Raw genomic sequence first — 44,119 nt, forward strand, 5'->3', positions numbered from 1 at the left:
GCTTTAAAGTTCGCCGATGAGCGCGCCAGAGCTGCTGTGGCAGTAATGCCGCCGAAAAATGGTGTAATAATATTGCCCAGGCCCTGACCGAATAGCTCACTATTCGCACTGTGGCGCCGGCCCGACATGCCATCCAGTACCACTGCACACAGCAAGGACTCAATTGCGCCCAGCATGGCCATAGCAAAGGCGGCAGCCAGCAGGTCTTTTGCCAGTTGCCAGCTAAAGGTAAGCATTTGGCCTTCCGGCCCGGGGCGTAACCAAGGCCAGTCAAAATAGGGTAAATAGGGTGGAATACCATTGCCGCTGCTGCCGTCTGGCGCGGTGTAACTAAAGCGCGAGCCGATAGTATCCAGCTCAAAGCCAAACTGCAGTAGTAACAAAGCCAGCACGGTGCCGGTAAACAGCGCTGGTAAATGCGCCGGTACTACCGTTTTTAGTTTTGGCCATAGCAGCATTACCGCCATTGTAACGCTGGCTACCAGCAGGCTAGGCGAAGACAATTGCGGTAAATTCTGCGCCAGGGCCAGCAGTTTATCGACATAATGCTCCGGCATATCTGCTATGGCTAAGCCAAAAAAGTCTTTAATTTGTAAGGTGGCAATAACCACGGCTATACCGCCGGTAAAGCCAAGGGTGACAGACTCAGGAATATATTCTATTAGCCGGCCGAGGCGCATAACGGCCATGACCAGCAGCAAAATGCCGGACAACACCGTGGCTATAAGCAGGCCGCTTAAACCGTATTTCAATGCCACTGGATACAGAATAACCACAAAGGCGGCAGTAGGGCCGCTGATGCTGTAACGCGCGCCGCCGGTAAGGGCAATGACAAAACCGGCAATAATGGCGGTATAGAGGCCGTATTGCGGTGCCACGCCCGAGGCTATTGCCAATGCCATCGCCAGTGGTATGGCAATAATGCCGACAGAAACACCGGCCAGCAGATCTTTACCTAATTTATTCAGATCATAGCCTTCGGCCAGCGCCTCGCGCAGCGCATGGCCGATACGCAGGGAAAACAGGTGAGGACGGTCAGACACCACAACTCCGCTACAGCAGAACAGGTGACATGAGTTTAGCAAATCGGCAGCACTGCCGGTATGCGCTATTAGTCTGACAAATAACTATTTTTCTGCCGCTGCAGTGTGGTGCTGCAGCGGCAATATAGCATTAAAGGTACTGTTTTAACCAGGCGGCGATTTCGGCATCGGCTTCTGCGCGGTTAGGGTATAAGTCATGGTCGGCACCCGGGTACACCACTAATTTATGTGGCTGGCCTTTTTCAACCAGAGCTTTGGCCAGATTTTGCGATTGCGCCACTTCAACCCTTACATCTTTATCACCATGTAACAGCAATATCGGTAACTTGGGTGGTAGCTTATCTAGCCAGTGCAGCACCGAGCGCGCCCTTAATTGCGCGGTTTTTTCGGTGGCGTAGTTAGGAATAAATCTGGTGTAAATGTTTTCCATCGCCTGGCGCACCTCCAGGCTGGCTTCTAAATCGGCTACGCCGGCTTCAACAATCAAAGCTTTAAGTTGCGGCATGTCACGCGCTGCCAGATAACTCATCATACCGCCGCGGCTGGCGCCTAACATGGCAACACGCGCACTGTCAGCGTCGGCCATGCCATTGATTATCGGCAGCAAATTTTTAATATCGTTGACGTCAGCGCCGCCAAACTGATCTAGCTCGATATGTTGCTTCACTGTGGTTGCAAAGCCTTTGGCACCGCGATACTGGCTGGCAATGACGATATTCCCTAATTCTGCAATAGGCATCAGACTGTGCTGCACGGCGCCATATACCAGGGTGCCACCTTTGGCATTGCCGCCGCGGTTATAAATCACTACCGGCAACTTGTTCCGCTCTGCAGCGTTGGTTTTAGGGCGTAGCATTACGCCTTCAACCAAAATGCCGTCTGACTCATAAACAAATACACGGCAATCAATGGTTTGCTGACGGCGTTCGACATCGGCGCGGGGCAGCATTTTTTCAAACTGCTCAGTGTTGAACTTTGGCTTTTTGCTTAACATCGCCAGCCAGCTGTCGTAGCTGGCAAAAGGGCCACCATAGCAACTAAAGTTACTTTTTAGATTTTCGGCTGATGAAAATGGCGCTAGCAACTCAGGACCAGCTTTGTTTGGTTTATCAGAGGCGGCGTGCAGTTGCGAGCCAGAAGCCAGTAGTAAGCAACTGAGTAAAATCAGAAAAGGTTTCATAGACATTCCTTGTTAAATTCACGGGTACAATAAGTTAACAAGGGGAGCTTGGCAAGCGGCAAGAAAAAACCGCCGCTAAACCAGCCGGCGGTTTCAGGGAGAGCTTTTAAATCTCAGAGGGCGCTGTGCAGTAGCAGTAAGCTGAATGGCGCAAGTGTATTGCCGTCCAGGTCAAAGGCCCAGCTGGCATGCAAGCCGGTTCGGTTAATACTGCTGATATCTTGCGCGTTGTTGGTTAGGTTCAGCAGAAACAAGCTCTTACTGTTATTTAGCCCGCGGGTAATTTGTACAATGCCGTTATCCCATTGCGTTACCTGATAGCTGCCCTCAGTACCCAGCTCGGGCCGTTGTTTTTTTAGTGCAATTAACAGCTTATACAATTGCCATATTGAATCGGGCTGCGCTTGCTGTGCGCTAACGCTGCGATCGCTGGCTTGTAGTTGCCCGGCAAGAAAATCCGGATACCAGTTGGGGAAGCCGTCGCCAAATAGCGCCAACTGTTCTACCCAGCTGTTATTTGCCTGGGTAAAACCAGCTTGCTGGTTGTTATCCCATAGCATAGGCGCGCGCTTGTATACGTCGTGACCAGTGCCGCCCTGCGTTAAGCCAATTTCTTCACCGTAGTAAATGTATGGCGTGCCCGGTGAGCTGAATAACATCGCAGCCGCCAGTTTGGCTTTGGCGTCATCTTGCTTAAGCTGATAGGCAATACGCTCCTGATCGTGGTTAGTTAAAAACGGCGAAAAAAAGCTAAGAGGTGCGACAGAATCAGCACGTTGCTGCACATTTTGCTGCAATACCGAGACATCAGCAGTTTTTTGTGTATTGGACTGCATAGTACCAAACTGAGCATCGCCACTGGCATCAGGCTTTAGCAGGCCCAGTATTTTATAGCCGACTTCAAAATCAAAGCCCTGGTCAAGCCCTGTGCCTTCGCCGTAATAACGGGCGGCAACCGGGATATCTACCCAGGCTTCACCCACTAAGTAGGCTTCTGGATTAATGCTTTTCACGTATTGGTTAAAATCCTGCCAGTAGGCAATGGTTTCAGCGGTATCAGCTTGCGCATCGGGGCCACCCTCCATGGCAAAGCGCACAGCGTCTAAACGAAAACCGGCTACGCCTTTATCCAGCCAGAATTTGGCCATTTTTTCCATTTCAGCCACTACATCGGGGTGGCGTAAATTTACATCTGGTTGGCTGGCGCCAAAGGCAGCATAGTAGTAGGCGTTACGGCTTTCGTTGTAATGCCATACCGCATCGGGTTTATCGTTGTCGCTCCAGGCGTGGCCCCAGCCGCTGCCCACTTCAGGTATAGTGTCTCGCCAGATAAAGTAATCTTTATACGGCGCTTCACCCGCGGCCGAGCGTTTAAACCAGTCATGCTCGCTGGAGATATGGTTAATCACCAAATCCAGAATCACCTTCATACCTTTGGCATCGGCAGCTTGGATAAAGGCTTCAAATTCGGCCATAGTGCCGTAATCACTTTCTACCTGATAAAACTCAGTAAAGTCGTAACCGTGATAAGACGGTGCTTCGAACATTGGCGTTAGCCACAGCGCGGTGACGCCTAAATCCTGCAAGTACGGTAGTTTGGCGGTCATGCCGTTAAAGTCGCCGTGGCCATCGCCGTCGGTGTCGTAAAAGCTGCGCGGCCAGATTTGGTAAAACACCGCGTCCTGCCACCAGGGGCTGGCTTGGGCAGAGCTGGCTTGTGCTGCTGGCTGTGGCGTTTCTGCGGCTGTCGTACTGGTTTGCGGTTGGCAGGCGGCCAGTAATAGTGACAGCGCCAGCGCGCTTAAGGTAAAAGCTTTCATGTCATCCCCGTGCGTTTTTTTTGGTGCACCATATCAAAGCGCAGATGCACTGCTATGCTGATTTAGCCTTGGTAATAACGCCAAAATAGTGCAACAACAAGATGAATACGTATGCACAATTTTGCGCAAAATGGCTGCTATCGTGTAGCTTAGTTCGATCTGTGCGCTTACACAGCATAATAAAACCATCCGGGGAGCGGATATGAAACAACCTAAGTTATCCTTTTGGCAGATTTGGAACCTTAGCTTCGGCTTTTTAGGGGTGCAAATTGGCTTTGCGCTGCAAAACGGTAACGTCAGCCGGATCCTGTCCGATCTGGGTGCCGATTTATCGTCATTGTCATTATTCTGGCTGGCAGCGCCGATTATGGGTCTGTTGGTGCAACCTATTGTCGGTGCCGCCTCTGACAGGACCTGGAATAAACTCGGCCGCCGCTTGCCGTTTATGCTGGGTGGTGCGGTGATTGCCGCCGCGGCAATGATGCTGCTACCTAACGCCTCAATGGTGGTGGCGTTTATTCCGCCGATGCTATTTGGCTTGCTGATTTTTGCCATTAAAGACGCTGCCTTTAACGTCACGTTTCAGCCGTTCCGCTCACTGGTGTCCGATATGGTGCCAGCCGAACAGCGCAACCTTGGCTATTCAGTACAAACGCTACTGATCAATATCGGTGCAGTGTTTGGCTCTATTTTGCCGTTTGTGCTAACTAACGTAGTAGGGCTGGATAACGCCTCTAAAGCCGGCGAAGTAGCACCTTCTGTAGTATGGGCTTTCTACATTGGCGCTACGGTATTGCTGGGTAGCGTGCTGTGGACAGTATTTCGCACCAAAGAATATGCGCCTGAACAATATTACGCATACAAAGGCCTGGATGCAGAATCACAGGCACTGGCCGAGCAGGTGCGTAAATCACGTAGCCTGGGCGAGAAGCTAAGCGATTTTTGGCAAACCATGCTTAGCATGCCGAAAATCATGAAGCAGTTGGCATTGGTGCAGTTTTTTAGCTGGTTTGCGCTGTTTATTATGTGGACCTACTTTCCGGCCGCTATTGCGCAGAATACCTGGGGTGTAGGTGTTGAATGGTACAACGGCAGCTACATTGCGCAAATGGGCGGAGTACCAGCGCATATTGCTGCAGCTAAAGGCGCGGCCGGTGACTGGGTCGGCATTTTATACGCTGGTTATTCATTGTTTGCGGTGCTGTTTTCGTTAGTGATGGCCAAATTAGCCAATCTGTTTGGCCGCAAGTTTGTTTATTCATTCTCGTTGTTAGCTGGTGGCTTGGGCTATTTAAGCTTTGTACTGTTTACCGACCCAACCATGACCCACGTAAACCTGCTGATCACCCAAGTAGAAATTCCCAAAGGCGCGCTGGGGTTAATGCTGCCGATGATCGGTGTCGGTATTGCCTGGGCCGCTATTTTGGCCATGCCGTATGCCATACTGGCCGGTGCCTTGCCACCGGAGAAAACCGGCGTGTATATGGGCATTTTTAACTTTACCATCGCCGCACCGCAAATCGTGTCGGGCTTAATTGCCGGCTGGATCTTAGGCTCGGTGTTTGAAAACCAGGCTGTGTACATTGTAATGTTAGCCGGTGGCGTCATGGTGCTGGGCGCATTGTCGGTATGGCTGGTAAAAGAGCAGGAAGTGACAGCAGCAGAATAAGCTTTTACAACTAAACAAAAGGCGCCGTTTGGCGCCTTTGTTGTTTCTGCGGCTGATTACTGCAGTAAATTGGTTACGTCTTATATTGTCGCAGCACTGAATAAGCTGTCAGCATCTTAAATGGAGGTGCTATGTCAGTTGCGTCAATCATTATTGTTGGAGTGGGAGGCCGTGGCTGCGCGGCATTGCAGCATTTACAGCAGCACAGTTTGCCAGACAACATTAGCCGAATTGCTATCAGCACCGATAAGCGTGCTTTGAACTCCGTACTTTGTGATAACCGTGTTTTATTAAGCGAGACAATAGCTAACGGCCGCAGCAGCGGTGGCAATGCTGAGCTGGCGGCTGCCGCAGTTCGCGACACAGAGCCGGCACTACGGCAGGCACTGTGTAGTGCGGATGTGATAATTATGCTAACCGGTTTAGGCGGCGGCAATGGCAGCGGTGTGGCAACCGAGTTGGCGAAGCTGGCTGCTGATATGGCTATTCCAGTGTTGGTATTTGCTACTTTGCCGTTTAATTTTGAAGGTCAGCGCCGTGCGTTGCTAGCCCAGCAAAGTTTGCTAACAATGCAACAATACGGTGCTGCTGTGGTTGCCTTACCGAATGATCAGCTACAGCGCGCTTTAGGGGCGGCTACCCGGCTGGAACAGGCGCTGGACGCCAGTAATCAGTTTTTACTGGTTATTTTGCAGCAGCTAACTGCGATGCTAGCCGATACAGGCTTGATTAACATGGACTTTAATGACTTTCTTAGCGTTATCAAACAGCCTGGTTTAGCTCTGGCGGGTGCTATCGAAACTGAGCAGGAAGATGACTTGCCAGCAGCGCTGCAGAAATTGTTGCTGAATCCGCTGTTACAGCCGCAGCAGTTGTCTCAAGCCAAAGCAGCGTTGTTGCATATTGTCGCCGGCAAAGGTTTCAGCTTGCAGCAATTTGAAGCACTTGGCTTACAACTGGCGGCAGAGCTGCCAAATGTTGCGCTGCTACTGCAGGGTTTAACGCTGCAACCGGAAGCGGATACAAAATTGAAGTTGTTGCTGCTTGCCAGCGGCATTAGCGCCGATTGTCGAGCTAAGCTACTTTGTGTATAACAATGCCATTGGCGTAAAAACAGGACCAACTATGGCCGCCGCTTCCAGTCAAAACACCATCGCCCGCCAGTGGCAATTGCTTAAGCTACTGCCTTCGCGCGCGCCGGGTTTAGAGGCCAGGGTATTAACGCAGCAACTACGGGATGCCGGTTTTAGCGTGTCAAAACGCACAGTAGAGCGTGATTTACAGGATCTGTCGTTGCTGTTCCCGCTGCAATGCAATGACAAAAGTATGCCGTTTGGCTGGTACTGGATGGCAGGCGCCGATCTGGATATCCCGGGTATTTCAGTGGCAGAGGCGCTAAGCCTGACATTGGTTGAAGGGCAAATACGTCAGTTACTACCTGCTTCTTTGCTTAGCAGTTTAGCGGCACGTTTTGGCTTGGCGAAAAACAAACTGCAAGCCCTCGAGAGCAGTGTTGCCGGTGCCCGCTGGCCAGATAAAGTAGCTAGTGTATCAGCCGATATGCAACTGCTGGCACCAAAAATAGACAGCGATATTTTGCGGCAGGTGCAACAAGCCTTATTGGACAAGAAACAGCTTGAGGTTAGTTATCACGCGCTACATCAAAATGCAGTGAAACAATACCGGTTAAACCCGTTGGCGCTGGTGCAGCGCGGCCAGGTAAGTTACCTCATCGCCAGTGCCGAGCCTTACACCGATCCGCTACGCTTTGCCATTCACCGTTTCAAGCAAGTGGAGATAACAGATACAGCTGCAGTGACGCCGGCAGATTTTAACCTGCAACGCTATTTAGCCAGCGGCGCTATGGAGTTTAGCGAAGGTGAAACCATCACGCTTGAATTTAGCGCAAAACCAGTATTAGCCAACCTACTACAGGAAACGCCATTATCGGCAGATATGGTCTGCGTCAAATTAGATAATGGCGACTATCACATCAGCGCCAGCGTGCATAAAGGCTGGCAGCTTAATTTATGGCTAATGTCACAAAGTAGTTTTCTGACAGTGCTTGCACCGCAAGAGCTACGAGACAAAATAAAGCAACAGTTGACAGAGGCGTTGGCGAATTACTAGTCGATGCTAAGCTTCATCAGTTGGTCAGCGATGTTTTATCTGGAGTACCAGGAGCAGTGAGAGTTTTTAACTTTAGCAACTTTGTCACTGCTGATTACAACCGCAGTGCAATCGACATTGGCCGAAAATTTATTGCTGATCCTACGTCAGTGCAGATGGTTATCGACAGTCATTATGGTAACGGCGATGGTATGACGCATTTAATGATGAGTTTGGCAGATGAACTTAAAAACACAGGCATTAAGGTTGTACACTACAGTGCGGAGCGTTTGCTCACAGCAGCTGCACCAGATGTAAATTTGCTTTGCCAACTGCAGGGCATCGATTGCCTGCTACTTGATGATATTAACTTTCTGTTTGATAAGGGCACCGCCGTAAGCGTAGCCATTTTCGATATGTTGGTGGCCAGAAATAGTGCCGGCAACAAAACGATCTGCACCGTTGCAATTGCGGCTAATGACGTCGGCAGTTCAATTCCTAAACCGTATCTCGATTTATTATATTCAGCAACCGTATGCCGCCTGGGTACTCCATCATTGGCAGATAAATTTAGAATAGCCATGGTGAAAATTGAGCATCTGGGCATTTCTTTCGATGCGAGTGTCAATGAAATCATTGAGCAGGCAGAAAATATCAGAGAGTTAGAAGGTAAGTTAACCCGATACGCTGCGTTACAAAGTATCCAGCAAAATGCGCTGGCTGAGGCTAAGCGCCAATATAATTAAAAGATTGCGCCAGCTAACACCGGCGCTTTGCTATTATGCTAACCCTATGATATCTCAGCTTGAAGTTGTGCAATTCTGCTACCGAAGGCTTGCAGCAAAGCATCGCTGTTTAAACCGAAGCGGCCGCTGAAAAAAGGTACTACTACCAGCAAGGAATTGCCTGCTTTGCTCCAGTATAAAGTGCGTTTTTCATTGACGTTGATGCTGATAACTTCACTTTTTATTGTTTCAACACCATTAACTCCGGCAAAGAACATCAGAAAATCTTTAAGGTAATTCACCCCGGTGCAGATAATCAGCTTAGGTTGATATTGCTTTCTTAATGCTGCATAAAATGGGAAGCGATTAAAAAAGCACCAATGATTAAACAGCTGCTTACTGGGGAAGCTGGTTGCTTCATCAAAACCGTACTTATGCCAAAGATCATCTGCGGTAGAGTTAAAAGCAATAGGGTACAGGTTCAGCTTAAACAGTTGCTCGCCGCTAAGGTCTGCAACTGAACGATAACACTGCACGGGTTGCTGGTCTATTGCCTGATACAACTTGGCAAAGCGAACTCCGTAGGGATAGCTTATGCTGTGCTTCCAGTCAAAGTTAGTCTTAGTCACCTTTACGGCACCAGCCAGCATTTCTTGTTTCAGCCTGATGTAATACTCATCTGCAGCTTCTTGTTCAAGACCCCATTCAATGCCACATAACCAGGTGTCTGCTTCAGGGTTACCTCCATCACAACCACTGAAAGAACAGGCCCAGGGTTTAATTTGATCCAGCATTGTCTATTTCCTTATTTTTATGATGTAAGGTTACTCAGGCCATCATTTAGCGCTTAGTTGTAACCTATACAGAAAAGCTTGTAAATTTATGATAAGTCTCCGTGCGACACAATATGACGCAGTTGCGCTATATGCTGGCAGTTGGTCATGATAGGAGTCTGTTAATGCCTTACCAGCTGGCGATACTACAACTAAGCGGTTTTAATGCGACAGGCGCTAAATGGTCGCAGCAAGATGCAATTGGCTATGTCGCTAATGGTGCTACGCGAACCTTGCTGCAGCAAGATGAGGTGAGTAATGTAGTGGATCTGCCATCGCCAGATCTATTGCTGTTGGTTGCTGATGGCGTGTCAGCCAGCCCGGCTGCAGCTTCAGCAAGCCATACCGTTGTTAATTTTTTACTGCAGCACTGGCATGGTGCCGGTTTTTCCAGCAAGCAGCTTCGGCTGGCGCAGCAATATCTGGCTGATAGGCTTGACCGAAAACGGCAAAGCTATGGTGCAGCAACTACCGTAGCGGCATTGCAGCTAAGCGCTGAGCGCTTTGTAGCGATTAATGCCGGCGATAGCCGCATTTGGCGGCTTCGTAACGGGCAATTGCAGCAGTTAAGTGAAGATCATGACTGGCAAAATGATAGTGCAGATCTCAAGCAACAAACTGGCCTGGCGCAGTGCTACCGGGCGTTAACCAGTTATCTGGCTGCTGATAGTGACGCGGCTGATTTTACTGTGGCGGTAACAGATGGCGCGTTGCAAACCGGCGATCAATTTGTGCTCACCACAGACGGTGTGCATGATCTGGTTACAACAGAAGAGTTAGCGGAGTTGTTCGCTGTAGCTGATTGCGCTACAGCGCTGCAGCAACTGCAAAGCCTGTTATTGCTGCGGGGCGCAACGGACAACGCCAGTTTGTTGTGGCTGTTTCCTATGACTGACAGCGGTAATTGCTAATGTGCGGCTATTGTATGGAAGCCAATATTGTAATTAGCCGTTTATGGTGTGAGGGTAAACTTGTAACTGCAGTGGAGTCTGACGATGTAGCCGATTGGGTATTGCAACAACGGTTGTTGGAGCTACCGGATATCAATCAGTTAGATGCTGCGAGTTTTAAGCGGGCGCAGTTAGTGTATCCTGAACTGCTAAATTTACGTCTGCAGCAGGCAAAACCCAACTCGCTGACGCTGGGAGATGCTCTTGCCGATTGCCTTGAAGCCGCCAGTTATTTTAATATTGAAAATCATAATGTTGCTGAACTTGATGACAATACGCACCTTACTTTGCAGCAGGCGTTTTATAGTCATTTCAATCGCTTCTGGCTGGCGCTGCACCAGTTAATGCTATTACAACCTGAACACAAAATATTGGTAGATCTCGCTGTTGCTGCCCCTGCTTTTTGCCCGGATTTGCCCGCTTATGAACTGGCGCTGCAGCGTAAGTTGTTGTGCCATTGTGTTGGTTATTATGGCATTGAGTTTGTCGCCGCCTATTTGCACCAACTACGGCCAGAGCTGATTGCCTATCTGGCAGACCGGCTGCTGTATCAAGTGGATGAGGTGCAGTATTTGTTGCAACTGTTGTCAAAGTGGCAAGGTGAAGAGGTGCTGGCATCGCGGCAGGACGTTATCGACCATTTAAGTGATAAACTGGCGGCGCTTAGCTAGCCAGCTTTTACTGTAAGCCAATATACAACAGCTGCTTATCAAGATCGGCACCCACTTCAAACCAGGCACCATGTTGGCTGAATTTGTCTTTATAGTAGAAATCGATTGACTCAGTTGACCAAAAATACACTGACTGCAGCTGCATGCTATTGTCAAAATCTGCCTGTGAAATGCGGTAATGATCATTCCAAGCCTGTCGGCTACTAAAACGACTAAGGTAAGCTCTTACCTGCTTTCGCAGCACGTCATCTAATGCGTCAAGTTGCCGGATAACCTGCGCTGCACAGCAGATCATGGCATCAAGTTGCTGGCTGTTGTCGATAGTAAGCGACAAGTCTATCTGGTATCCAAGCGCTGCAACTTTGCCATTGTATCTACTGTACTCAGGCTCATACTCCAGCACCCCAAGCAGTGGGTGCACAATGCGCAGCGGCAACTGATAATGCAGTTGGCCAAGCTGTGGGTGCTCAACCAAGCCGGGTAAGGGCAAGCTGCAGTTATCAGTCTCATTCAGCACAGGTACTAGCAGCAAATCAGCAATGGCTTTATCTAACGGTAGCGACGGATTTGACACTGTAATCTCCTAAACGGTAATGGCAAAAGTCTGGCTTTAGCGGCTTATAACTGCTGATGGCTGCCAAAGTGGCAGAATATGGCCGTGACAATCATCTTTTATGCTGCTTCGTTGCGCCAAACGGGCGACGCTCCAGTTGGGCAGGCCCGTTTTAGCTCCGAAAAACACAATACAATCAGCAGTTAATAATGTACTTTCACACCAACTGATAAAGCTGTGCAGCACATGATCGTGCCAAAGCAACAGATACTGTGGGTAGTAACGGCGTTCTTCGCATAACAGACAGTAATATCCCAGCGTATTGTTGGCAGCTAGAAGATCACTATCATAAAGAGAATCACATTTTCCCACCCAGTTTGCCGTGACAGTAATATTGCCCTCAACGGATAGCCAAACCTCTATAACTGGCGATAGCCCCACAATAGTTAGCGGTAATCCTCGCTTTTTAACATGGCGACACTTAACGCTGCGCGGCGGCGCTTTAACTGGCTGAAGCCAGGCCGGTAAAAGGCAGCTAGTATAAATTTCAGCTTTTAGCTGTTGCCAGAGAACAGTATTTTTCAGTTTAGCCATGTGCAATTTCGTGTCTGGCTATTTGTACTGAGGTTAGCTCAGCTAAGGTTGGTTTAACCAAAAGCCGCGGTACCAGTTCTGGTGCCGGCACAGAGTGCTGCAAAACCGGGATAGTTGTAAGATGCAGCGTCATCAGCTGACCTCGTTTAAGCTGTTATCCACTTGCACCGAATTCAGCCAACTATTGACTAGTTTGGGCACTTGTTCGATTGCCGGGCCTTGCCACAAATAAAAGCCAGTCGGGCAATGCCTCGCTGTCAGGTCCACAAAGTATTTGGCTGCGCGCTGACGACAATACGACAGCAAGGACGCTGCAGGCTCGACTTCCAGAGAGCTGCCAACCACCATTACTTTGCCAGCGTCACGCAGATGCTCCCCAGCTTTAGTCAAAAATGGCACCTGCTCGCCAAACCACACCACATTTGGTCGCCATTGTTTTGGCTGCCATGGCATGCCGTCTGGTGCCGTGCTGTCTTCTGTGAACACCTGATCATCAACGGGATAGACTACATAAGGCGCGCGTGTCTGGCGCAGTTCATTGAGTTTGCCGTGCAGATGGATCACTTGTGAAGAACCAGCTCGTTCATGTAAATCGTCCACGTTTTGTGTTACAACCACGACTTCATAGTGTTGTTCAAGCGCAGCAATAGCCAAATGAGCGGCATTAGGTTTTGCCTGATGTGCACGCAGCCTTCGCTCCTGGTAGAACTGATGCACCAGCTCAGGATTTTTAGCAAAGCCTATCGGGCTGGCAAGTTGCAACACGTCATATTGTTGCCACAGGCCAAGACTGTCACGAAAGGTAGGTAAACCACTGGCCTGACTCAGACCAGCGCCGCTGAATACAACAACTTTATTTGGGTTAGGTGCGTCTTTCATCCTGGTTCCTTGCGTTTGCAATTTACCTGAGTAAAAGTAACAGTATACTGCGTCAGCTTATGACGCAGTAAAGCAGCCTGGCAAGACTGGCGTTACAGCACCTGCCAATGGCCGCCTTTGCGCGGGCCGATAAATTTAAGCTTGCCCTCGCGTTGCAGTTTAGCGGCAGCACGTTCTACTGTTCTACTTGATTTGCCGATAACTTCCGCTATTTGTGCCAAGGTCAGCTTAGGGTTGTCAGCTAACAGCTCTAAAATGCGACTGGTAATTTCTACCGACATTTCTACCGACATTTCTACCGACATATTCTGTTGTGCTGCAATTGCCTGCTTAAGCACGTCTTTAATGGCATGTAGTAAAAACACAATAAATTCAGAACAATCTGCTGTTTTATCAGCCTGGTTTAGCAGGCGGTAATAATCAGCCTGCTGGTGTTTAATTAGGCTTTCTACCGGCAAATAGGCCAGTGTGGATTGCCATTTACTTAAGATCAGCGTTTGCCATAAGCGCCCCATGCGGCCGTTGCCATCGCTAAACGGATGAATAAACTCAAATTCATAATGAAACGCACAAGAGGCTATAAGCGGATGAGCATCAGTGCTCTTCAGCCAATCGAGTAATTGCGTTAGCAGCAGCGGTACTCTGCCAGCAGGTGGAGCCATATGCACCAGGCGTTTACCCTGATAAACACCTACATCCGCATTACGAATACGCCCAGCATCGTCCGCCAAACCGTGTAGCAGTATGTTATGTGCTGCCAGTAAATCGGCCAGCTCATATGGCTGCCAGCCTGGCATCGCATCATAAGCAAGAAAGGCATTTTTTACTTCCTGCACGTCTTTGGGCGGGCCCAGTACCACTTTGCCATCCAGCACCGCCGTTACCTGCTCCAGTGTCAGAGTATTTTGCTCTATGGCTAATGATGCCTGTATGGTTTTAATCCGGTTGCCACGGCGTAATTGCGGCACCAGCTCACCACCCTGCGCAGTGTTCCAAATGCCGATAAGCTCGGCAATATCGGCAACCAGCGATAGCATAGGGTGGGTGAGGTTAAACGGCGGCTGGTAGGGCATGGTTAGCCGTCGATGTCGAATAGATCGCTACTGTAGTTCTTAGCTTTGTGGCCTTGTCCCTTTGGCTGTATTACCAATGTAAGCGAGTCTTTAATTGCCATATCCGGCTCATATTCCTTACCCGCATCATCAATTTTCGTGACATCCGTGCCGATAGATTGATTCGGGTCATACAGTGAAACAGCTTCTCTGAACTTTCTAATTATTTTGCTGGCTTTTGAAAAATCATTTTTTTTGGCATTGAGAAGACTATCAAATATTTTTAGATCCAGCAGGGTGCCATCCAACCAATTTACCGCGCACTTATAACCAAATTTCCAAACAATGCTTGACGACTCAGCGTAAGTCTCAAAATGAGTAGTATTCCGCCCAACTAGACATGCACCAATAACAACACCAACAATATTTTTATGCTGAGCTTTGTCATTTATCTTACTTAAAATGTTATCAAGTTTGATTTTCTGCAGCCGTTTACCATCACCGTGACTAGCGATGTATATGTAATACTGTTTGTAATCCAGTTTGGTTAATTGATCCAATGCCATTTTAAAGCTTTCCGCTTCGTAAAACTGTGAATGGTATAAATCAAAATCTCCGCTCAGCCGTTCCAGCCCTTGAAAAAAAGGTAAAACACTGACTACGTTTTGATCGTTTTTTCGAAGATCCCAAGGTGCTTCTAAAATTATTAGTGCGTTCTTCTTCATCGAATTAGTCCTAGATCATATTAATCGTTACGCAAGCCCGCGTGCTTCAAGTAGTTTGGCAAAACCACCATGCAATATTTTAACTGCGGGTTTGATCAGGTCTGGGTCAATGTCTTCACCACGGATATCAATGCAAAAAATATCGAGGACATGTTCATAGGCATCTTCGTTGATGCCATCAATAAATCCAGAGTTGTCTATCTGCTCAAGAATCTCATTATCGTTTATTTCTTCGCCTTCATCTAAGCATTCCACGATGTCAAAAAAGTCGGCCTCGAATTCTTCAAGGTCATTTATCAGATCTTGTACGGACTCAAGGTGGCGCTGTGCTACTTCATTTTTTTTGAGTACATCGTACAGCAGCTGCGCACCATTTTGTATTAGTTCAATTGCTTCGGCGTAAGGAATTTGCCAGTCTTCTGATACACCATACTTCTGTTTATTATCTTGCATAGGTTCTTTGCTCATAATTTACGTGTTACTGAAATTAATTTTTGTAGCATTGTAATTTCGAAAGTATTTGTTTTTAAATTGTTTTTTGGCTAAAAAGGGCAGAGTTCAATTTCTCGATATTAGAAAAATAAAGAGTAGCTTCACTGTTCTTCCGGGTCAAACCCAAACTCTATCGCCATACTTAGTTCATCTAGCGCCGCTACACACTCTTTGCGTGTCATATAACAATCTATACCGGCGTGTTCGTCTTCAATTTTAAACTGCAGTGCCAAAATCTCACCGGGGCCAAAGCGCTTAGGCGATGCCATATAGTAGATTTGTTCCATGCTGAAGTTATCCAGATGCTGCCAAAACCAGTCTGCGCCGCTGTGCTCAATGCAGTGACACTGCAGCATGCGGCGCAGCGCCAGTTCATAGCCTGGGAACAGGCTGCTAATACCAACGTTATTCAGCGCAATGTGTTGCAATGCCGGCAGCTGCGGTTGCAGGTGCATCAATAGCAACAGCGCCAGGTACAGTTGATTAAACAGCGCATAAAATTCACGGGTCAACTGTCTGCTCTGTGCAAGCAGACGTTGATGTTCGCTTTCGTCCCACTGTGCACTATCGGCGTCTGAATCATCTTGTTGTACTGGCGGGTAAAACTGCTGTGCTGCAAAACTCACCAAGGCGGTAAGCTGATTGACACATTCGGCCGGTAGTTGCGGGTAATGCTGATACGGCAGTTGGCCGTGGTGATAGATGTGCGCTAACGCTGCATCCAGCGCGGGCCACTGACTTGCGATGATCTTGCGCTCGCTTTGCTGCCATTGGCTTAACATCGCTTGTTTTAGCTGTTGCTCATTACTATTCAGTGGCCGGATAAGTGCATGGCAGACTATACGAATTAACACCACTGCGGCATCCAGTGATTGGCCGCGCTGCTGCAGGTTAAACAGTGTGCTAAGGTCGGGGCTTTCTATGCTATAGCTGTGATCGTACAGCACATCAATATCGGCAAAGGGTGAAAAACGGCCGTTTTGCCAAAGCGACAAGGCAAAGTTTCTCTCGGTACAGTAGCCACACATAGCGATACCTTGGGTAGATTTATTTCAGCTGACACTCTATTGCCTGTGCGCGACATATTACGTCGCGAAGACAACTATACTGCTACTCAATTGCAGACAAGGGCGGCTGTATGATTGAACTAAAGTGTGAGCAACAGCAACTGTATTGCTGCGACGCTATGCTAATGCACGAGGTGTTTATTCTGACAGCTGACTGCGACGCTAAGCAGTGGCGTTTGTACAGCGAGGCTAAGTATCTGGCGTTAGAGCAAAAGCTGCTGGCAGCGAATGCTCAATTGGGGGTAGAAAACAACACCAGACTAGCGCGTATCCTGCTTGGCAACTGTATCGAGCTTAAGCGGCAGGGCGCGGTTATCCCTTTGCCTGATGACCTGATAGCATTTGCCGGTGATATGCAGTTCAGGTGGATGCCTGATTAGTTAAGCTGCCAAGCGGTAGGATAAGCCTGGCCACTGCGCCACCTTGTGGCCGGTTAAAGCGGTTAAAACTGCCGCCGTGCTGCATGGCCACACGGGCGACGATGGCCAGGCCAATGCCGTGGTGCGATACGCCGTCGCTGACTTGCTCGTCGGTGTTCCAACCAGCGCCATCGTCGATAACGTCAATCCGGCAATTACTGCCATCTGTGCTTAGTTCTACCCAGACATGGCCGTGACAGTAGCGTAGGGCATTGCTGAGTAAATTAGATAAGGCGCGTTGCAACAGCTTCATGTCAGCCTGAATAGTCAGCTCGGGTGTTGGGCGCAATGACAGTTGGTGTTCCGTGTTGGCGGCAAATTTATCAATCAGCTCAGTCACCAGATCCGGTAGTTGCAGCTGGGTTAATTCCAGCTCTGAGCGAAAACCTTTTTGTGCCAGGCGCAGGTAGTCATAGACGTTATCTTCTATCTCTTGCAGATTGCGCCGAATTTGCTGGCTATCGGCTGCAGCTAGCTGGGTATCTAATCGCAGCATAATAAAGCGCAGCCGTGCCAGCGGCGTTTTAATATCATGGCAAACCGTGTCGGCCATTTCGCGTTGCAGCGTATTTAAATCGGCAATAGTTTGGTTCATCCGGCTTAGTGATTGTGCCAGCGGCTGCAGGTAAGATTGTTTGCTAAGCTGAAACGCCGGTAAGCGGCCCAGCGCCACTTCTTTTAACGCGCTTTGCCGCAGGGTTTCGACGTCACGAAACAAATTACGGCTTAACCAGAATAAAAACATCAGCAACAGCAAGATAAACACATGGACTAAATCGACGCTGAAGTCTAACTGTGCCGGCAGCTTAAGCTGGCTCATACACAGCAGTTCATTGTTAGCCATTGCCGCGCACAGCGAGGCATTACCGGCGCTGTCGCGCATAATTTCTAATTGATAATCAAAGCCGGGTATGGCTTGCCACATCGGCTCGGGGTAGGTAATAAACAGCGCGTTGGGGCAGTCGTCGCTGGCGCTGATACGGCAGCTTAGGCGCAATTCGCTTTGCTGATCATGCCAATAGGCCTGTTGCAGTATGCTTTGGGCGGCCACCACGATATCGTTGCGCTGATACATCAGGCTGTACAGCTGGTTCAGGCTGAAAAACAGCAGTAGCACCAGCAGCACGATAGCGAGATAAAAACGCAGCAAGGCTGAACTCATGGCGTATCCTCGGCGCTGTTATAGCTGATGCAGTAGCCTTTACCCCAGATATTGCGGATATTCCAGTGCGGGTCCACTGCTTGCAACTTGCGCCTTAAGCGCGAGGCGCGGCCATCAAAGGTACGGTCGGCGCCGTCGTATTCGCGGCCTAACTGCTCGCGAAACAGCCGCTCGCGGCTAACCACAACAGGATAATTGTCAATCAGGCTGGTGAGTAATTGCAGCTCTGAACCGGTCAGGTTAATGTCGTGGCCAGCAACGGTAGCAATACCAGCCCGTTTATCAATATGCAGATTACCCTGCTGCAGCAGGTCGCCACTGCTGGCGGAACTGTGTTGTTCACTAAGAAAAATACGGATTTTAGCCAGTAAAATACGTGGATCCAGTGGTTTTAGCAGGTAGTCTTGCGCGCCCAGTTGCAGGCCCTCTAACTGGGCGGCGACCGAGGTTTGCGCGGTCATAAACAAAATAGGCCCTTTAAACTGCTGGCGGATTTGCCGCACTAAATCAAAGCCATTGCTGCCGGGTAACATTACATCGCAGACAATGAGATCAAAACCCCGGGCTAACAGCAGTTTTTTCGCCGTTAAGGCATTGCCGCACTGGCTAACCTGAAAACCTTCATGTTGCAGAAAATCTTCGACCAACCGGGCCAGCTCTATATCGTCTTCTATTAACAGAATATGCGCTGTCATTGCAGCAACCACCAGCCGTTACGGCTTTTGTTCAGTAAATGCTCGCCAGACTGTAAATCAATATGACGTAAGCGCAGCTGCCGTTGTGCCAGTATTTTACCGCTGGCCTGGTCTTTTAAGATCAGCAGGGTATCTTGCTGCAGCGGCAACGCCAGCTGATGTTGCTGCACAGCGCGCTGGCACAGTAATGGGGTGTCGGGGGCAAATTGCTGATACAGGCAAGCGGGTTGTGGCTGTTGCCAGCTAATGCTCAGGTTTAACACGCAGTCTTGCCCGGCGTGTTGCACACACAAACGCGGCGCCACGGTAAAATCCTCTGCCAATAGCGGCAGCGTGAATAGCAGTAATAAACCGGCAGCAACAGATTTCATGATGGCGTTTCGGCAGTAAACGGAATAATGAAGTGTGCCGTGCGGCCAGCGGTTAGTAAAGGCGATTACGTGGTTATTCATGTTAGGGTTGTAGCTGGCGGGGCCAGCATGTTGCTGGCCCCGCTGCTAACATCAGAACTGGTATCGCACATCTACGCCGACAGTACGGGGCGCATTCAGGCTGCTGATTGGTGTGCCAAGCGCCGCTGCCGCAAAACCGCCGATACCGCCGATGGTGGTGTGATCGGTAAGGTTTTTACCCCACAGCGCCAGTTGCCATTGTTCATCGTGGCTGGCCCAGCTAATACGGCCATTCAGGTTTTTCGTATCGGCAAAGTAACCGGGGATCTGATAGGCAATAGCAAGCAGATCCGGGTCGTCAGCGCGGGTGTTCTCTTCAAACACGTAATCGATATGCAGTTTAAAGCCGCCACCGGCCAGCTTGTACTCTGGTGTCCAATCGGCTGACAGGGTGTAGGAGTCGGCGGAGGAACTTTTTTCGACATCGGTTACCAGCTCGCCATCGGCATTGTAAAACTGCTGCCATTTTGACTCGGTTTTACGGTATTCCGTCACCAGGCCAAGTTTCAGCGTGTCTGTGGCTTGCCAGTCCAGCACCAGCTCGCCGCCCTGAATATCCTGGTCGCCGTTGATCACGATAGGAATAGCCACGCCGGCATCCGGCTCTTTGCTGTTAACCGAGCGCTGACGGTTGGTTAGGTCCATCTGGTAGGCCACCAGCTGCACGCGCACGCTTTGCCATAAATCGGCTTTATAGCCCAGCTCAATATTGGCCACTTCTTCCGGTTCAAACGGCGTAAAGGCTGAGCGCGGGTCTAGCGAGTCATAGCCGCCGGATTTATAGCCGGTAGAGTACGACAAATACAGCATCTGGTTGGCGTCGAGATGATAACGGCCTACCGCGCGGCCGGTCAGCTTGCTCCAGTCATTGCTGGCATTAAGCTGCGGCATTAACGGGAATAGAAAGTCGGTAATGCCCGGCAGTGGCTGGCCAAAAGCGCGTTCTTTGATTTCCCAACTGAAGTCTTTGTCATCGCGACTGTAACGCAAGCCAGCAGTAAAGCCCCAGCGATCATTTAATTGATAGTCGATATCAGAATACAGGCCGTAGGAGGTAAAATCGCCGGTGTTGATAATGTCTTCGCTCCACATCTTGCCGGCGTTGGACGGGCCGAATATTTCGGCAATACCTAAACCGGCACCAATGGCGTCGTAGGTTAAATCGCCGGTGGCGGCAATGGCGGCGACTAACTCTGGGCTAAAAGGCTCGGCGCCCAACATTTGCAATAAACCAGCAACCGATGGGTCTACCATCGCCATAACACTTAACATGCTGGCCCAATTTTGTGGGTTCCAGATATGGTCAGCCGGCAGGCCAAGCTGGGCAATCATTTCATCCGGCATGCCGTTTTGCTGTAGCGCGCCGACTAGCTGTTGGTTAAGGCTGCCGGTGGTTAAGCGGGCAATGGTATCGGCCAGAATATTCAGGCTGGTTTTCTGATAGACATTTTCTTTACTGTAGGTAATGCCGCCCACGTAGCTGAGTTTGTCATGCTGATTGTTCAGCTGCAGCTCGTTGTAAAAAATATCTGAGTCTTCAAAGTTTATTGTGTCCAGATAGCGGGTTTTATCGGCAGTACCGTCGGCATCGTCACGGCCCGATACCTGCCACTGGCGTTTGCTGCTGATGAACTTGGCTGACCACTGGTCGTTAAAGTCGTGGAAAACTTTGAGTGACAGCGCGGTCATATCACGGCTTTCGTGGCCATCTACCACATCGTTTTCAATCTTGCGATCAGCAGGGTTCATGCTGTAGGCAAAGGGGCTAATACCAATACCCGGAGCATAGCCCTGGTCGACATCATCCCAGTCGTAGCTAAACTGTACTTTTGTTGCATCGCTCAGTTGCCATAGTGCACTGAGGCGCGCCGAACGGTGATTTACGCTGCCGAGCTCGTTACCTTGATAATCCGGATTCAGGTTATCGACATAGGCGTCACGCTTGTTGCTCATCAGGTTTAACCGCAAGGCAAAATTGTCGCTAATTGCCTTGTTACCCATTACTTCAAAGCGTTGCAAGGCGTAATCACCCAACGTGGCTTTAACAAAGGCTTCATCGTCCAATCTTGGCGCATTGGGAATCATGTTTACCACACCGGCGGCAGCGTTTTTACCAAACAGGGTGCCCTGTGGGCCTTTTAGAATTTCAATGCGCTGCATATCAGAAAACAGCACACTTTGCGCTGCCCGTGGCAGGTAAAAATCATCAAAGAAAATGGCTACCGACGGATCGCCACCGGTACTGATATTACTACTGGAAATACCGCGTACTTCAGCGGAGGCCTGGGCCACGGCTTCTTTACTGAACTTAAAGCCCGGCGTGTAATCGGCGATATCGCCCAGCAACACTGAACTGGTGTCGGTGAGATCTTCGGCGCTGACGCTGTCGATGGCCAGTGGCACATCCATCACATTCTGTACCCGCTTTTGCGCGGTGACGGTAATGGTTTCAATTTTTGATTCGGTTTTTTCGGCGTTGTTATTGTCCTGCGCCACTGCTGTACCCAGCGGGCTGGCCAGCGCCAGACCGATGCACCAGGCTAACGGCTGAGCGCGAAAACCGCTTGTACGTTGCTGTTGAGTTGCCATGCTTTTCCCCTGACGTTTTTTGTTCTAATTATCTGCAAGCTGCAGCCTGGCGTGGTAAGCGCGGGTGCCGGTTTTTACAGCCTGTGCAGTAGTGCTGATAGTAAACCCACTGCTGGCGAAATAAACCGATCTGCACATTTTTGTACACTTTTGCGTTTGAACCTGACGCCGTGAAAACGCACTCTAGCGACATTCAGTCAGCAGCCAGAGCGTCTTATGAGAGCAATTTTTTCACTAATGACATTGGTATTAATAGCCTTGCCGCCAGTGGCAGTGGTGCTAAGCGGCAATGCGCTGGCAACTACCGATATGCCGGCGCAGGCTGCAACCTGTCTGGCCTGTCACAGTGCTGCTACCAGTGCCGCCAGCGGTGCGCCGCAACTGGCCGGGCAACAGGCCACGTATCTGCAAAAACAGTTACAGCAATTTAAAAATGGCCAACGCGGTGCTGCTGTTAGCGATGTAAAAGGTCAGCAAATGGCTGCTATGGCCGCCACGCTAAGTGCTGACGACATCAACTCGCTGGCACGTTATTTCAGTAAACAGCAGGCTGAAGTGATAACCAGCAGTGCTGATGCTGCCTTGCTGGATCAGGGCAGGCGGCAATATATTGGCAGCTGCGGCGCCTGTCACGGCGCCAAAGCCGAGGGCAATATGGCGTTTAATGCACCGGCGCTGAGTATGTTAAGCGCCGACTACATAACCCTGCAGCTGCAGCATTTTAAAACCGGCTTACGTGGCAAGGACAAAGCCGATAAACCGGGCCGGCAAATGGCGCTGTTTAGCCGCAACCTCAGCGAGCAGGATATGCAGGCTGTGGCCGCCTATATCGGAGCAGGCATGCCATGATGCTGTACGGTTTATTGCTGGCCGCCAGCCTAAGCACGGCCGACGGTTTTAGCCTGAGCCAAAGCTGCCCGCCCAGCTTTGAGTTAGTTGCTGGTAACCAATGTAAATTGGTTAGCCGCTACGATATGTATGATTCGCTGCAAAACAAAGGTGTTGGCGGCACGCAAACGGCGTTGCCCGAGCGACGCGATGGCTTTAGCCCGCAGCAAATCGACTTAGGCCGCTATCTATTTTTTGACCCGCTGTTGTCGGGTAATCATCAACAAGCTTGTGCCAGTTGCCATCAACCTGCGCGCGGCTTTGCCGATGGTAAAGCGCTAAGCAGTGGTGCCAATGGCCAGCTGGGTAACCGTAGTGCACCCAGTTTGTGGAATGTCGGTTTTTTAAAAAAGCTGTTCTGGGATGGCCGCAGTGACACGCTGGAGCAGCAAGCGCTGATCCCGATGCTGGCCGAGCATGAAATGGCCAATACGCCGGCAAAATTGCTGGCCGATTTACAGGCGAATAACCACTACCCGGCGCTGTTTCGCCAGGCATTTAACACTGATCGCATCGAGCTGCCGCAGGTGGCTACCGCCCTGGCGGCGTTTCAAAGCTCGCTGGTGTCACTGAACAGCCGTTATGATCACTATGCCCACGGCTACCATCAGGCGCTGACCGAGCAGGAAATCAAGGGCATGAATGTGTTCCGCTCTTTTGTTGCCCGCTGCGCCGAGTGCCATACGCCGCCGCTGTTTACCAATCAGCAGATCGCGGTTATTGGCACGCCAGAGCCGGACGGTATGCCGTTTGACGCCGGTGCCGGTGTAAAGCCCGGTTGGGAAAAACTGCGCGGAGGTTTTAAGGTGCCAACGCTACGTAATATCGCACTCACCGCGCCCTATATGCATTCTGGTCGTTTTGCCACACTAGGCGAAGCCACCGAGTTTTACAGCAAAGGCCGTGGCCATGCCGTGCCAGCAAACGAAGACTTATTGCTGCACTGGCATATCTGGGAGCCCAAACTGACTGCCGAGGAAGTAGAGCAAATTACCGCCTTTCTTGGCAGCCTGACCGACCAGAGTCTGACACCACAAACACCTAAACGTTTGCCATCTGGCCTGGCCTTACCCTCTGAATTACATACCGAATTACCACCAAACACTGCGACATCAGGAGCGACAGAATGAAAAAAACCACCATAGCGCTGGCGTTGTTACTGCCGGTCGCGTTTATTGCCGGCCAATACTTCAGTGGCACGGCCCAGCAAGCACCAAGCCTTGCGGCAGACGTTAGCTTTAGCGGCGGCGCAGCTGCATCAAACAATGCAAAAAAATCGGTGATTGACCACGGCGAAGTAGGCCAGGTGCATCAGGTAAAACCCGGTCAGCTGATTATGGATGCGGTAAAAGCGGCGCAGCCGGGCGATGTAATTCAGGTATTTCCCGGTGACTATGTCGAAACCGTCTATATCGATAAAGACAATATCCGCTTAAGCGGCGTGATAATTGACGGCAAGCGGCCAAGACTATACGGCGAAAACCGGCTAAACGACGCTATTTTGTATTCCGGTAACAATATCCTGATCGAGAACTTTCTGATCACCAAATACAAAGGCAACGGCATTATGGGCCAGGCCGGTAATAACTTTGAAATCCGCCACAATATTATTGAAGATACCGGCGTATACGGTATTTTCCCGCAGCTGGGTATTAACGGTCTGGTCGAGCATAACGTGATTTCCGGCATTGAAGATGCCGCTATCTATGTTGGTATGAGCGACCATATTCATGTGGCCAATAACGAAGTATTCGACAGCGTCGCCGGTATTGAAATTGAAAACAGCCGCCATGCGGTTGTCGAAAACAACTTTGTCCACAATAACACCGGCGGCATTCTGGCCTTTGTTACACCGGGCCTGCCGATTAAAGACACCGTGGATGTAATTATCCGCAATAACTGGATCAGCAATAACAACACCGCCAACTTTGGCGCGCCGGGGTCAATGGTTGCCGGCATTCCGGCCGGTACTGGTATTCTCATCATGGCGGCTGATGAGGTGATCATTGAAGATAATATTATTATCGGTAATAAAACCGCCGGCATCATTATTACCGACCATCAGAATGCACCTAATACCACGCTGGATCCGGAATCAGACCCGACGCCAGATAAGGTGATGATTTTAAATAATCTGATGTACAACAACGGCTACGACACCATTGCCGAAGCCAAAGTACTTATGGCGACTGAGTTAAAGCAAGGTCAGCCGGATATTATCCGCGTAGGTAACAGCAATAACAGCTGTATTAACAATCCGCAGCAATATATCACCGTGGGTGTAAGTAAATGGCCGGCCTGCAGCTTTACCAATACCGACAGCGTGCTGAATTATCTGCTGGATGAACCTGCGGCACCGCGCACTGTGGCTGCCGAAGAAAAAGGTAAATATGTTTATTTGGGCGTGTGTACCGGTTGTCATGCCTATACCGGCCGCTTAATTGGCCCGCCGGTACAGGTTATTCAAAGCCTGTACATGGATGAGCCGCAAGCATTGGCCGACTACATTCTTAATCCGCTGAAAAAGCGTGACGATTACCCGGCCATGCCAAAGCAGGATTATCTGGATGCCGAAACCCGCTTAGCCGTAGCCGAATATATGCTTAACGTAGGCAATTAATAATGTAATTCATATGCCAACATGACAAGGCTTGCTCTAAATCAACCGTTGGAGGCCATGGATGGCCGACAAATTCGTCAGGAGCGAATTTGGACAGACTGACTGGCCCGAAGGGTAAACGCCACGAAGACGTTTACAAATAGAGCCTCAGGTATGATTTATGGCGTGTTGATGTGAGCAAACCTGTGGTGTGTTTTGCTACAGCGCACTGGTACTGAACAGTTGAGCCTAGCGGTGTTGATCAATCAATATCGGGTTGCCATCCGGATCTTCGAGTGTTATGTGCTCTGGTCCACTGCTGCTTTGATCGGCTGTTTTTATTAATGTTAAGCCTTGTGCCAATAAGTGCTTCTCAATATCCCTTACGTCAGTAAAAGTGGCCAGCTCTTTCGTGTTGCTGTCCCAACCCGGATTAAAAGTTAGAATATTCTTGTCAAACATGCCTTGAAATAAACCGATAACCGTAGTGCCATTTTTCAGCACTAGCCAGCCCTGGCTTTGGTCGCCAGCTTTGTAAGTAAAACCGAGTTTTTCATAAAAGGCTTTGGAAGCGGCAATATCTTTTACTGTTAAACTTACCGAAAATGCACCCAGTTCCATCTTTATCGCTCCTGTGTCTGCTGATGCTCTCGCTTCAGCGCCTGCTGGCGCTGCTGTTCATATTCTTCATAGCTCTGATCCATGTTTTGCATACATCTGTCATAGTCGGCCACCGGTCCGCGCATGCATTCGTTATGTTTATTCCGTTGTAAATCCTGATAAACGCCTTTATTGCTGCAGCCAGTTACGCCCAGCAGCAGGCAAATAACGAGTATGTTTTTCATGGCACCTCCATTAACGCTGCAAGTTTAGCTGCGGTTATAAGCTTCTGCCAGCCAGTGCTTTACGCTGTCATCAATATCGGCCGCTGTGCTAAGCCGGATCCGGTGGCTACACATGGCATTAAAGCTACCAGAGGCTTCCAGTTTGCCTTCGGGTTCAACACCCTTTAAATTAAGGCCTAAATCGAGACGGGTCGCTGTTGAGGGCTGAACCAGGGCAAATTGTTTATTACGGCGCAGGCTAACGTAGGCCTTTTTCGGGCTTAGCTCAATATCATCTCCCAGGCTGTTAATATAGCTAATCAGCTGGTCATACAGCGGTTTTAATGCGGCTTTAGCGCCGCTGTATTGCGCTGCCAGCAAATCCTCTGCCGCCGGTTCGCCGCCAGCGGCAGAGTGTTTAGCGCGGTGGGCAATAAGATTGGCATTACCGTGGCCGATGCCAAACTCGCTTTTTAGCCAGTTAACCAGTTCGTTATGTTTGGCAAAGCCTTTACTGTTGGCCAATTCCAGCCACTGCGCCTGGCTTTTACCGCTGCTTTGTTCCAGGTTGCGCCACTGGCTTTGTTCTGCTGCTATTACCTCAGTCATGTTGTGCCTCAATCGTTGATTTACGCCAAGGTTAATTGCTACCTGATATGGTACTGTTGTCAAGTACGACCAGTGACATAACCTTTCTGCAATTTAGTTGCAGACAGGTTGGCAGGGAAGTGGGCGGATGTGGTTAGAAAAACGTTGACCAGGAAAAGATCGCCGACAGGCCTTTATCGCTGTCTGTTAGTGGGCTGTTGGCAATGCTGTTATCGAACCAATGGTACTGCAGACCTAGCCTAGTCATGCCGCCGAAAAATACTGGTGTCCTCAGTGCCAGGCCAGTGTGATAGTTAACGGCAGCACCGGCACGGTAGGCCGGTCGGTTAAAGCTGGCTTCTGTTTGGCGCACACCGTAGTAGTAATCAACCAGTTTACTTGAGGAATAACTTACACCGACTTCCGGGCTTAGCTGAACAGGGCCGTAGCGCATGCTATAGCTAAATTTTAATTTAACTTCCTGGCCGTTCGAGTTACCCAATACGTCGGTCAGGGCTTCGGTATCCAGGGTCCAGTTATCCAGTGAGTATTGCAGGCCAATGCCGGCATCTAATGAGCTTTTGCGCTTCATACCAACAAACACGTCGCTATCGCCCTCGTCATAGCCGGAAAAGCGTGGCGACAGTTTGGCCGTTAAACTTACTTCATTAGCTTTCATCAGTTCATAGCTGACAAAAGGGCCATAAACCGACAGTTTTTCGCCGCGATAACCCAGTAAAGGCAGCGGTATAACCCGACGTTTATAACCCTGATAAATTTCCTGGTTAACGCCCACACCAACACCATATAAAAAGCCCTGCGGTGGCGCAAAGTTGCGGTTTTGCTGGGCAATAGCGGCACTGCTGAGCAGCAGGCAGCCACTTAACATAACAGGTAAAAGCGGGCGCAAAGTAGACATAAGTTTCCCTTTATTCAATCAGGCCTGTGGCGAAAGTGTGGCATAGCGTAAGCCTGTTTACTGTTACAAAGGGTAAGCCGATCAGTTCAGCGCATGTTGCGAGATATGCTTTGATATTTCGACAATCGCCGTTTTACCGCTGAATTCAAACCGCACTTTGCCAATGGCAGAGAAATACAGCTCCAGCTCTGAATCCAGATCAAAGGTGCCGGAGGTTTCCACCGAATAAGCGACAATATTTTTATAAGGCATTGAAGTGAAGTCTTTTTTACTGCCAGTAAGGCCCTGCACATTTACGGCAATAATGCGTTTAGTAGTAAACACCACGCCGTCGCGCATTGAGCTGTAGCTGTCGACGATGCTTTCATCGCCCAGCAGCAAGCTGCTCACTTTTTCGGCATATTCGGAGTTTTGTTTTAGTTTGAACACGGTTTTGTTATCAAAATCGATCATGGCTATTCCTTGGATATTGCAATTTTAGCGACATTTCGCGCTGACAGCACTGCGTGGCCGGGTTAAGCGACAACAGTCACGCCGGCTACTTCGCTAACCGTATTGGCGTTTGCCCGCTCGATAATTTTTATCAGTACCGATTGAATCGCTTCATCTTCGCGTACATCCTGTTTGCTAACAAAGCGTTGCTGCTGTGGCGCGTCACCTTTAGTCAATACGAAGCTAACAACCACCTCGGTAGCGCAATTGGCTGTGGCACCAAAATAGGCCAATTCAATGTGTGGGTAACCGCCAAAACCTTTGTTTATTAGTTTGGCGATGCGCTTTTTGGCTTTATCTACGTGCATGTTGTGGCCTTATGCCGGATGAGTCTGGCAAAACTATACCATCAGCTTACGCTTTTTGGTGTGCATCCTGTTGCGCTTTTATTTTTCTGCCATTTTCTGATGCTGCGCCGCCATGCACAGTTGTAGTGTCAGCAACGCCAGTTTTTTCAATTGCTATATTCCCCGCCAGGCAGCACACTGCTTTAGTTCAACTACCCCTTAGCTAAAACAAACAAGGACAGAATTATGACTCTGCATATTGAACTTATTCCAGTGCTCTCGATCATTGCCGGTATTCTGATACTGATCCGACCCAAGTTACTAAACTATGTTGTGGCTATTTATCTGATAGCCATAGGCGTAATTCAGATTTTTGGCTTGAAAGTTTGATTAACGGGGGCCAGATTAAAATTAAATCGTTAAAATACCGATTTAATTTTTCTGGTCCTAATAAGCTATCCCTTGTTGCTCATAACATGTTCCGGTTACAGTAAGTTGCCTTTTCAAACTCACTGACGTTCATGGCTATATTTGGCACATGCGGAAACATAGCGACTAACTTTTCAACAATGGAATGAGATAACGTTGCTCGCTGCTGCGTGGTGCGACCTTGCATAATGCTTGAAAAAACGTGGATGAAAAGCTCACGCTTGCCTCCCACCGAGTAATTACTGTAAGGATTTAGCCGAACTTTAATAGCACCGATATCAAATAAATCTGAGGCAACCGCGAGAAGCGTAGGCAGTCCCGTGGATGCAGAGTAATTTGTGGCTGGAGCGCAATTTAGTACCTTGTTAGGCATTCTTACCACTTAAAACTGACCACTGCTGCCAGGAACCGACAGCAAAAAGGCTACCAATAAACAAACATATACCAGAGCTAATTAACCAAAATGTAAGGCTATTTTCAGGGAACATTGGCATCAACCCGACGAAGGAAACGCCACGAATTAGAAATATACTGGCAATGAGGATTAGCGCCAATTTTGTCAGGGGTAAACGTTTAATTGCCCCCGCGCCCGACAGGCCATAAAGCGCCCAAATCAAAAGTATCAAGACAATGACAGAGGTTACCATTGTCGGATACCATAGCCCTTGCTCTGCCATCCGAGCCATTTGTTCGCCTGCACCAAAGAAACGATACCAATCGCCTCCGAATACAATGCAGCCCAGGTGAGCAAGTGCAGCAGCGAAACAACATATCGCCGCAGCCAGAAGGTACTTATTACTAGCAGAATGCATCTTTGCTCTTCCCTGAATGCCCAAATTGCGCGCGGAAATTCGTGCATCGGCTAGCCTGTGTATTATTTGTTACGAACTTTGCATGCTTTTGGTGGGTATTTCAAGATAAGTTTTCGTTGATGTTATATTGCTTATAGCGCCGCTATGCCTGGCGTAATGGTGTTCTATAGCTGTGAGCAACCGCTGCGGCTTCCTCTGCTGTGGTTGTTAAAGCTAACGTATATCCAGCACCAGGGTGCCGCGCGCTGGTACGGTCAGTTGCTTATCCAGCTTTATATTTTTGCCGGTTATCACTTCTGTGGCGTTTTTACCTTGCGGCAGTACTTCATTGAAACGGGCTAAGTCTAGCGCTACCGGCTGGAGTTGTTTATTCATTACCACCATTACCGTTTGGCTGTCGTTATAACGGAAGTAGGTATAAGTGCCGTTATCTGGCGCGAAGTGCATTAGCTTACCACTGTGAATAGCGCTGGCAGTTTTGCGCCAGTTTAGTAGGGCTTTTACCAGCTGCTGCGCGCTTTTTTGTGTGCTGTTTAAGCCATTGCCGCTAAAAGCATTGACCTTATCGCCGGCCCAGCCGCCGGGGAAGTCGGCGCGCACTTTGCCGTCGTCGCGCACTTTGAGGCTTTGCATGGCGATTTCAGTGCCGTAAAACAGCTGCGGTATGCCGCGCATGGTTAGCAGGTAGCTTATGGCCATGCGATATAAATTCATATCTTCGTTTAGCAGTGAAAAAATGCGCGCGGTGTCGTGATTGCCTTCAAAGGTCACCAGATTAAACGGGTCGGCATACACATGGTCGTTGCTGAGCATTTCGTACAAGCTGATCCAGCCGCCGTTCCAGCTCTCTTCACTGATTAAGGCCTTGAGCAGGGCGTCGTATAGCGGAAAATCCAGCATGCTGGGGGTGTGCGATACATAGTCATCCCGGTTCTGCTTGCCGCGCTGCCAGTAAGATACGATAAGTGGGTTAGGGCTCCACTCTTCGCCGACAATATTAAAATTCGGGTACTCCAGCATAATACGCCGCGCCCACTCGCTTAAAAACGCTTTGTCGGCATAGCTGTAAGTATCTTCGCGAATACCGGCCAAATTGGCGTATTCCACCCACCAGATACTGTTTTGAATAAGATACGTTGCCAGCAGCGGGTGGCGCTGGTTTAAATCCGGCATGGTGTCGACAAACCAGCCGTCGGTAAACTGCGTGCTATCCACCAGGCTGGCGTAAGGGTCTTGCACTGTGCTGCGGTTGTGGTTAGTGCCAATAAAGGCGGTGCTGGTTAAAAAGCTTTGGTTATTCAGCCAGTTGTTATCGGGTAAATCTTTTAGCCACCAGTGCTCGCTACCGATATGATTCAGAATAATATCCTGAATCACTTTAATGCCTTTGCTATTTGCGGCAGCAACGAAATCGCGATATTGGCTGTTAGTGCCAAAGCGCGCATCGATGTTGTACAAGTCCGTAGCGGCGTAACCGTGGTACGAATATGCGCTTTGGTTGTTTTCCGTCAGCGGTGTTGGCCAAATGGCGGTAAAACCCATATCGGCGATATATGGCAGGGCGTTTTGCATGCCGGCTAAGTCGCCACCGTGGCGTCCATGTTCGTTATTGCGGTTGGCTTGTTCATGCATGCCGGGCATATTGTCGTTGGCCGGGTTGCCGTTGGCGAAACGGTCTGGTGTTAGCAGGTAAATCACATCAGCTGGGTTAAAGCCCAAGCGTTTGGCCGATGCCTCGCGTCGCTGCAGCAGCGGGTAACTGTGGCTAAGCAGCGTTTCGCCGTTCAGGCTGAAGTGCAGCGCGATATCGCCCGGCTGTACATCAGCGGCCAGGCTAAGGTTTACAAACAAATAATTTGGGTTAGCAGTGCGTTCCACGCCGGTTAAGCTGACGCCGTGATAGCTAAGCCCAGGGGTTAATTGGGCAATATCTTTGCCATATACCAGCAGCTGTAGCTGTGAATGCTGCATACCGGCCCACCAGTTGGCCGGCTCTAAGCGTTCAATCTGGTAACTTTTCGCCGGGGCGCTGACGGCAAAAAAACTACACAGCAGCAAGCTGCAGGCGGACCAAACAAGTAGGGGCATGGTATTATCTTCGATGAGTAATATTGTGCCCTAACCCTAGTGCAAAATATGCAACTACCGCAAGAATATGCTGGCAGTTGCATACGTATTCAACTGCAGCATATTTCAATTTTGCAGTGCAGCTATTTGCTGTTGCAAAAAGCGCTGCTCCGGTGTTTGTTTACACAGGCTTAGGGCTTGTTGATAGGCGCGTAGTGCGTCGCTGTTGCGGCCAAGCTGGCGCAGTAAGTCGGCCTTGGCAGCATACAGTAGATGATACTGGCTAAGTTCGTCCAGTTGCTCCAGTTCGCTAATCAGCGCCAGGCCGGCGGCCGGGCCGTCACGCATCGCGATGGCTACGGCGCGGTTTAGCGCGATAACCGGCGACGGGTCGGCTTGCCACAATAAGTTGTATAAGCCACAAATTTCTTGCCAGTCTGTTTCTGCTGCGCTGGGTGCTTCGCAGTGCAGCGCAGCAATGGCGGCTTGCAGCGTATGGGGGCCGATGCGGCGGGTGCGCATTGCCCATTGTACTAACTCACTGCCCTCAGCTATTTCGCTGTGTTGCCATAAACTGCGGTCTTGCTGTGGCAGCAGCACCAGCTCGCCACTGCTGGAGATACGTGCGCTGCGCCTGGCATGCTGCAGTAGCATCAGCGCTAACAGGCCGGCAGTTTCAGAGTCGGGCAGTAGCTGCAGCATGAGCCGGCCAAGCCTTATCGCTTCGTTGCTTAAGCTGATATCCAGCAACGCGGTACCGGCAGAGGCAGAGTAGCCTTCGTTAAATAGTAGATAAATTACCTGTAGCACGTTATCCAGCCGCTGCGGTAACTCGGCTGGCGGTGGCACTTCATATGGAATAGCGGCAGCGCGGATTTTGCTCTTAGCGCGCACTATGCGCTGCGCTATCGTGCTGGGGCTGGTTAAAAAGGCACTGGCAATTTGCTCGGTGGTTAAGCCACACACTTCGCGTAATGTCAGTGCTAACTGTGCATCGGCGGCTAAACCAGGGTGGCAGCAGGTAAAGATTAAACGCAGCTGATCGTCGGCTATCGGTTCAATGTCTGGCACATCTTCTGCGCTTAACTGTGCCAGAACATCGTCTGGCAACGACGTTAAGCGCGAAGTTTTACGTAACTGATCAATGGCTTTAAAACGCCCGGCTGAAACCAGCCAGGCAGTTGGATTCGCCGGTATGCCCTCTTTTGGCCATTGTTGCAACGCGGCATGAAAGGCCTCATGCAGTGCCTCTTCGGCTAAGTCAAAATCGCCTAGCAAGCGTATCAACGTGGCCAGCACTTTGCGCGACTGTTGCTGATACAGGCTACTAAGCAGCACCTGAAAGTGGCCGTGCTGGGCGGGATTAACCGGCATTGTAGCTAAGCGCCCGGCTTAAATGTCAAGCTGGCGTACCGGCCGCACTTCAACCGAGCCTACCCGGGCGGCCGGTATGCCGGCGGCAATTTGGATCGCTTCGTTTAAGTCATGCGCTTCTACCAGATAAAAACCGGCCAATTGCTCTTTTGTTTCAGCAAAAGGGCCATCGGTAATGCCAATTTTACCGCTACGCACCCGAATGGTAGTCGCTGTGCTAACTGGTTGCAGTGCTTCGGCTGCCAGCATGCGGCCACTGCCATGCACTTTTTCGGCATAGGCGTTGCACTCGCTGTCATGCGGGCTGTCGGGCAGGCTATGCAGGGTATTTTCATCGCTGTACACCAGACACAGGTATTTCATGCTGTTGCTCCTTAAGGCGCTAAATTAAATAAAGTGGTGCCGGTTTCCATATCAAAGGGTACCGAGTAGTGTTCGTGCACGATTTTCCAGCCGTCTTTACCTTTTTGCCAACATTGAGTGGCGCGGATCCAGCATTGCTGTGCTTCACCTTTGTCGTTGGTGCCACCGCAGTGGTTCAGGCTGTGGCTAAAAGCCAGTTGTTCATTGGCCTGCACTTTTAACTGGTGTAACTCAAACAGCGACTCGCCGCCACAAAACTCCATGCAGCGCTGCCAGTGCGTACGGTAGTCAGTAATGCCTTTAAACTGCAACTGGGCAATAGCATCAAAAGCGATAATATCGACGTGATAAATGCTGGTTATGGCCGCGACATCTTTGGCGCGTACGGCATTGGCCCAGCTGGCCAGTAGATCAGTAATTTGTTGAACGTGTTGGCTGTTATGCATGATGTTGCTCCTGTTTTACCACCAAAAGGTATAACTGGTCGTTAGTGCAACGATGAAATCGACAACCGCCTGTAGTTTTTTATAAACTTTTTTTCGGTGGCAACGCTACATTTGCAAAAATAAGCCCGGCTACCAGCGCCATTAAAATAAGAAAGGTTTGCTGGCCGACACGATCAGACACGACAAAGTCTTGACCGGAAATCAACGAATTTAAGCCAATATAGGTTTTACTTCCCGGCACCAGCACAATTAAACCGTGCATGGCGACAATAACGGCCGGCGCTTTGGCCAACCGGGTAAACAGGTTGCTGTAGATCCCTACGGCAAAAGCGCCTAAAAAGGCGCCGATGGTGGCATCGAACATGCTGGCGCCGCTAATACTAACGCCATAAGCAATAAAGCCGGCCGCCAATGACCAAAGCGTATATTTGCCGCGGCTTTTAAACAACACAATCAGCGAGCTAACCAGTATACCCACCGCCAACCAGGCATAATGGTGGGAAATTGGCGCCGGTTTAACAAAGTCGACCACACCGAACAGCGCAAAGCCGATAGCGATGCCAAGCAGGGCGCCAAAGTACAGCTTAAACAACAGCATTAACGCATCCATAATGCGGGCATTGCCCGACACCAAGTGCCGCGCGGCCAGTTCGGCAAAACCGATGGTGAGTGCCAAGCCGGGAATAAAGGAAATAATGGCCGATAACACTGCCAGACGGATATTAATACCAGGGTCGACATAGGCGCTGATGGCACAAGCACCAACACCTGCTGCCAACGCGACTAAGGGCTCCAGCATATTGGCAATACGCGGCGCGCGCGCGGCCCATAACATAAACAGGTACACTAATAAGGATAACAACGATGACCACAGTACGTCATTCCAGCTGGTGGCCATTAGCATGGCAAAAGCACCGCCGGATGCCATCATTGCTACTGCTGTCGCTAGCTTGCCGTAAGAGCTGGGACGCATATCTATGGCATCGAGCAGGGCGTCGGCTTCATTAATGCTGACGTTACCCTGTAACACCTGATCGACCAGTTCATCGGTACGCGACAGCGCGCCTAAATCCAGATCGCCGGGGTTTACCCGCGAGGCATGGGTATATTCTTGCTCGTGGCCTTCGGTCCACAGCACAAAGGTCATCGAGGTAGGGGATATAATAAACGAGCCTTTTAAACCCAGGTGGGTTGTCAGCTCAGCCAGATGTGCCTCCAACCGGTACGCTGGGGTGCCATACTTGTGCAACATTTTGCCAAGCTTAACGATAAATTTCCGTTTATGATTAAAATCAGCGGTATACACAAGCAACATCCAGTGGTTAATAAAGGGTTGGTAACCTGCTCATTGTAATGCAAAAGCGCACTGTTACCAGTGCGCTTTTCAGACAAAAGTTAATTAGCGAATCAGGATCTGCTGTTTCTCTGCCTGCCAATCAATTTTCACCTTTAGCTGCTTAGTGGCTTTATCGTACCAGGCGACATTTTGCATGCGGTTAAAGCGGGCTTGTTGTGGCACTAGCTGCACATAGCGGCCATCGACACTGATATGCGACGGCGTGGCGCTTTGGTTATGCACTACCAGCGTTAACTCGCGGCTGTCTGGCATACCGCTGTAATTGCCACTGCGGCGTAGCTCAAACTTTTGCGTGCCATTGTCGTTAAGATAGTAAAAGTTCAGTAGCTCAAACTCACCTTTGGCAATAGCTTCCGGCGTTTTACCGTCGTCTTCATACATCTCGCCTTTGGCGCACTCCACGCTGGCATCGGCATAATAGTGCAGCGTTAGCTTTTTGCTACTGTAATCGCGCGTGCTTTGCACCAGCTCTGCCATGGGCACGAAGCTACCAGCTTTAACCAGTACCGGTATGGTATTAATGCTTATCGGAATATCTACCCGGTTTGTACCGGCGTAGCGCTGGCCGTTGAAATAATCAAACCAGACGCCGCCAGGCAATTGCACCGGCCAGGAGGTTGCGCCGGGCTCGGTTATCGGTGCGACTAAAAACGCATCGCCCCAAAAATAGCTGTTTTTTTCCTCTATTAGTGCCGGGTTTTGCTCGTCTGCAAAGAATAGCGGCCGCATTAATGGCATACCGCTTTGGCTGTTCTGATACGCCAGCGTGTAGTTATACGGCAGCAGCTGATAGCGCATATTTAGCCAGGGGCGCAGGGTTTCAATGGTGTCGCTATCGTGAAACACCATTTCCGGCGCGATATGCTCTTGCGCATGTGGCCGGTATACCGGCTGGAACACGCCATACTGCAACCAGCGGATGTACAGCTCTTTATCAAACTGCTCGCCGCCGGCAAAGCCGCCTAAATCAGAGTGAATATAACCAAAACCAAACAACCCCATGCTAAGTGCCAGCTCTACCTGCGGTTTAAGGCCGCCCCAACTGCGTTCTACATCACCGGTCCAGGGCACCATACCAAAGCGTTGGCTGCCCGGTGCACCCGCGCGCATCATAATAAAAGGCCTTTGTGCAGGGAAATCACGGCGCATGTTGCTATACACCATATCGGCCCATTGATGGCCAAAGGCGTTATGTACTTCGTTGGCCATGCCAATGGCATGCACGGTATCATCCGGGTGTACTTCTGGCTCGCCCAAATCACCCCAAACACCCGCCACGCCTTGTTCAGCCAGGCCCTTATAAATTTGCCAGAACCAGCTTTGGCCTTGAGCGCTAAACACATCAACTAAACCGGTATTGCCAAAATAAAAATCAAAGGTTTTTGGCTTGCCGTCTAAGCCCGGCGCTATCGCTTCTGCTGCAACCGCTTCTTGCCAGCGTTTCGAGCTGGTAAGCACAAACGGCTCGGTAACTAAAATGGTATTAATGCCATCTGCGCTTAAATCGGCCAGCATTTTTTCCGGTTGCGGGAAAGCGTTGTGATCCCAGGCCAGGTTGCCCATGTGGCCTTTAATGTCCGGGCCAAACCAGTATAAATCCAGCACTAAGGCATCCAGCGGTAGCTTAAGTTGACGGAACTTTTGCACCACGGCACGAGCTTCGGCCTCGGTACGGTAACCAAAGCGTGAGGCATAATTACCCAGCGTCCAGCGTGCCGGTAGCGGCTGCCGACCGGTTAAGGCAGTGTAGTTGTTGATTAATTGCGGGTAAGAATCACCGGCTACCAGCACGTAACTGCTACGGCCACCTTCGGCGCTAAACTGCATCACATCGGTGTCTGTAGCGCCTAAATCGGCTTCTCCTTTGGCAGAGTTATCAAATAATAACAGGTATTTATTGCTCGACATTATCGCTGGCAGGCTGAAATACATTTGGCTCGACTGGGTGCTATAACCATAATGCGCTTTGTTATACAGCGGAAACTTATGCCCACGCCGGTCCATGCCTAATACGCGCTGGCCGCCACCTAGCAGCTGTTCGTCTTTGCTTAGCGCAAAGCGAAAACCGTGCTGCATGTTTTGTTGCTGATGTTGAAAGTAGCCTTGTTCTTCAGCCAGCAGCAATTTATCGCCTCGATAATAGCTAAGTTGCAGCGGTGCTTTGTTAATTTTCACCGTTAAGCCGTCGCTGGCCAGGGTTAAGCTGTCAGCCGCTTCGTTCAGCTGTAACGCTACTGCTGCAGGCTGTTGGCTAATTGAAAACGACGGCAGTTGCTTTACACCTTCTGGCTGATAAAAGGCTTCTACCACATCGTTTTGATAAAACGTCAGGCTAAGCTGGCCCGCATCGGTTTGTAGCAGCAGGCTATTGCCGTCAAGCTGATGTGCCTGATACTGAGCAGCATAAGCTGCGTTGTAACAGACAAAACTGAGTAAAATCAGAAATAAACGCATTATTGCAGCTCCAAAATTACCGAGGCTAATGGCGCCAGTTGCACAGCGACTGTGCCGACGCCGCTTGCTACCTGCAGCGTATTCTCACCACCGTTCAACTTATCACTAAGCGGATACTGGCCATCGGCCAGCTGCCATTGGCTGATTAGCTCTGCCGGCAGTGTTAAGGCAAAACTCACGCTGCTGTCGCTATTAAAGTGGCTGGCAATAATGAGTTTTTGCTGCTCGTTATAGCGAGCAAAGGCTAATTGCTGCTCACTGTAGCTGGTACCTGCAGCCAGATTGACGCTGTGCAGTTCAACATAGTCGCCCATTAACGCCGGTGCGTTGGCGGTAAAGCTCAGCAGCTTTTTATAGTAGTGGTGCAAGGCCAGACTCTCGCTATCCAGCGCTGCGCCATCAAACTTGCCGTTATTCATCCATTTTTGGTGCTGCGGTACACCCCAGTAATCAAAAATAGTGGTACGGCTGGCTTTGCCAAAACCGGCGTCACCGTCGCCTGGCTCACCCACATCCTGGCCAAAGTACAGCATAGTGGGTGAGGTACTGATAGTGGCGGACACCACCATTGCGGGCTTGCCTTTTCTGGCATCACCGGCAAATTCAGGCGCGGCAATGCGCTGCTCGTCGTGGTTTTCCAAAAAGTGCAGCATATGGTGCTCTATATCGGCCATGCGCTGTTGGGTTTCAACTAAGGCTGAGGTTGGCCCTTTGCCTTGCATTACTAATTTTAAGTTATCGTAAAATTCGACTTTGTCGTACAGGTAGTCCATTTTGCCTAAGCGAATATAATCCCGGTATAAATGCGGCTGATACACCTCGGCTAGTAAAAACGCGTTTGGGTTGGTCTGTTTAATATGTGAGTTTAAATAACTCCAAAATTCTACCGGCACCATTTCGGCCATATCATAGCGAAAACCGTCTACGCCTTTGGCTAGCCAATACTGGGTAATATCACGGAATTTAAGCCAAGAGTCGGGTACCTCTTTGTCTTGCCAAAAAGCATAGTGTGCCCGCCAGTCTTTGTCGGCGTAATCGCTTGGCAAGCTAGCAAAGTCGTAACTGCCATCCGGTTTTACACCGTAGTTAATTTTTACTGTTTCATACCAGTCATCAAAGGCCGGCTGGGTCGCTCGCGAACCATTGCCGGTCCACTTGGCTGGGTTTTCAGCGAATGTGCCGTCGGCGGCGGGGTGAGTATCACCGCCCAGTACCTTATAGCTATCAGGCCATGCCGGCACAGCAAAAGCGCTGCCAGGCACATAGTAAAAGTTATTGTCGCGGGCATACTCAACGCTGGTGTCATCATTAGCACCAAAGTCGCTTACGCCTGTTGGGTTTGCCAGCGATTGATATTGCCGTGCCACATGGTTAGGCACAATATCTATCAATACTTTCATATCATGCTGATGGGTGCGGGCGATTAATGCCTCAAATTCGGCTAGCCGGTTAGCCGGATCTGTGGCTAAGTCGGGGTTTACGTTGTAGTAATCTTTTACCGCGTAAGGTGAGCCGGCCCGGCCCTTAATGACATCCGGGTCGTCATGGCTGATGCCATAAGCTGTGTAGTCGCGCACCAGGGCGTGATGCGGTACGCCGGTATACCAGATATGGCTAACACCCATGGCTTTAATGGCGCTAAGTGCTTGTGGCGTGAAGTCGGCAAATTTGCCGACGCCATTTTGTTCGAGCGTGCCCCAGGGGGTATTGCTGGTGTTGGTATTGCCAAATAGGCGGGTAAACACTTGATACAACACCACTTTACCACTGGCATCGTGCTGTTGTGCTGCTGTGCTGTCTGCGGCGGCGTCGACGGATTTTGCCGTGATGGTTGGCTCTGGTGCCGGGCTGCAAGCCAACAGCAGGCTGCCGGCCAGACCTAAGGTCAGGATGGTGGTTAGTTTGCGCATATGTCTACCCTGTGACTATTGTTCTGTTGTCAAAGTACCTGAGTATATGCCAGCTGGCTTGCCTTTATTTGGTGCATACGTATGCAATCCTTGTTGCTGGCAACTGCCTGAGGGGCCACCAAACAGCACTTACTGCACCATTGCTGTGCGCGGCGCAGTTTCATGCAGTTGCAATGGTCGGCGCACAAACCAGCGGCCCAAATGCCATAGCAGCCAGAGTGACAAAAGCGGAAATACCAGCGTTTGCAGGCTGTACACCACAATTAGTTGGATGAGCTTTTCTACCATGCTGTCGGAGAAGCTTTTTACCGCAGCAAACAGATCGTTGGCTTGCGCTGCCACTTGGCGTAACCAGCTGAGTGAGCTTTGCTCTGCTTGCTGCTGTGGCTGTTCAACCCGTTGCAATGCGGCTGTTTCGCTACTGAGTGCCGCTTCTGCGGCAATACGTTGTGGTTCTAGCACCCAGTTTGACAGCTCTGCCACGCCAAAGGCGGCTAACGGTACACCAATACGCACCACTAACAGCAAGGCAACAAAGATACGTAACAAATAGCCAGAGCTAGTGCGCCAGCTTGCGGGGCCGAGCAATAGGCTGAGCGAGCAGACTAAAATTCCGCTGCCAAATAATGGTAAAGCGGCCAGTTTGCCAAACTCCAGCAAAAATAACTGCAAGCCAATCGATGTCATCGCCAGCACCATTAAGTCGGAGTACCGCACGGCCATATCCTGCAGCGGTTTTAATAACTGGCCGGGTTTAACACTGGCTACACCAACGCCCACTTCGGCTTCAGACACAAAAGCAATGCCGCGGTCAATCAGGCGGGCAGTGGCGAAAGAGGCGCTGCTTAATACTAAGCTGTGTTTAAGCGCGGCGTTGGCTTTATTATCCAGTGGCGCCAGCACAGGGTTAACCAGTCGTTGCTGCAATACTCCGGTGTAAATGCCTGCCGCCAGTGCCAGCAGGCAGAGCAACAGGGCGAACAGCCGCTGCATTGGACTGAGTGTTTTGATGAAATTCATGCTTGCCTCCAACGGACGGTAGGAGTGGCTGTCGGTTTAGCGCAGTATTAACTATTTATGCTGCCAGATAAAGCCAGGGCACCTTGCGGTGCCCTGGCGTTTTAGTTGGCTTGCCTAACTGAGAGCTGGCAGCTCAGAACTGGTAGCTCAGCCCCAGCATCAGGTTATTGACGTTATTGCTCTTAAGCTTGTATCTGTCAACGCTGAATTGCAGCGCCAGTTGGTCGTTAATGTTATAGCCGGTGTTCAGTGCCAGGTAGATATCACTGTTGCTGGCAGTAGTGCGGATAACACTGCTGCCTGCGGTACTGCTTTGTTTGCTACTCCAGGTAAAGATGCCAGCCTGCGCCGCAACATACCAGTTACCACGTTGCAGCAAGCGGTATGACAACCCGGTGCGAACGCCCTCAGCAGACAGCGGGCCAATGTCAGCAACGGCTTGTTGGAACTGCTCCGGTGTTAAGGTTGCGCCCTGAATGGCTAAGCCGGTGCTGCCCAAGTCAACATAATAGGCTTGCACCGACACCCGTGGGCTAAAGCGGTAATTAACACCTATCGCCCAGCTGGTGGCGCTGTTGTCAAAGTTCAGCACGCTGGCATTGGCCGGCAGCTGTGTTTCCACCTCTGACTGCTTCAGATCAGCTTTGCTTTGGCCAACAAAGGCATCAACCGACCAATTGGCCTGAGTATTAAAGCTAAACAGCAAGGCCAGCGCAGCTATCAGCGCCGGCTTGCCCCGGCGACGCAGGCCAACCAGCAAGGTTAACAACAAGATTGGCAGGCCGTTAATACTGCCACCCGATGATTTATTTACCACAGTAATTACCTCAAACGCGGTGACATTTACTGTCACCTGACTATTACTATTGCCACCGCGGCCGTCACTTACCGTAAAGCTAATAATGTCTGAGCCACTAAAGCCGGCTTTTGGCGTATAGCGCAGTGTTTGTGCTGCACTAATAACTACTGTACCGGCTTGGGCACTAGCTGCACTAACACTCAGGTTATCACCATCCGCATCGGTGGCATTTGCCAGCACATTAATGTCGATGGCTGTTTTGTCATCGGTGCTGATTGGGGCAGTGCTCGTTACTACCGGAGCTCTGTTGTAGTACACCGTGGCAGTAACGTTGGCGCTGGTGCTGCCACCTTTACCATCATTGACCGCGTAACTCAGGGTGTCGGTACCGACAAAGTCCTGTGCCGGGGTATACAGCAGCGTTTGGCCATCGTCACTCACACTTACCGTACCAAAAGCCGCTGAGGTTTGGTTAATGCTCAGGCTATCGCCATCTGGGTCAGTATCGTTTTCTAGCACGGTCAAGACGTGGCTTTGGTTCCATTGCAACGAGTAGCTGTCATTAACCGCCACGGGTAACCGGTTGCCATCCAAAATTACCGCCACACCGCCCGGGTCAACAATACTGCCGTTGGCAATGCCATCAGCATCGTTCGGGCCGCCGTCTTCAATAGTCAGCTGCACACACCAATGTCCGGCGGCTAAGCCGCTCTGCCAGCTGTTGTCGCCCGGTGGAGGGCAGTAGCCCGGCTCGCCGGCGCTGCTAAACAGGCCATTGTTGGCATTACTAACAAAGTTAACCCAGCCGTTTTCTGCCGTGTACTTCCGGTATACCGCATTCAACGGCAGTGGCTGACGTTGTGGCAACACAATGCTGTAGCTGTCGCCAGCGGTTGGCAGGCCTAACAGGATAAAGTCAAATACGCCGCCGATATTATCGGCTTGCATATCTGGCTCCATCCATTGTTGGTCGGTATCCAGTAATTCAATACCACCACCGTTGCCAACGGCCGCTGCCGCGCCTTTACGCAGACAAATACCCGGCTCACCTTCGGCCACAAAGGCGTTGGTGCTAACCAGTTGCTCAGGGATAACGTTGCAGTCAAAGCCCGGGTCCAGATAATCTGGAATACCGTTGCCATTGGCATCGCCCAGCCCTTCGACATTGTCGGGGATAAGGTTGTTATTGCTGTCTGCGTCGGTTAATACCGGCAAGGTGTCGGTGATTTGCAGATACAGCTCCGCGGTGTTGCTAAGCGCCGGCGTTGCATCGTCGGTAGCGGTTAGCGCAACGCGATACACACCTGCAGCAAGGTTTGCCGGGTCAAATACAAACTGCGCGCTGCTGTCTGCGAGGTTTACCAGGGCCGCATCGGCTTGCCAGACAACATTGACGTTATCGCCCGGATTAGGATCGGTTACCACAGCGCTAACCGTTACCAGCGCCTGATCTTTAGCAAACGTAAGTCTGCTATTGCCTTGCTGGCGGGCGCTAAGTTGAATGCTGGGTGCCAGATTGGCTGCAGTCACGGTGACTGTGGTGCTGGCGTTAGCACTAAGGTTCAGGCTGCTATCCAGTGTGATAATAATGTCTTTTGTAGCAACATTATTCAGGTCTGCAAACACGTTAAAGTTAATGCTAGCGCGCAACCCCTGTTGGATTTGAATGCTGCCACCAGCAAGATCGTGGTCCGTCATTGCATTGGCTGAACCACTAACGGTGTAGGCAACATCTATCGGGTAAGCTGGTGCCGGGCCATTAAGTATCACATCAACACTGACACTACTGTGGTTAATCACGGTTTGTGGTTTGCTCAACGATAGCCGTGGATGAACTTGCAGCAATTGGGTCACCGTACTGGTTGTGCCTGCTGCATCGACTGCCTGCCAATACAATTCGTGGCGGCCCGAAGTAAACAATGGCAGACCATTAAGTAGCGATACCGCCAGGCGATTTCCTGCAGCATCCACCGCAGTTGCTACACCAACATCGACCTTGGTGAATAATCCCGTTGCATTAATATTGAGATCATCCGGCGCGGTAATTACCGGGGCGTCTGCATTGCCACCTTCAATCAGCAGCGTTACGTCAGCCATATCCGTTAGCTCACCATCAGTAATGCTGTAACTAAACGTCGCCGTACCGCTGAAGTTGTCCGGTGCGCTAAACAATAAGGCGTCGCCCTGCACACTTACCTGACCAATGCTGGCTTTAGCGGCTGCGATACTTAAAGTATCACCATTCGCATCAGTATCGTTCGCCAGTACATTCAGCACGTAAGCGTTGTCGTTGTTAAAGGCCTGATTGAAATTATCATCAACGGCAACCGGGGCGCTATTTACTTTGACCACCGCCAGGTTAAACGCTGGCAGTGCGGTAGAAACCGTGCCATCAGACACACTAATCACAATACCGGTGGTGGTGCCGACATCTGCCGCCACCGGTGTGCCGGTTAAGGCGCCGGTGTTGGTATTAAATGCGGCCCAGCTGGGTTTGTTGGTAATGCTGAAGGTTAGCGTGTCGTCATCGGCATCCGTCGCTGTTGGCATAAAGCTGTAAGCCGCATCTTGGTCGACGCTGGTAGTCGGCGTGCCGCTGATGACTGGCGCGCTGTTTACGCTGGTTACTTCAATATTAAACGCCGGCAGTGAGGCCGATAACGTGCCGTCAGACACACTAATCACAATACCGGTGGTGGTGCCGACATCTGCCGCCACTGGTGTGCCGGTTAGGGCGCCGGTGTTGGTATTAAATGCGGCCCAGCTGGGTTTGTTGGTGATGCTAAAGGTTAGCGTATCGTCATCCGCATCA

At 50.3% G+C, this 44,119-nt stretch carries 42 protein-coding genes (1 of these 42 running past the window's edge); 11 read left to right on the plus strand and 31 right to left on the minus strand.

The features are described 5' to 3' along the window. The 3 genes from dauA to I4W93_RS18115 all read right to left on the minus strand — a co-directional run. Positions 1–1,043 carry the 5' portion of a C4-dicarboxylic acid transporter DauA gene (gene dauA, locus I4W93_RS18105; RefSeq protein WP_205312056.1) on the minus strand. 691 nt of this gene lie to the left of the window's left edge, so only the first 1,043 of its 1,734 coding nucleotides appear in the window; the start codon lies at positions 1,041–1,043; its stop codon lies off the left edge, out of view. 130 nt (positions 1,044–1,173) lie between these two features. Further along, positions 1,174–2,223, minus strand: a complete 1,050-nt coding sequence (locus I4W93_RS18110) for an alpha/beta hydrolase family protein (RefSeq protein WP_205312055.1) — start codon at positions 2,221–2,223, stop codon at positions 1,174–1,176. 113 nt (positions 2,224–2,336) lie between these two features. Continuing rightward, entirely contained in the window at positions 2,337–4,043 is a 1,707-nt protein-coding gene (locus I4W93_RS18115; RefSeq protein ID WP_205312054.1) for an alpha-amylase family glycosyl hydrolase, read from the minus strand. A 202-nt stretch (positions 4,044–4,245) separates the two neighbouring features. Between I4W93_RS18115 and I4W93_RS18120 the strand changes: the two genes are divergently transcribed. The 4 genes from I4W93_RS18120 (at position 4,246) to I4W93_RS18135 (ending at position 8,567) form a co-directional block, all read left to right on the plus strand. Beyond that, on the plus strand, positions 4,246–5,712 hold the full coding sequence (locus I4W93_RS18120; protein ID WP_205312053.1) for an MFS transporter: 1,467 nt from the start codon (positions 4,246–4,248) through the stop codon (positions 5,710–5,712). A gap of 131 nt (positions 5,713–5,843) precedes the next feature. Further along, positions 5,844–6,806 (plus strand): FtsZ/tubulin family protein, encoded by a 963-nt coding sequence (locus I4W93_RS18125; RefSeq protein WP_205312052.1) that lies wholly within the window; start codon positions 5,844–5,846, stop codon positions 6,804–6,806. 31 nt (positions 6,807–6,837) lie between these two features. Then, positions 6,838–7,842: a helix-turn-helix transcriptional regulator gene (locus tag I4W93_RS18130; protein WP_205312051.1), complete on the plus strand. Its 1,005-nt coding sequence runs from the start codon at positions 6,838–6,840 to the stop codon at positions 7,840–7,842. A gap of 56 nt (positions 7,843–7,898) precedes the next feature. Next, the gene (locus tag I4W93_RS18135; protein ID WP_205312050.1) at positions 7,899–8,567 is read left to right on the plus strand and encodes a DnaA ATPase domain-containing protein; all 669 of its coding nucleotides are present in this window, start codon (positions 7,899–7,901) and stop codon (positions 8,565–8,567) included. Positions 8,568–8,611: 44 nt separating this feature from the next. Here the strand turns inward: I4W93_RS18135 and I4W93_RS18140 are convergent, their stop codons facing one another. Then, entirely contained in the window at positions 8,612–9,340 is a 729-nt protein-coding gene (locus I4W93_RS18140; protein WP_205312049.1) for a hypothetical protein, read from the minus strand. A gap of 164 nt (positions 9,341–9,504) precedes the next feature. On the opposite strand from I4W93_RS18140, the gene I4W93_RS18145 reads away from it, so the two are divergent. Together I4W93_RS18145 and I4W93_RS18150 are read left to right on the plus strand one after the other, a co-directional pair. Then, entirely contained in the window at positions 9,505–10,290 is a 786-nt protein-coding gene (locus I4W93_RS18145; protein ID WP_205312048.1) for a PP2C family protein-serine/threonine phosphatase, read from the plus strand. 14 nt (positions 10,291–10,304) lie between these two features. Further along, complete coding sequence (locus I4W93_RS18150; RefSeq protein WP_205312047.1) at positions 10,305–11,000, plus strand: hypothetical protein; 696 nt, start codon at positions 10,305–10,307, stop codon at positions 10,998–11,000. A gap of 7 nt (positions 11,001–11,007) precedes the next feature. Here the strand turns inward: I4W93_RS18150 and I4W93_RS18155 are convergent, their stop codons facing one another. From I4W93_RS18155 to I4W93_RS18185, 7 genes are all read right to left on the minus strand, one after another. Next, a complete protein-coding gene (locus tag I4W93_RS18155) occupies positions 11,008–11,574 on the minus strand; it encodes a DUF2262 domain-containing protein (RefSeq protein ID WP_205312046.1) in 567 nt (188 codons plus the stop codon). 565 nt (positions 11,575–12,139) lie between these two features. After that, positions 12,140–12,280: a hypothetical protein gene (locus tag I4W93_RS18160; protein WP_205312045.1), complete on the minus strand. Its 141-nt coding sequence runs from the start codon at positions 12,278–12,280 to the stop codon at positions 12,140–12,142. Then, positions 12,280–13,026 (minus strand): SIR2 family NAD-dependent protein deacylase, encoded by a 747-nt coding sequence (locus I4W93_RS18165; RefSeq protein ID WP_205312044.1) that lies wholly within the window; start codon positions 13,024–13,026, stop codon positions 12,280–12,282. The genes I4W93_RS18160 and I4W93_RS18165 overlap by 1 nt, the downstream gene beginning before the upstream one ends. A gap of 92 nt (positions 13,027–13,118) precedes the next feature. Further along, positions 13,119–14,099, minus strand: a complete 981-nt coding sequence (locus I4W93_RS18170) for a Fic family protein (RefSeq protein ID WP_205312043.1) — start codon at positions 14,097–14,099, stop codon at positions 13,119–13,121. A gap of 2 nt (positions 14,100–14,101) precedes the next feature. Then, a complete protein-coding gene (locus tag I4W93_RS18175) occupies positions 14,102–14,803 on the minus strand; it encodes a hypothetical protein (RefSeq protein ID WP_205312042.1) in 702 nt (233 codons plus the stop codon). 27 nt (positions 14,804–14,830) lie between these two features. Next, positions 14,831–15,256 (minus strand): hypothetical protein, encoded by a 426-nt coding sequence (locus I4W93_RS18180; RefSeq protein ID WP_205312041.1) that lies wholly within the window; start codon positions 15,254–15,256, stop codon positions 14,831–14,833. A gap of 140 nt (positions 15,257–15,396) precedes the next feature. After that, on the minus strand, positions 15,397–16,323 hold the full coding sequence (locus I4W93_RS18185) for a hypothetical protein (protein ID WP_205312040.1): 927 nt from the start codon (positions 16,321–16,323) through the stop codon (positions 15,397–15,399). A 110-nt stretch (positions 16,324–16,433) separates the two neighbouring features. Between I4W93_RS18185 and I4W93_RS18190 the strand changes: the two genes are divergently transcribed. Then, a complete protein-coding gene (locus I4W93_RS18190; RefSeq protein WP_205312039.1) occupies positions 16,434–16,742 on the plus strand; it encodes a hypothetical protein in 309 nt (102 codons plus the stop codon). Here I4W93_RS18190 and I4W93_RS18195 read toward each other — a convergent pair. The 4 genes from I4W93_RS18195 to I4W93_RS18210 all read right to left on the minus strand — a co-directional run bounded on the left by I4W93_RS18195 (position 16,723) and on the right by I4W93_RS18210 (position 21,679). Further along, the gene (locus I4W93_RS18195; RefSeq protein WP_205312038.1) at positions 16,723–17,943 is read right to left on the minus strand and encodes a sensor histidine kinase; all 1,221 of its coding nucleotides are present in this window, start codon (positions 17,941–17,943) and stop codon (positions 16,723–16,725) included. The genes I4W93_RS18190 and I4W93_RS18195 overlap by 20 nt on opposite strands. Beyond that, a complete protein-coding gene (locus I4W93_RS18200; protein WP_205312037.1) occupies positions 17,940–18,638 on the minus strand; it encodes a response regulator transcription factor in 699 nt (232 codons plus the stop codon). The genes I4W93_RS18195 and I4W93_RS18200 overlap by 4 nt, the downstream gene beginning before the upstream one ends. Then, the gene (locus I4W93_RS18205; RefSeq protein ID WP_205312036.1) at positions 18,635–19,009 is read right to left on the minus strand and encodes a DUF3019 domain-containing protein; all 375 of its coding nucleotides are present in this window, start codon (positions 19,007–19,009) and stop codon (positions 18,635–18,637) included. The genes I4W93_RS18200 and I4W93_RS18205 overlap by 4 nt, the downstream gene beginning before the upstream one ends. A gap of 132 nt (positions 19,010–19,141) precedes the next feature. Then, a complete protein-coding gene (locus I4W93_RS18210; protein WP_205312035.1) occupies positions 19,142–21,679 on the minus strand; it encodes a TonB-dependent receptor in 2,538 nt (845 codons plus the stop codon). Between the two features lie 216 nt (positions 21,680–21,895). Here I4W93_RS18210 and I4W93_RS18215 point away from each other — a divergent pair, with 216 nt between their 5' ends. The 3 genes from I4W93_RS18215 to I4W93_RS18225 are packed head-to-tail and all read left to right on the plus strand — an operon-like array spanning position 21,896 to position 25,187. Further along, entirely contained in the window at positions 21,896–22,528 is a 633-nt protein-coding gene (locus I4W93_RS18215; protein WP_205312034.1) for a c-type cytochrome, read from the plus strand. Then, positions 22,525–23,697 (plus strand): cytochrome-c peroxidase, encoded by a 1,173-nt coding sequence (locus tag I4W93_RS18220; protein ID WP_205312033.1) that lies wholly within the window; start codon positions 22,525–22,527, stop codon positions 23,695–23,697. Before I4W93_RS18215 ends, I4W93_RS18220 begins: the two co-directional genes overlap by 4 nt. Continuing rightward, entirely contained in the window at positions 23,694–25,187 is a 1,494-nt protein-coding gene (locus I4W93_RS18225) for a parallel beta-helix domain-containing protein (protein WP_205312032.1), read from the plus strand. Before I4W93_RS18220 ends, I4W93_RS18225 begins: the two co-directional genes overlap by 4 nt. A gap of 228 nt (positions 25,188–25,415) precedes the next feature. On the opposite strand, the gene I4W93_RS18230 is transcribed toward I4W93_RS18225, so the two are convergent. The 6 genes from I4W93_RS18230 to I4W93_RS18255 form a co-directional block, all read right to left on the minus strand. Beyond that, complete coding sequence (locus I4W93_RS18230; protein ID WP_205312031.1) at positions 25,416–25,787, minus strand: VOC family protein; 372 nt, start codon at positions 25,785–25,787, stop codon at positions 25,416–25,418. 2 nt (positions 25,788–25,789) lie between these two features. After that, a complete protein-coding gene (locus tag I4W93_RS18235) occupies positions 25,790–26,011 on the minus strand; it encodes a hypothetical protein (protein WP_205312030.1) in 222 nt (73 codons plus the stop codon). Between the two features lie 24 nt (positions 26,012–26,035). Beyond that, positions 26,036–26,599: a DUF5655 domain-containing protein gene (locus I4W93_RS18240; RefSeq protein ID WP_205312029.1), complete on the minus strand. Its 564-nt coding sequence runs from the start codon at positions 26,597–26,599 to the stop codon at positions 26,036–26,038. Between the two features lie 133 nt (positions 26,600–26,732). Then, positions 26,733–27,497 (minus strand): MipA/OmpV family protein, encoded by a 765-nt coding sequence (locus tag I4W93_RS18245; RefSeq protein ID WP_205312028.1) that lies wholly within the window; start codon positions 27,495–27,497, stop codon positions 26,733–26,735. 81 nt (positions 27,498–27,578) lie between these two features. Further along, positions 27,579–27,950, minus strand: coding sequence for a PH domain-containing protein (locus tag I4W93_RS18250; RefSeq protein ID WP_205312027.1), 372 nt, complete (start codon positions 27,948–27,950; stop codon positions 27,579–27,581). A 62-nt stretch (positions 27,951–28,012) separates the two neighbouring features. Next, on the minus strand, positions 28,013–28,297 hold the full coding sequence (locus I4W93_RS18255) for a hypothetical protein (protein WP_205312026.1): 285 nt from the start codon (positions 28,295–28,297) through the stop codon (positions 28,013–28,015). Between the two features lie 225 nt (positions 28,298–28,522). Between I4W93_RS18255 and I4W93_RS18260 the strand changes: the two genes are divergently transcribed. Continuing rightward, a complete protein-coding gene (locus I4W93_RS18260) occupies positions 28,523–28,666 on the plus strand; it encodes a DUF3096 domain-containing protein (RefSeq protein WP_205312025.1) in 144 nt (47 codons plus the stop codon). Positions 28,667–29,070: 404 nt separating this feature from the next. Here the strand turns inward: I4W93_RS18260 and I4W93_RS18265 are convergent, their stop codons facing one another. The 10 genes from I4W93_RS18265 to I4W93_RS18310 form a co-directional block, all read right to left on the minus strand. Beyond that, positions 29,071–29,517, minus strand: a complete 447-nt coding sequence (locus tag I4W93_RS18265; RefSeq protein ID WP_205312024.1) for a hypothetical protein — start codon at positions 29,515–29,517, stop codon at positions 29,071–29,073. Positions 29,518–29,730: 213 nt separating this feature from the next. After that, a complete protein-coding gene (locus I4W93_RS18270) occupies positions 29,731–31,605 on the minus strand; it encodes a glycoside hydrolase family 13 protein (RefSeq protein WP_205312023.1) in 1,875 nt (624 codons plus the stop codon). Between the two features lie 105 nt (positions 31,606–31,710). Further along, a complete protein-coding gene (locus tag I4W93_RS18275) occupies positions 31,711–32,958 on the minus strand; it encodes an RNA polymerase sigma factor (protein WP_205312022.1) in 1,248 nt (415 codons plus the stop codon). 18 nt (positions 32,959–32,976) lie between these two features. Further along, on the minus strand, positions 32,977–33,321 hold the full coding sequence (locus I4W93_RS18280; RefSeq protein ID WP_205312021.1) for a YciI family protein: 345 nt from the start codon (positions 33,319–33,321) through the stop codon (positions 32,977–32,979). 11 nt (positions 33,322–33,332) lie between these two features. Further along, positions 33,333–33,767 carry a YybH family protein gene (locus tag I4W93_RS18285; RefSeq protein ID WP_205312020.1) on the minus strand — a complete coding sequence of 145 codons (435 nt, stop codon included), beginning with the start codon at positions 33,765–33,767 and terminating at the stop codon, positions 33,333–33,335. A gap of 79 nt (positions 33,768–33,846) precedes the next feature. Continuing rightward, on the minus strand, positions 33,847–35,073 hold the full coding sequence (locus tag I4W93_RS18290; protein ID WP_205312019.1) for a threonine/serine exporter family protein: 1,227 nt from the start codon (positions 35,071–35,073) through the stop codon (positions 33,847–33,849). A gap of 93 nt (positions 35,074–35,166) precedes the next feature. Then, the gene (locus I4W93_RS18295) at positions 35,167–37,578 is read right to left on the minus strand and encodes a glycoside hydrolase family 31 protein (protein ID WP_205312018.1); all 2,412 of its coding nucleotides are present in this window, start codon (positions 37,576–37,578) and stop codon (positions 35,167–35,169) included. After that, a complete protein-coding gene (locus I4W93_RS18300) occupies positions 37,578–39,488 on the minus strand; it encodes an alpha-amylase family protein (protein ID WP_205312017.1) in 1,911 nt (636 codons plus the stop codon). The genes I4W93_RS18295 and I4W93_RS18300 overlap by 1 nt, the downstream gene beginning before the upstream one ends. 129 nt (positions 39,489–39,617) lie before the next feature. After that, entirely contained in the window at positions 39,618–40,508 is an 891-nt protein-coding gene (locus I4W93_RS18305; protein ID WP_205312016.1) for a hypothetical protein, read from the minus strand. Between the two features lie 133 nt (positions 40,509–40,641). Beyond that, positions 40,642–44,119: Ig-like domain-containing protein (locus I4W93_RS18310; RefSeq protein ID WP_224673545.1), on the minus strand; the 3,478-nt coding region annotated here is incomplete at its 5' end.

Source organism: Rheinheimera maricola (assembly GCF_016918075.2).
Taxonomy (GTDB): domain Bacteria; phylum Pseudomonadota; class Gammaproteobacteria; order Enterobacterales; family Alteromonadaceae; genus Alishewanella; species Alishewanella maricola_A.

What these genes read in the sequence shown, in the direction of transcription:
- I4W93_RS18160 (WP_205312045.1), bottom strand. Translation starts at nt 12,280, where the DNA reads ATGACGCTGCATCTTACAACTATCCCGGTTTTGCAGCACTCTGTGCCG.
- I4W93_RS18120 (WP_205312053.1), top strand. Translation starts at nt 4,246, where the DNA reads ATGAAACAACCTAAGTTATCCTTTTGGCAGATTTGGAACCTTAGCTTC.
- I4W93_RS18200 (WP_205312037.1), bottom strand. Translation starts at nt 18,638, where the DNA reads ATGACAGCGCATATTCTGTTAATAGAAGACGATATAGAGCTGGCCCGG.
- I4W93_RS18300 (WP_205312017.1), bottom strand. Translation starts at nt 39,488, where the DNA reads ATGCGCAAACTAACCACCATCCTGACCTTAGGTCTGGCCGGCAGCCTG.
- I4W93_RS18195 (WP_205312038.1), bottom strand. Translation starts at nt 17,943, where the DNA reads ATGAGTTCAGCCTTGCTGCGTTTTTATCTCGCTATCGTGCTGCTGGTG.
- I4W93_RS18240 (WP_205312029.1), bottom strand. Translation starts at nt 26,599, where the DNA reads ATGACTGAGGTAATAGCAGCAGAACAAAGCCAGTGGCGCAACCTGGAA.
- I4W93_RS18140 (WP_205312049.1), bottom strand. Translation starts at nt 9,340, where the DNA reads ATGCTGGATCAAATTAAACCCTGGGCCTGTTCTTTCAGTGGTTGTGAT.
- I4W93_RS18150 (WP_205312047.1), top strand. Translation starts at nt 10,305, where the DNA reads ATGGAAGCCAATATTGTAATTAGCCGTTTATGGTGTGAGGGTAAACTT.
- I4W93_RS18285 (WP_205312020.1), bottom strand. Translation starts at nt 33,767, where the DNA reads ATGCATAACAGCCAACACGTTCAACAAATTACTGATCTACTGGCCAGC.
- I4W93_RS18145 (WP_205312048.1), top strand. Translation starts at nt 9,505, where the DNA reads ATGCCTTACCAGCTGGCGATACTACAACTAAGCGGTTTTAATGCGACA.
- I4W93_RS18170 (WP_205312043.1), bottom strand. Translation starts at nt 14,099, where the DNA reads ATGCCCTACCAGCCGCCGTTTAACCTCACCCACCCTATGCTATCGCTG.
- I4W93_RS18125 (WP_205312052.1), top strand. Translation starts at nt 5,844, where the DNA reads ATGTCAGTTGCGTCAATCATTATTGTTGGAGTGGGAGGCCGTGGCTGC.
- I4W93_RS18235 (WP_205312030.1), bottom strand. Translation starts at nt 26,011, where the DNA reads ATGAAAAACATACTCGTTATTTGCCTGCTGCTGGGCGTAACTGGCTGC.
- I4W93_RS18210 (WP_205312035.1), bottom strand. Translation starts at nt 21,679, where the DNA reads ATGGCAACTCAACAGCAACGTACAAGCGGTTTTCGCGCTCAGCCGTTA.
- I4W93_RS18115 (WP_205312054.1), bottom strand. Translation starts at nt 4,043, where the DNA reads ATGAAAGCTTTTACCTTAAGCGCGCTGGCGCTGTCACTATTACTGGCC.
- I4W93_RS18305 (WP_205312016.1), bottom strand. Translation starts at nt 40,508, where the DNA reads ATGAATTTCATCAAAACACTCAGTCCAATGCAGCGGCTGTTCGCCCTG.
- I4W93_RS18110 (WP_205312055.1), bottom strand. Translation starts at nt 2,223, where the DNA reads ATGAAACCTTTTCTGATTTTACTCAGTTGCTTACTACTGGCTTCTGGC.
- I4W93_RS18280 (WP_205312021.1), bottom strand. Translation starts at nt 33,321, where the DNA reads ATGAAATACCTGTGTCTGGTGTACAGCGATGAAAATACCCTGCATAGC.
- I4W93_RS18190 (WP_205312039.1), top strand. Translation starts at nt 16,434, where the DNA reads ATGATTGAACTAAAGTGTGAGCAACAGCAACTGTATTGCTGCGACGCT.
- I4W93_RS18275 (WP_205312022.1), bottom strand. Translation starts at nt 32,958, where the DNA reads ATGCCGGTTAATCCCGCCCAGCACGGCCACTTTCAGGTGCTGCTTAGT.
- I4W93_RS18255 (WP_205312026.1), bottom strand. Translation starts at nt 28,297, where the DNA reads ATGCACGTAGATAAAGCCAAAAAGCGCATCGCCAAACTAATAAACAAA.
- I4W93_RS18260 (WP_205312025.1), top strand. Translation starts at nt 28,523, where the DNA reads ATGACTCTGCATATTGAACTTATTCCAGTGCTCTCGATCATTGCCGGT.
- I4W93_RS18245 (WP_205312028.1), bottom strand. Translation starts at nt 27,497, where the DNA reads ATGTCTACTTTGCGCCCGCTTTTACCTGTTATGTTAAGTGGCTGCCTG.
- I4W93_RS18250 (WP_205312027.1), bottom strand. Translation starts at nt 27,950, where the DNA reads ATGATCGATTTTGATAACAAAACCGTGTTCAAACTAAAACAAAACTCC.
- I4W93_RS18295 (WP_205312018.1), bottom strand. Translation starts at nt 37,578, where the DNA reads ATGCGTTTATTTCTGATTTTACTCAGTTTTGTCTGTTACAACGCAGCT.
- I4W93_RS18205 (WP_205312036.1), bottom strand. Translation starts at nt 19,009, where the DNA reads ATGAAATCTGTTGCTGCCGGTTTATTACTGCTATTCACGCTGCCGCTA.
- I4W93_RS18165 (WP_205312044.1), bottom strand. Translation starts at nt 13,026, where the DNA reads ATGAAAGACGCACCTAACCCAAATAAAGTTGTTGTATTCAGCGGCGCT.
- I4W93_RS18270 (WP_205312023.1), bottom strand. Translation starts at nt 31,605, where the DNA reads ATGCCCCTACTTGTTTGGTCCGCCTGCAGCTTGCTGCTGTGTAGTTTT.
- I4W93_RS18185 (WP_205312040.1), bottom strand. Translation starts at nt 16,323, where the DNA reads ATGTGTGGCTACTGTACCGAGAGAAACTTTGCCTTGTCGCTTTGGCAA.
- I4W93_RS18225 (WP_205312032.1), top strand. Translation starts at nt 23,694, where the DNA reads ATGAAAAAAACCACCATAGCGCTGGCGTTGTTACTGCCGGTCGCGTTT.
- I4W93_RS18130 (WP_205312051.1), top strand. Translation starts at nt 6,838, where the DNA reads ATGGCCGCCGCTTCCAGTCAAAACACCATCGCCCGCCAGTGGCAATTG.
- I4W93_RS18220 (WP_205312033.1), top strand. Translation starts at nt 22,525, where the DNA reads ATGATGCTGTACGGTTTATTGCTGGCCGCCAGCCTAAGCACGGCCGAC.
- I4W93_RS18175 (WP_205312042.1), bottom strand. Translation starts at nt 14,803, where the DNA reads ATGAAGAAGAACGCACTAATAATTTTAGAAGCACCTTGGGATCTTCGA.
- I4W93_RS18215 (WP_205312034.1), top strand. Translation starts at nt 21,896, where the DNA reads ATGAGAGCAATTTTTTCACTAATGACATTGGTATTAATAGCCTTGCCG.
- I4W93_RS18230 (WP_205312031.1), bottom strand. Translation starts at nt 25,787, where the DNA reads ATGGAACTGGGTGCATTTTCGGTAAGTTTAACAGTAAAAGATATTGCC.
- I4W93_RS18180 (WP_205312041.1), bottom strand. Translation starts at nt 15,256, where the DNA reads ATGCAAGATAATAAACAGAAGTATGGTGTATCAGAAGACTGGCAAATT.
- I4W93_RS18265 (WP_205312024.1), bottom strand. Translation starts at nt 29,517, where the DNA reads ATGCATTCTGCTAGTAATAAGTACCTTCTGGCTGCGGCGATATGTTGT.